The organism is Mucilaginibacter glaciei, from assembly GCF_014773245.1.
Classification (GTDB): Bacteria; Bacteroidota; Bacteroidia; order Sphingobacteriales; family Sphingobacteriaceae; genus Mucilaginibacter; species Mucilaginibacter glaciei.
In genome coordinates this window covers 57,672-115,342 of the sequence record NZ_JACWMX010000010.1, presented here as the reverse complement: position 1 = coordinate 115,342, position 57,671 = coordinate 57,672, and the positions used below count along the sequence as shown (strand labels likewise).

The window sequence follows — 57,671 nt, the reverse complement described above, 5'->3', positions numbered from 1 at the left end:
GGTAATGGTCGTAACCGCATTTAAAGGCGTACGAATTTCATGGCTCATTGTCGAGAGAAATTCCTGCTTCATGCGGGCTGATTGCTCGGCTCGCTCCTGCTTTTTAACAATGGCAGCCTTTTCCATTTGCAGCCGCGCCTCCTGCTCCATCGCTTTTACCTTAGTTATTAATTCATAATTTTCAATAACTTTTAAAGTTTGCGTATTAATCACCGCTTCTTTTTGGTGCAGGTAAAGCTCCAGATATTCTAAAGATCTTTCGGTATCATGCTCCAGCTTGCTTATTTGGTAAAGCAGGTAATTACATTTAAATTTAATAATAGCAATGTTAAACCTGATACTGAAGGCCAGTCCTTTCTTTAGAATTTCTTTGGCATCATCTAACCGGCCCATCTTAATAAATAGCGCGCCCATTTTATGGTAAGCCATACCCAGGCCCAGGCGTTCGCCTGCGTTGACATGGATATCTACAGCGTTTTTAAAATCTGTCTCGGCATCTTCAAATCGGCCTAAGGCCGCGTAAACCTTCGCGCGGCCGTATAAGGCAAAGGCCAGGCCGCGGATATCACCGGTTTTGGCCTTCATCGAAATAGATTGCTCGATAATGCGTAAGGCTTTAGCCACTTTACCCTTTTTCAGATAAATACCCGATAGCGGGTTGTAAACGTTCGAGATCAAATTCAGGTCGTTTAACTTTTGCCCGGCATCAATGGCATTTTCATACGCCCGTGTGGCGCTTTTAGGGTCGCCAAAATATTCGTAGATGGTGCCTAATGATTTGTAGGTACGCGCCTGGTTATGGCAATCATTAAATTGTTTGTAAATGGCCAGGCAGTCAAAAAGATTAATGAGGCCCAGGTGGTAATTATCCGTTTTGTAATAGACACCTGCAATGCTATATTTGGCATCTGCAATTCCCTTTTCGTCACCCAGTTGCTTAAAAACTTCAATAGCTTCCTTCGCCATCGTAACAGAACGCTTGTAAGCCCCGCGAATCATGTAAAATAGGGCGAGCTGGTTTAAACTCCGGCCAATAAATGCCTTGTTATCAATCTGCCGGCTTAATAGCAGGGCATCATTTGCAAGCTTAACGCTATATTTTAAATTATGGATACGGTTAGCATATGCGTCATCCAGCAGAGTGGCGATATTATTGTTTTCCGTAGGGGTTACAGTTTCCATCATTGTAAATAATACATTACTAAATATAGTGTTTGTTAATTGCAAAAAACAATTAATGTTTAAACACCGTAAAGGCACGATATCCTAATCAGCATAAACAGCAATTAGCCGGAATGACCGAATCACCACTTGTTGTTGTTGTATATATTTAGGTGATTGGCGGTTATTTATTATTTTAGCGAAATACCATCAGCGCATGTTAAAAGATCGTAATGTATTGTGTATCAGCGGAACCGAGTGGCACGGCAACTATATTAAGCCCTTAATTGAGCTGATGAAAGTGCTATCAACCGATAATAAGATTTTGTTTGTGGATAATGCTTATACCTATAAAGATGCCCTGTTGGGTGTAAACCACAAATCGGCAGTAGATTTTAAACAGGTTTTTGGGGTTAAGAGCCGCCTTAAAGAGTTGACGCTTGAAAATGGTGGCAAGGTCTATTGGCTTACACCGCCGCTAACCTTCCCGGTGAGCTTTTTATCTGAGGGTAAGGCTTACGATGTAGCTATCCGTTATAATGCATGGCTGCTACGCAGGGTAATAAAAAAGAATTTGCATAAACTGGGTATGAACAGCGACCTGATCAACTTCACGTCGTTTAACCCTGCAATGGGCGTAATGAATGGCCGTAAGTTTGGTGAAAAATCACTGATATACCACTGTTACGACGAGATAAAGGGTGCGAACGAATGGTTGAGAAAACACGGCTCGCGAATGGAAGACGAGTTTTTAAAAATGGCCGATGCCACTATCGTTTCATCAAAAGGATTATACGATAGCAAAGCTCCATTCACCAAACGCTGCTTTGTAGTGAAGAACGCCGCCAAAGCCGATCTTTTTAACAAAGGTTTTGCGCCGGTTATTAACAGCGGCAAAATCAATGTAGGATACATTGGCACCATTGACGACCGGCAGGATTACGACCTGATAACGCACCTGATAAAAAACATGCCCGATGCTGACTTTACATTTGTTGGCCGGGTGTTGAACCAAAAGGGTGCAAATCTTTTAAAGTCGTTCCCGAATGTAACATTGGTAGGCGCCAAACAGCAGGAAGAACTACCCGGTGTTTTGCGAAAATTTTCTGTAGGCATAATTCCGTTCGTTAAAAATAAACTAACCAGCGGTATCTACCCTATGAAAATGAACGAATACCTTGGTGCAGGCTTGCCGGTTGTAAGTACCGACTTTAGCACCGACATGGCTGACTTTGAAGGGACAATTAATATCACCGCTAACAAAGAGCAGTTTTTAGAAGCCGTTAAATTCGAGACAACTCATAACACGCCCGAGAAGCAACAGGCGCGCCTGGCGCTGGCTGGAAAAAACACCTGGGTTGCACGCGCCCAGGAACTATCTGACGCGATTGAGCAGACAGAGCATGAAATTTATGGCAAATAATTATAGGTAGGTTACCCCGTCAAATATCGAGCGGGTGTAGTAAATGGGCTTAAAGGGTTGCTCATCAACAAACTCACAGGCGGCTTTTATATTGGTGCAATATACATCGCCAAATATACTTGCTATGGCGGCATCGGCAGCATCGCGGCCGGTGGCTATTTTTACCAACCCGTTCAGCGGGATCAGCCTGGTGGCATCAAACAAAACCCAGTCGCCACCTAAGTAGGCTTCAAAACAAGCATGAAAATCGGGCGGGTTAAGCTGGTAAGCATAGCCGGTGAAGTAACGTGCAGGGATAGTTAATGCGCGGCACAGTGCTATACCCAGGTGTGCAAAATCGCGGCAAACACCTGCTTGCTGTGTAACGGTATCATAGGCCGATGTTTCTGAATTGGTAAAGCCGCTCAAATACTCCACGTTTTTATGGATCCAATCGGTAACGGCAAAAACCTGCTCAAACGAAGTGCTGATCTTGCCGAACGTATTATTAGCCAAACGGTACAGTTTATCGCTTTGGCAGTAGCGGCTGGGGTTAAGATAGGTTAATACCGATGGGTCGAATTTACTTACCGGGATCTCGGCTAGGTTAGAGTGATCTTTTACTTCGTAATAATTGTCTACCATAGCTTCGTAGCGTATGCTGATAGGGCCGGTGTCGGGGATATCTAAGCGCACAAACCGGTTTTCGCCGTTTGTAGCTGCCAGTTCTTCAATTTTTAAATAAGGCGCTATGCTTAACTTCTCGTCAATTACGGTTTGATGGGCGGTGCGGAGGGCGTGTACGTTTAATATCAGCGTGCTTGGCGCTTTCACTTCATAATCGATCTCGGCCGATACTTTAAATTTCATTCTCTTACTTCGGTAATTTTTTAAAAGCCTTTTCCATCCAGTCACCGTCAATATGGTTCAACGCACTTTTCAATTCATCTGCCCATTGTGCCGATATATCGGCCATATCTTTTTGCGTATAACGCTGCTCCACTATCTCAAATGTGCCTTTTTTGTAAAGTGCCACATCAATCGGGAAATCAACGTTGTTACTGCTCACCCGGGTCGAATCAAACGAAAGGAAACCTGCCTTTAGGGCCAGCTTCATATCCGAATTTTCATCAATTGTACGGTTTAAAATTGCTTTACCATGCCCCGAGTTGCCAATTACCACAAAGGGTGCGCCAAGGCCCAATTCAACCCAGTTACCTTCCGGATAAAGTAAAAATAGTTTATGTTCATCATCATCCTTAAGCTGGCCGCCGATTATGGTATTCAGGTCAAACTTAAAACCGGCTTTTTCTAAGGTCGCCCTGTCCTCGTCAGCTACACGCCGCACCTGTTGGCCAAAAGCGTTTACTGCCTGGTAAAGCTTGCTGAATTCTGATGTTTCCAGCAGCTCATCAAAGTAAACAATGGCCTTGTCACGAACAGAGCGCAGGCCGCTTGTCATGATATACATAGATGAATTCTCCTTTTGCAGGATGCTGATCTTCTTTTTTACTGTAGTATCTGTGCCGGTGGTAATACGGGTATCTGCAATGGCTATTAAGCCCTCTTTAACTTTAATTCCTAAACAGTAAGTCATGTCTTGTAAAAGTATCTAAACCGTTATTGCTGCTGCTGTTGTTGCTGCTGCACAATTTCCATGTACCGGGCGTAACTGTTTCTTGAGGCAGTACTTTCGGCTTTGGGAAATGTTGATTCGGTAAATATATCTTTTTCCTGGGGTAAATGGCTGTCTTCATATCCAACAGAAACCGACACATCCAACCGGTGATTAGCCGACCCTTTATACACACCCTTAACAGGAGAGCAGTCAGAAAAATTGCGGCCTACAGCCAGCCTTACGTGCATTTCATTGGCCACGCAATTGTTAGTAGGGTCTATCCCCAACCAGCCGTACCCCGGTATGTAAGCTTCTGCCCATGCATGGGTGGCGCCTTCGCCTCTCATGCCGTCGCGGTTAGGGCAAATGTATCCGCTTACATACCGGGCAGGAATACCCACCAGGCGCAGCATCACCATTAACAGGTGAGCAAAATCCTGGCAAACACCGGCCTTTATTTTCCATATCTCGTCAAGGGTAGTTTCAACGGTGGTCACGCCCTTTATGTATTCAAAGTTTTTGTACACATATTGGCAAAATTTAAGAGCGGTATGATATGGTGTATCTTCAGTTTTGCGCTCGTTCTCCACAACGGGCTGCAACTCTATTAATCCTTCAAAATATTCCTGCTTTAAAAAGTCAATGTACGGTACGATATACCTTAAATTGAATAGTTCTGTCCACTGTTCTGATGCAAACATGGTATCGACAGGTAAGGGGCGCGCATGCGTGTTAACCATTAACTGCGAGTTGATGATCAGCTGGGTGTGACGCTCCGTGTAGGTAAAGCTACCTACTTCGTTGCCGTAATAATCTACATAAGTATCTACCTGCGGGCTGCCGGTAATCGTGAGATCGTGCTTGATCACGTCCTGGTAAATATCAACAATAGGGAACAGGATGATCTTATTGGCGCTATCGCGTACAAAATTATCGTAAGAGTATTTGGTGATATGCTGTATTTTAAATTCGGGCATGGTAGTAATTAGTTAATTCGACGATTTGATAATTTGAATATGCCTGTTGCATCGAGTAATTTTCAAATTTTCAATCGACACATTTTCAAATTGAGATCATTCTCAGTTTGTATTAGGAATTTGCAAAATAATATTCGTTAAGCTGATTACCTATCTGGTACAGGTCATCTTTCACTCGGATGAGGTACTGATGTAACCCCTCCTGGCCGATGCTTTTTACCGAACTGTATTTAATGCTGCTTTGTAAACGGCCAATATGGAACGAGATCTCCCGGTAATCATTCACGTTGCTGTTATTCTTTAACCTGTCAAAATACCGCTGGATGTTATTAACCGAATAAATTACCGACCGCGGAAAATCATTGTTCAAAATAACCTGTTCCAGTACGTTCTGCGCCTCCAACCCGTCGCGGTAGGTTTTCTGGTACAGTTCATAACCGCCTATCGACATGAGCAGGTGTTTCCAATAAGTTATATCGGTAAGCAGGTTAGGGTTAGCGTTTAGCGGCCCATATTTAACATCTAAAATATCTATCGACTGGATAGCGCGCTCCAGGTATTTACCAATATTCATAAAACTGCGGCCCTGGCCTCGCTCCATGGTTATTTCGGCTGTACCGTAGTAAAGCATCACTTGTTTGATCAGTACATCCAGCACACCAATCGGGTCATCTTTTTTCAGGCCCGATGCAATGCGGGGTTCCTTTACGGTATGGTAATATTCATTCAAACATTGCCAAAGATCTTTAGGGATATGCTCTTGCACACTACGGGCATTTTCGCGCGCAAGCGTAATAATGTTAAGGATAGAATTATGGTTCTCCTTATCAATTACCATGTATTTTAACACCGCCCGGCTATCGTTATTTAACTTAGTCATCAACTCTTCATCGGGCCCGCTAAATATACGGATCACCGGCTCCCAGCTAAACCCATCTACCGAATCTTGCGATGAGGCATAGTTGATCTTCAGCATTCTTAAAATACCGTCGCTCCGTTCAATATACCGGCTTAACCAATAAAAACTTGCTGCTACCCTGCTTAACATATATGCTTTTTATTTCGAATTTCGAAAGTTCGATTTCGAATTTAATTTTTTCGTTTGGTCTTGGTTCCTGACTCGTTTTGCTTTTGGCTAACTACGCCAGCACCCAAGTATCTTTACTACCACCACCCTGCGAACTATTTACCACCAGTGAGCCTTCTGTTAAGGCCACACGGGTTAAACCGCCGGGTACAATCTCAATACCATCCGGGCCGCAAAGGGCGTAAGGCCTTAAATCGATACGCCTTGGCTGTAATACCCCGCCAATGTAACAAGGCGCTGCCGATAAGCTGATAGTGGGCTGCGCGATGAAATTACGTGGGTCTTTCAGTATCTCCAGTTTGTATTTCTCTATTTCTTCTTCTGTTGATGCATGCCCCATGAGCATCCCGTAGCCGCCGCTTTCGTTGGTTTTTTTGACCACCATGGTGTTGATATTCTTGAACACATGGTCGCGCTCATCTTTATTACTTAAACGATGGGTGGGCACATTCTTTAATATCGGCTCTTCGTTCAGATAGTATTTAATCATATCCGGAACGTAGATATAAGTAGCCTTGTCATCCGCTACGCCGTTACCTATGGCATTTACGATAGCCACATTACCTTTACGGTAAGCACCCATTAGCCCGGCTACACCCAATACACTATTAGGGTTAAATACCAGCGGATCTAAAAACTCATCATCAACCCGGCGATAGATCACATCAACTTGTTGCAAGCCGGTGGTGGTTTTCATATATACCTTATGGTTGTTCACCACCAGGTCGCGGCCCTCTACCAACTCAACACCCATTAAACGGGCCAGGGTGGTATGTTCAAAATAGGCCGAATTATAGATACCCGGACTCAGCAAAACGATAGTTGGATTACTGATCTGCCTTGGCGATAGCGACAAGAGGTTCTTATAGAGTATGGACGGGTATTCTGTAACACTGCGTACGCCGCAATTGGGCAGCAGATCGGGAAACAGGCGTTTGGTTATTTCCCTGTTTTCGAGCATGTAACTTACGCCCGATGGAGTGCGCAGGTTATCCTCCAGCACATAAAAAGTACCGTCATGATCGCGGATCAGGTCTATCCCTGCAATATGTACATACACATCGTACGGTACATCCAACTGATACATTTCCCGCAAAAAATGCGGGCAGGAGTATACGATATCTATAGGTACAATTCCGTCTTTTACTATGAATTGATTGTGATAAATGTCTTTTAAAAATAAGTTAAGTGCAGTTAAGCGTTGTTTAATTCCTTTTTCAACAAAAGCCCACTCGGTGGCGGTAATAACCCTCGGGATAATATCAAACGGGAAGATTTTTTCAATCCCCTCGCCGCTATTGTATACAGTGAAGGTAATCCCCTGTGTCATAAACAGTCTTTTGGCCAATTCTTCTTTTTTTGCAAGGTCATCCGGCGACTCTTGTGATAAATATTGAATCACCTTTTGATAATGATCGCGTACGGTGCTGTTTTCGCTGTACATTTCGTCCCAAACGCCGTTAATTAAATTGTATTTGTCGAAATGTTGCGATTGATACATAAAATAGAGTCAGATTAATATTAATAATGCCGGTAATTCTATAAGAGATACCAGTAGCAATATAAACAAAGGCCTAATAACCGATATTTTTTGTAAATTATAAAAAATATCGTTCAATTAATGTAAGATTAACATTAAAATATATTATTAATCTTAATTTTTTGAATAAATCTTATTTGACAATTATGTTCAGAGAGGTTTGTGCGCCGCCGATGAGTTAAACACTGGCTATTATCAGAGTGTTTTAGCTATTTTAAGATAAAAAATAGATTTATAACTTTTTTAATCAGCTTTAAGCTCAGGCAAAATCGGGTTATCCAAACTTTCAGGCGGCAGGTCATCACTAATAAAATCTTTGAACAGCAACCCGTAACTGATAATGAACCACATGATAATGCAGGGCCAAGCTTTTATGGCGTAGTTTTGCATAAAAACCCTCGCCGGGCGCGGGAACGCATCCGACGGGCCAAGCCCGGTTACTACGAGTAACAACACCAGCATTACAATATTGAATCTGGTAAATGGCTTGGGTTGCATCATGATATAGATAACTGCACCTGCCACCGCAATAATAAACGTTGGATGCTCGGACCCCGTGCTGAACAGTACCACCATCAGCAATGCCGAACACATTACCTGGAGCTGGAATTTAAGTGAGGTGTATTGCTTAAACCTGAGAAGTGCACCGCCAAATATAGCCACCCCGCCTAAAAAGAATGGCCAATTAGGCAGCGCAGCATTTTGCGTTAAACGCCGGGCAACACCCATAATACACCAATCCTGCCCGCTGGTGAGCGTTTCGTTCAAATTGCTTTTTGCGGTTAATGCGGTGTACCAATCATGGTAGCTTTGCAATAAAAACTGCGGGCCCGATATGATTGCCGGTAACACCAATAGTACTGCCAGCCAAACTACCGACCAGGCCACAAACTTTAACTTGTTTTTAGAGAATACGAAAAAGGCCAGCCCGGCTATGGGGTATAGCTTTATCAATGTGCCAAATACGGTGAGCAGGGTAGCATATTGTTCTTTTTGCCTTTTAACCATTATAAAGCTTATAATAATAATAGCCGCTATAATGGGGTTAAACTGCATGTAATGCGATGCGTTAGCAAATTCGATAACGCATAGTAACAGGATAGATGTTTTTATATTATTATTAAATGGCAGCAGGTGTATGGCCATCAAAAACGCCGCAGCGTTACCCATTTCCCAAATGAAAAACCCCCAGCCTTCGGGCATTAAGGCTAAAGGTGCTATCAGCAGGGTAAATGCAGGGCCATATATGAAAATATCATAATATTCTTTAGGATACTCCAGGTACAGGTTCAGGTGATCTTTGAAGTGATAATACGACGTGCGAAAGATAAGGTAGTTATTATCTATATGCCTGAAATACTTAAGCTGCCAGCAAAAAAGGGCAACAGCCAGATAAAGGATACAGGTCCATTGGTAACCACTCAGATAAAGGATTTTTTTTGCCATAAAAATGCCTGCAAGATAGCTATTTGCCTGTCGATTAAAAAACCTTAGAATTTCCTTAAAAGTTGTTATTTCTTAAGAAATGATGACAAATATTAAAAAAGATATTTTTAATATTGTAACATTGTTATTACAGAATTTATTCCCCCAAGATAAATTTAAATGAAGAAGATTAGTATTGTTATACCTGCTCATAATGAGCAGAATAACATTCACCCACTTGTAAATGAACTGCAGAAAGTGCTTAACAGCACCGGCTATACATTTGAATATATATTTGTTGACGATGGCAGTAAGGATAATACCCTTAACGAGATCAAGATACAAAGCGAAATACACCCCGAAGTACGTTATTTAGAACTGTCGCGCAACTTTGGCAAGGATCACGCTTTACAGGCCGGGCTTGAAATGGCTACCGGTGATGCCGTGATCACGATGGATTCGGACTTGCAGCACCCGCCCGAAATGATTAAAGAGATGCTGCGCTATTGGGCGCTGGATTATGATGTGGTTTACACCTACCGCGCCGAGGCTAACGCACATGCAAAAAAATATCAGCGCTTTTCGTCAAAGATGTTTTACAAGGGCATCAACATGCTATCAGACATTGAGCTGGAGAACGGCATTGCCGATTTCAGGCTGCTGGACAGGAAAGTGGTAGACCAGTTGAACCTGATGGATGAATATGAAATATTTTTCCGTGGTATGGTTAAATGGGTGGGCTTTAAACAAAAGGCGATCCCTTACACGCCGGCAAACCGGTTTTCGGGCGAGGCCAGCTACTCCTTTTTTAAACTGATTAAATTAGCTTTAAACAGCATGATGTCTTTCAGCGTGCGGCCGTTGTACGCGGTTACCGGCATCGGCCTGTTCTTCTCGCTTTTCTCGGTGTTGTACATCCCTTACGTTTTTATCAGCTATTTCTTTTTCGGGCAAACAACAGCTTCGGGCTGGGCTTCTATTATTGCAACCGTGGCATTTTTTGGCGGTTTGCAATTGTTTGTGCTGGGCGTGATAGGTATGTACCTGGGCAAACTATTTATGCAGGCTAAACAAAGGCCAAACTATATCGTACGCTCATCAAATTTGGTCAAAACGGGCAATGATCTTATTGAGCTTTGATATAGAAGAGTTTGACCTGCCGCTTGAATACGGAAAACAATTACCATTTGCTGAGCAGCTATCTATATCAACAGAAGGTACTTTAGCAGTGCTTGACTTGTTGCAGCGAACAGGTATAAAGGGCACCTTTTTTATAACGGCTAACTATGCCATTAACCAACCCGATGTAATTGCACGGATAGTTAGCGAGGGGCACGAGGTAGCATCGCACGGTTATTACCACTCGGCTTTTGAAAACAAACACCTGCTGCAATCAAAACTTGCGCTGGAGCAACTTACAGGAAAAACGGTTAAAGGCTTCCGGATGGCTCGGATGATGCCGGTTGACAACGCCGCTGTCAAACAGGCAGGCTATCTTTACAACTCATCGATTAACCCTACATTCATTCCCGGCAGGTATAACAATCTGAATATATCGCGCACATTTTACCGGGAGGGCGGGATAATGCAATTGCCGTCGTCAGTATCGCCGCGGTTGCGCTTTCCCTTATTCTGGCTTAGTTTTCATAACCTGCCAATGTGGATCATAAATGCGTTGAGCTATTGCACCCATAAAAAAGATGGCTACATTAACATTTACTTTCACCCCTGGGAGTTTACCGATCTGCACCAGGCAGACCGTTTCGGCATTCCTGGCTATATCGCCAAAAATTCCGGTCGGCCGTTTATTGAGCGGATCGAAGGATTTATCCGTAAGGCCAAAAAGCGTGGTTTAACCTTCGGGACTATCGAGGAATATTTTGCTGAGGAGCTGAAGAAGGGGTAACTCACCCCGAATCGCTACGCTGTCGACCCTCTCTTCGCTAAAGCGAAAAGAGGGTAAATGAAAAGAAAAGGTTCTCACTCTCTTTCCGCCGCAGGCGAAGAGAGGGTCGCGCACGAAGTGCCGCGGGGTGAGTTTTCTGCACTTGTACACATCTCCCTATGAATGATCTGTTCCGTTCTAAACGGAACACTGCGGAACAGGCTGTTAAAAAATGGAACGCTCAGCGGAACACCCCATACGGGCGCGCACTTACCTCATGTGTCCATCAATGTTACTTTTTCCCGAACGCATCTAAAACATTTTTTACCAAGCCATCCATTGCCTTGCTGTCTATCCAGCGGGCAACAATTACCAGGTCGTGCTCCGGGTCGCAATAAATCATATTGGTACCATTGCCTATATGCACCCAGGCTTGCTCTGGTGCCGAGGGCAACAACTTTTTATCGGTATTTAAAAACCAGTTCATGTAACCGTATCCGGTGTTGGCCTTAGTGGGTGTAAGTGCCTGCATTACCCATTGCCTGCTAATCAGCTGTTTGCCATTCCAGTTACCATGATGTAGTGTAAGAAGGCCGAAACGCGCCATATCGTAGGCGTTCATAAACATGCCGCCGCCCCAGTGCCCGCCGCCGCTAACAGATTGTACGGGCTGCCCGTCCATCACTATCCATGAGTTTTGATAACCAAACCAGCGCCAGGTATTTGATGCGCCAATGGGGTGCATAATATTATCCTTAAGCACTTGCGGTAACGGCCTGCGCCATACATTAAGCGCAGCCAATGCCAGTGCATTTACCCTTACGTCGTTATATTTCCATACCGAGCCGGGTTCGTTACGTTTGCGCAACTTGAACTGGGCAATGTCGCCCTCGGGCCGGTCGGCCCAATCGGGTTTATCCCACAGGGTGCCTTCCCAATCGCTGGTTTGGCGCAGCATTACATCCCAGGTAAGCCGGCGGTTATGGGCCGATGCAAAGGGATAAATGATGTTTGATTTGCCCGTTTTACCCGGGTCGTAAATTTCTATGGGAGGCATGTAGTTAGCCACGGTATCATCAACACTGCGGATTAGCCCACGGTCTACAGCCAGGCCCACCACTGTAGACAGGAAGCTTTTAGTAACGCTGTTTACAATCTCGACATAGGCGGGGTTGCCCCATTCGGTTACGATGTACCCCTTGTAAATAATTAAACCTGCCGGGTCGCCCCTGTCGGTAACCGGCCCTGCCAGCCCGCTCATGGGTTCCTTTCCAAAACTCTGGAACTGCGACAACTCTCCATCGCGCGATGCTTTTACCTCGTGCTGTTGGGCAAACGCAACAGCTTGCTGCAAAGCTTCGCCGCTTAAATGCAACGCCTTTGGCAATTGGCGTTGCCAGGTGTTGGCTGGCGGGAAGTAGCCGCCTTGTTTAACCTGCTTTTGCCCGAACAAGAGCGAGCAGTTTAACAGCAGGTATAAAAAGAGCACCGGTTTATTCATAATAGCAAGGTACCATTTTTTGCTGATGAAGAATGGACCGGGTATTTGCAAAATAAAAACGGCCACCTTTTGGGTGGCCGCAACTATTAGAGGGGGTATTAAACTATTTTTTGCGGATCTCGAAACCTTTAGATTCGACCGCTTTAACTATGGTGATCAGCGCCTTTAAATATAAAGCCTGATTGCTGCTGCTGCTGATAACGATAGTGCCATTTGTACGGGTAGCCTTATCCAATTCTGCCGCGGCCACGTTAGATAGTACCAGGTTCATGTGCAGGTTTAGTTTAGCTATCACGCTGGTATTAGCCGTAACCGTTACATTAGTAGCTTCGGCCTTAAAAATGGCATCATCGTTAAAATCAAACTCTACAGGTACGGTTGCGCCGCCTGCAGATGTAAATGTACCCTTTAAGGTGATTGGGATATCTGCAGTGGCCGATTTAGTTAGTATTACGCGTACTTCAATTTCTTTATAGGTACCTGTGTCAATTTTGGTGGCTATTGCAGTAGGGGTTAATGCAAAAAGATCTACATTCGACAGGTTTTTTGAAATGATCTCTACCTGTTTACCATTCTTTTTGGCTTCAAGTTTAAACTGCGTAATGTTTGCTATGCCTGATGTCCACTTGATACTGCCGGCCGCAGCGGTAGTGGCTGTGCTTGCTAAAACTATACCACCGCTATTGGGTGTTGCCGAAATTGGCGATACCGGGTTATCGCCGCTTAAGGCAAATGATACTTCGGATGTTGAACTTACTGTGGTAATGTCTTTTTTACAAGATACCATGACGGTGCTTGCTATTAAAAGGGCGAAGCTGATTTTTAATAAAGATCTTTTCATTTTGCAGGGGCTTAATTAGCTGTGTTTTATTAGTAATACGAATTAAATTACAGGTGGGTTGTCTTTTTGTAACAAATATAATACAATAAATGAAAGTCCAGCACTCGGATAGCCACTTGCAGATTAGATTTTTATTAGAAAATGAGTTTCGGTAAGTAACCGTTATAAAGCCTTATAGAAACCAGTTTGCGGCTTTGCAATAACCATCCGTCACAGCAAAACCCATTTTCCCACAATGCCGCTGCGAATCCATTTAAATGATTTGTTATCATTTGCATTTGGTTTATTATCTGCTACCTTGGTCTGCCTTTAAAATAAGGCAACAATTTATTTTATAAACCCAAGCGTGGCTTACCACCCAAAGCCCTAATATGGAAAGAGAAAATTGCAGAATCTGCGATCATAAGCTAATACCCGGACTTGTTTTCAGGGAAATGATGTTTGGCATGCGTGACGAGTTCGGCTATGGCGAATGCCCGAATTGTGGCAGCATCCAGATCCTGACGGTACCGCATCATATAGACAAATACTACCCCGAATACTACGTATCCTTCACCCAGACTATACCTGAATTAAAACGGCAACCCTTTTTTAAACGGCTTTTTAAAAATGCCCGCGTCAAAAGAAAGTACCAAACGTCAAACAGCGCCACGCTTAGCTTGCTTAAACCAATTATGGCATTGCCCACCCAAAAGATCTTAGATATTGGGTGCGGGCGCGGGGAGTTGATCTGTAAGCTTTTTAATAAAGGGTTTGAGAACGTTACCGGTGTAGATAAGTTTATTAGCCAACCTATAGATTACGGGTACAGAGTTGAGGTTTTAAAAAAGGAGCTTTCGGAGTTACCTGCAAACAGCTATGATATACTGATCATGCATCACGTTTTAGAACATGTAGACGATCAGTTGGACCAGTTAAGGGAGTGCTACCGCTTGCTAAAAAAGGGTGGTAAAATAGTAATAGCCATCCCCCTGCTTGGCGAAGCCTGGGACCTGTATCAACGCAATTGGGTGCAGTTGGATGCCCCCCGCCATTTTGTGCTGCACACTTTAAAGAGTATGGATATCCTAGCTAAAAAAAGCAATTTTACGATTAATGAAGTGGTGTTCGACTCTACCGCCTTTCAATTTCTGGGCAGCGAGTTATACCGCCAGGATATCCCGCTCACCTTGCCGGATACCCACACATGGTACCCGTTTGAGCAAAAGTTTAGTCCCGAACAAATTGCAGACTATGAAACGCGCGCCAAGGCTTTAAATGCCGCCCAACGCGGGGATGCCGCAAGGTTTTATCTTTATAAAGATTAACCTTCATTTAAAACTTTCGTGGGGTTTTTAACATCTTTGAATACTACAGCTATAAAGAAATATGAGAATAGCCACCTATAATGTTAACGGGGTAAACGGCCGCCTGCCTGTATTGCTGCGCTGGTTGGAAGAAACTAAGCCCGATGTAGTTTGCCTGCAGGAATTGAAGGCCCCACAAGATAAATTCCCCGAAGAGGCTATTAAGGCCGCCGGTTATAATGCGATATGGCACGGGCAAAAAAGCTGGAACGGTGTAGCCATACTTGCCCGTGGTATGGAGATAAAGGAACTACGCCGCGGCCTCCCCGGCGACCCTACCGACGAGCATAGCCGCTATATTGAAGCCGTGGTAAATGGCGTTGTCATCGGCGGCTTGTACCTGCCAAACGGCAACCCCGCCCCCGGCCCCAAATTCGATTATAAACTAAACTGGTTTAAACGGTTTACAGAGCATGCTGCCGGTTTATTAAAGCATGATTTACCAGTAGTGCTGGCCGGCGATTATAACGTGATACCAACAGAACTGGATGCCTATAAACCCGAACGATGGGTGGAGGATGCTCTTTTCCGCCCGGAAACCCGGCAGGCTTTTAAAGATCTTATTGGGCAGGGTTGGACGGATGCTATCCGTAAACTATACCCGGACGAGGTGGTGTACACCTTTTTTGATTATTTCCGCAATGCCTACGGCCGTAACGCCGGTTTGCGGATAGACCACTTTTTACTCAGCCCCCAACTGGATAAGCGGCTGCTTGCCGGCGGCGTTGACCGCAACGTACGCGGCTGGGAAAAAACAAGTGATCATTGTCCGGTTTGGATAGAACTGGCCGATGTTTAACATTAGTATTTAAGTTGATACAATGCCCGCGAAAAAGAAATTGTCAACCAAAAACAAAACTGACCTTCAAGATAATTTAAAGGCCGGTATCGAACAACTAAGCGGATTGTCAATGGATGATGTGAAGATACATTTCAATTCCGATAAACCGGCACAGCTGCAGGCCCACGCCTACGCCAAAGGGGCACAAATACATATAGCAAAGGGGCAGGAAAAGCACTTACCACGTGAAGCCTGGCATGTAGTGCAGCAAACGCAGGGGAGGGTTGAGCCAACCCAGCAGTTAAAGGAGTTAGCTGTTAATGAGGATACTGGTTTAGAAAACGAAGCAGATATAATGGGTGCCAAGGCACTTGATACTTTACAATTACAACTTACCTCTTTTGGCGACACGGAATTTACTCAGCCAGTAAGTAAAGAGCCGTATTCGGTTGCTATTACGCCGGGATCTATCTTAAAAGATAAAAATGGGTTAAGTTTTAGGCTAACACTAAATGGTGATGATATAAAAGGGCAGATAGATCGGTTGAAAGAAATTGTGTATAATTATAATGGGGTTATCCACGGCCCTAATTATGTAAAACTTCAAATGGGCAACCGATGAATGCTTTGCTGGAGTATTAACTTCCATGGATGTTGATTATAAGAATTTTACGCCAGATGGTGCGCCGCTTAGTGCTAAAGTTTCGCTGAGTTTTAAAAGTTATAGATCGGACGCAAGTTATGCCATATTCTGAAACAAAAACGCCTTTTATCAGCTTATTTAGATATGAAAAAGAATGAATGGCTGATAGCTGCGGCAGCCGGTGCCGGCATCACGGCAATAGCATACGCTTTACTGTCTAAAGATAACATACCTAAAGGGGCTGAAGCAGTACAGCCATTTAACAAGAACCGTTATATGGGCAAATGGTACGAAGTTGCCCGGATGCCCAGCCTGATCGAAAAAAACCTGCGTGGCGTTACCGAAGATTATTCTTTAAATGACGATGGCACCATAAAGGTTATTACCAAAGGCTATAATGTTGATAAGGGCAAAATTAAAGAGGCTACGGGCAAAATTAAGTTTGCAGGTGCCGAGTATGTAGGAATGCTGAAAGTATCGTACCTGGGGCCATTTTATGCCGCCTATAATATTTTAGACCTTGACGCCGACTATCAATATGCCCTGGTATCATCCAGCGGGGTAGATTATTTGTGGGTGTTGTCACGGCAGACTACAGTGCCTGATCATATCCGCACACAATTCCTGAACAAGGCGGCGGCCATCGGGTTTGATATTGGTAAACTGGAATGGGTTTAAAGCCCGGTATTATTATATTTCACAATAATCAATGTGAGACATCAACCGGACTTCCCTGTCGGGTTTTATTTTAAGTTATCGCTCGGTGATGAAGCGGCGATTTTTCAGGAAGTTTCCGGATTGAGTTTTGATATGCCAGTAACTGATCTTTCAAAGTGTTCAAACTTAATTTTTAAACGGAGTTTTTTTTCTCCCATCTGCTCAACTTGTTGGTTGGATTAGGCAAATTCTGGAAGGTAATCTGGAAAATGCCATTCAAACGCGTGATCTAAAACTGAGTTTGATGAACGCAGATGAGGCCGTTTTAGCGATTTGGACAATCAGCGAAGCTTGGCCTGTTAAATGGGGTTTGTCCGAATTTAAAGATGGTGAGAATAATGAGTTGGCCGTTGAGACATTGGAATTAACTTACACTCACATTAATAAAAATGCTTAGATACCGTTCTAACAAAAAGCCCTGCAAAGTTTTTTTGCAGGGCTTTTTGTTTTGTATTGGTCAGGCTACGGCATGCCCGCACCGCCAGACGATCCATAGACCTGTCCGGTTGCGTAGCTGCCATCACTGGCGGCCAATTGCACATAAATCCCGGCCAACTCAACAGGCTGTCCCGGCCTTCCCATTGGCGTTTGCCCGCCAAATTGCATTAGTTTTTCTTGTGTGGCACCGCCGCTCACTTGCAGCGGGGTCCAGATAGGGCCTGGTGCTACGCCGTTTACACGAATTCCTTTTGGCGCCAATTGCTTAGCTAACGAACGTACATAATTTGTGGTTGCAGCTTTTGTCTGGGCATAATCATAAAGATCGGGTGTTGGGTCGGTTGCCTGCTCTGATGTGGTACCGATAATACAAGATCCAGGCTGCAAGTGCGGCAGAGCAGCTCTAATAATCCAAAACGGTGCATAAATATTGGTCTTCATCGTCCAGTCGAACTGCTCAGTTGTTATATCCAATATCGAAGCATGTGTTTGCTGGCGGCCCGCATTGTTTACTACAATATCTAATCCACCCAGCCCGGCTACTGCTTTTTCAACCAATTGCTTGCAAAAAGTCTCGTCGCGCAAATCGCCGGGAATGGCTACGGCTTTTCGCCCTGCTGCCTTTATCAGTGCAACCACTTCCTGTGCATCCTGTTCTTCGGCGGGTAAATAATTGATGGCTACATCAGCACCCTCACGTGCGTAAGCGATTGCCGCGGCACGGCCCATGCCCGAATCGCCGCCGGTGATTAATGCCTTGCGGCCCAGTAGCCTGCCTGACCCTTTATAACTTTTTTCGCCATGATCCGGCGCAGGGTCCATTTTACCTGCCAACCCCGGCCAAGGCTGCGACTGGCTCTTAAATGGTGGTTGCGGGTACTTTGTTTTAGGGTCTTCCAATTTTAAAGGTGCCATAGTAGATGCTGCATTTGAAGTTAATATTGGTGCGACGGTGGCCGCGGCAATGGTTGCACCAATGCCGCCAATCACTGTGCGCCTGCTAATTTTATTGTGTTCGTTTTCCATTATTGGTATTTAGTTGTAATTACAGAACCGATATATGCTCAATAGGTTTTAATTTATAATTAAATAAATTACCATTTCATACTGCCGCTATGTAGGCTATTTAAAAGCGTATGCGCAGATAACAGTATTGGAGGTTTTTTCGGAACGGGCTGCTGTGAAGACCACAGTAAATTTTACATTTGAAGTATTAAGTATCATCCATGGGAAAACCGACTACCGATATTTTAAAGCCTAAACAACACTTCGAAATATTGGACGGGTTGCGCGGCGTGGCTGCCCTTGCCGTGGTATGCTTTCACTTTATGGAAGTGGCTTATACCGATTATAGCCAGGATTTTATAGGCCATGGATTTTTAGCTGTCGATTTCTTTTTTTGTCTGTCAGGCTTTGTCATTGGTTATGCTTATGACGACCGTATGGGCAAAATGGGGGCTTGGGAGTTCTTTAAATCCCGGCTAATCAGGCTACACCCCCTGGTTGTTTTAGGATCGGTAATGGGGTTGCTGGCTTTTGTGTTTGACCCTTTTACCTCACCCGGTACGGGAAATAGTGCAGGGAATATCGCACTGGTATTCTTAGCCTCGGTATTGATGATACCTGCCTCGGTAATGACAGAGCGGGCCTTTAATCTCTTTAGCTTTAATGCACCCGCTTGGTCGCTTTTTTGGGAATATGTGGCCAATATCATTTACGCTTTTGTTTTGTTTAGAATACGCCGTAAATGGGTACTTTGGCTAACCATACTATCGGGGGTAGGTATCTGCATTGTTGCCTATCAAAGCGGAAACCTGATGGGTGGCTGGGGAGGCTCCAGCTTTTGGGATGGCAGTATCAGGATCAGTTATTCGTTTTTAGCAGGCCTATTGGTTTACCGCAGCAACTGGATCATCAAGAACAACTTAGGCTTTACCGGCTTGGCTATGCTGATAGCCCTGGCCTTTTTAATGCCCTTTACCAAATGGAACTTTATCACCGAGCCATTGGTTGTTTTGTTTTATTTCCCTTTGCTGGTGGCCTTGGGTGCAGGAGCAGCATTGTCCCCCAGCCTGGAGAAATTGTGTAAATTTTCGGGGGATATTTCTTACCCGCTGTATATGACCCACTACGCCGTGATATGGATGTTTGCCGGTTACTATGCTAAATATAAACCTGATGCTACGCATTTAACCTACATCATCATTATCAGTATGATACTATTAGTGGGTATAGCGTGGTTGGTTATGGTGTTTTATGATATGCCTTTGCGCAGGTATTTGAGCAGTAAAAGAAAGCCGACCAAAAAATAATCGGCCTATTATAAACAACATATATGTGTTATTCCTAACTTGCATTCAATGGCAGATTACATCACGCTTATAAAAGACTGGATTATTGAATTAGGAGAGAAACACGATGTTGACCCTTTAACATTGGGCTGTATTTACTTAGTGAGCAAGGTTTGCTTTTTCACTACATTAGGTTTAGCCCTCCGTAATTTAAAGGCCAAAAGGCCGTTTGTTACGCATTTGCTTATTGCCTGCTCATTCTTCAGTTTCCCCTATATGTACATTATTATAGCGGGCCGCAATATATCTGTTTGGGTATATTTGTTTATGGCCGCGTTATTTATTTCGGGCGCTTTTTCTATCTGGAAAAAGGTTACGGCTAAACCTGTAAATGTTGATCCGCTACCCTAACACCGAAGGTTAATTCACAAAAAAAGCCCCTTAAACTGCTTTAAGGGACCTTGATATTTTATAGGATCGCTTACGGTTTTACGCGTACACCGGTGGATTCGAACATCCCCATTAAACTGCCGGTAACGTTATCCTCGTCCTTTTTATTAAGCACTAATGATAGGTCGTACTGTTGGATGGTGAAGTTCAAAGTGAGTTTACCATCTTTCAGTTCGGTTTTGGTAAGGGGCATTTCCTTATTACTTTCCGGGTCGGTGTAGGTGCCTTTAATAGTGCTGGCAGAATCTGCCAGGGCAAACTTTAAATGTACATCGCCTTGCGGCGTACCTTTTACCAATACATCCCATTTACCGGCATAGTAAGCGGAGGTTTGCGCATTTGAACTAATGGAAAACAATAGTGTTGCGACTAATACCGCCGCAAATAGTTTGAATGACTTCATTTGATTAATAGTTAATTTTAGCGTTTATTGGTTAGTATTATGCCTGATAAACAGGCGCTATCAGATGCACTAACATACAGAAAATCTGATGATAAAAAAATTATTGTGTTATCTCTACACATTAAATGTGAGCTGCAAATGCACCTATTAAGATGCTTTAAAATGCGCTGAAAATGATCGAAAACTAATTGAAAATAACGCATTTTAGAGCCTGTGTGTGTACGGTTTGCCCATTGGCCTCTTTGAATTTGGCTTACTTATAATATATATTTGATTCAGGTAACCCTTATTTAAAATAAATTACATGTATAAATAGGGATTTATTACCGCAACATATTAATTATGAGTTTAACATTCAACGACCCCTCACTGCTACAGTGGTTAGATACCCACTCAGAGTCTGACTATGACAAATTGCCTTTTGGTGTAGTAAAAATGGATTACGAAGGGGTAGTTGCTGCTTATAGCCGGGGCCAGTCGAAAATATCTGGCGTTACTAAAGAGAATGCGAAGGGTAAAAACTTTTTCACCCAGATTGCGCCGTGTACCAATAACTTTATGGTTGCCGAAAGGTATAAGGATATTACCCTGGATGAAACGTTACCATATATGTTTACCTACATAACCAAACCCACCCCCGTTACATTGCGCCTGATTAAAGGAGGTAACGGTAGCCAGTATCTGCTGGCTAAAAATGCCTGACAGTGAGTATAGCAACATCAGAAAGCCACGTTCAGAGAATGCTTTCCATCATCTATCAGATCCCGATGGGGTTGATAGAGGCAGATATGGAGGGCAGTATCACATCTATGAATGCTAAAAGTGTTCAGCTGTTGATGCCTTTGTTTTATAGCCATGGGTTTAGGGGCAATAATATCAATGAGTTATTGCAGGTTGTAGCGCCGGATATTTTAGAACAGGTATCAAATTTTACCAGGCCGAATGGCAATATCATTAAACAGCAACGGCAAGAAATAGCCTTGCAAAGCGGCAGGGACGAGGGCAACGAAATTTGTTTGCTTTTTACGGTTGACAAGCTTGACGCTAACTCGCTTACCTATATTTTTGATGATGTTACCGAGCTTTACAATAAAGAGAAGCAGCTTAAACAAATGATGCAGGATAATGCAACCGAGCAACTAAACAAGTTTGAGATCGCATCGGGCCTGCTGCATGACATTGGGAATGCTGTAGTAGGGTTTGGCTCTTACATCACAAAAATAAAGCGCTCGATAGAGCAAAAGAACGATATCTCATCGCTGGATAACCTGAAAGGTTTTATAGAGAAAAACCAGGCGGCAATTGGCGGGGCTATAGGCGAAAAGAAGGCGAATGCCATAACCGATCTGCTAAATGGTGTAATAGCCAATCAGGAAAATAACCTGACCGATGTACGTACGTCTATCACCGATCAGATGAAGATCATATCGCACATCCAGGAGATCCTGAACATACAGCGCCAATACGTTAAGGGCCATTATATCGAACGGGCATCAGTTAACCTGCGCGACCTGGTGAACGACGCTGTATCCATGTTGGCGAATACCTTTGAAAAAAGGGGTATCAGCTTTTCATTAGAACTCCCTGCAGGCATAGTTCATATCAAAGGCGACCGCACTAAATTGATGCAGGTTTTTTTGAACCTGCTCAAAAACTCGGTAGACTCGGTGATGCACATGGCTGATGAAAACACGCTAAAACAAATCCGCTTAATATTAGGCCGCGGCGAGGGGAAAGTTGCCGTACGCATCCAGGATAACGGCAAAGGCTTTGACCAGGCAACTGGCGCAAAATTATTTACCCGTGGTTACACTACCAAAACCGAAGGCACCGGCCTCGGGCTGGTAAATTGCAAAAGCATTATTGAAGGCCATAACGGCACTATAACACTAACCAGCGCGGGCGAGGGCAAGGGAGCTACCTGCACGGTTATTTTTTATTTATAATTATAAACTCTCCCTTGTTACAACATTATGGAAACTATCAATACCAGGGTATTAATTATAGATGATGAAGAGATTGTTAGGGACAATATAGAAGATATATTGATCCCCAAGCGGTCATACACCAATGAATTGATCAGTAGCGCTTCCAGCATTCTTTTTGACGACGAAATACCACAACCCGAACCTATATTAACTCCAGCGAACAACAGCTCTATCCCGGTTTTTACGGTAGATAAGGCAGTTAGCGGAATGGAAGGACTGGAGAAAATAAAGCAAGCTATTGCCGAGGGCAAGCCGTATGCCGTTATATTTTTAGATATGCGCATGCCCGGCTGGGATGGTTTAGAAACCGCGGTTTATATCAAAGAAGCCGATGCCAAGGCCGAGATCATTATTATTACGGCCTTCAGCGATAAGTCTATAGAAGAAATCATGTCTAAGGTTGGGCAAAATGTAGGCTATCACTGTAAACCCTACGCATCAGAAGAAATTATTCAATTGGCTACCAAAGGTGTTAACGATTACCATAAACTCCGCAACCTGGAGCAATTGATCACCGTAATCTCTAACCTGAATGTTTCGCAAACGCAACTGAATTTACTGCTGCAAAATATTTTAGATCAACTGGCGATGTACATTGGCAGCGATATGGCTGTTTTAGGTAAGCTTTTAACGTCTAATAATTATCAGCAGCTTTATTCTATCGGTTCGGTAGGGATTGTGGAGCGTAAAATAAACATCGACCGGCTTACCGGTATTATCGCGAATACTAATTTAAAAGAAAACGAAGAAGTTGTACAGGTAGACGAACTGGTGTTTATTAAGATTGAGGACTACTATATATTCGCGGCCCTTGATAATAACCAGCATCTTAAAACCGAAAAACTTTATCTGCTCAAATTATTTGTGCAAAGTGCAGCTAAGGCGATAAAGAACGCCCAATTGCATGAGGTCATTGCCCGCGAAGAAAAGCTTTCAATTGTAGGTAAAGCGTTAAGCATGTTGATGCACGATTTACGGATCCCTATCAAAAACATCCCGCTGTTAACCGAATCTTTAAGGGAGGAAGGTTTTACCAGCCCGTGGTTGGATATGGTGGATGAATGCGGCGACCAGGCCTCTGAAATATTTGACGACTTTTTAGACTTTTTACGCGATACCCCACTCAACTTTGAAAAGGTTTCGATCAATCAGCTTATAAGCGACGGGATAGCACTGGCTCATCATTTGCCGGAGATGGCTAATATCACGGTTGATGAAAACCTGCAGCCAGATCTGTTTGTGAAAGGTGACGCCAGCAAGCTGAAACGGGTGGTGATGAATTTGGTACACAATGCAGCCGAAGCACTTAACAATCTTAAGGTTGCCAGCCCGGTTATTAAAATAACGGCTGTTAAATCAGATAAAACTGTGGTGATCAAGGTTAAAGATAATGGGCTGGGTATCCCTGAGACTATCCTTAAAAACCTGTTTGATGCATTTGTAACGGTTGGCAAAAGGAACGGAACAGGCCTTGGGCTTGCCATTGTGAAGCAATTTGTTGAGGCGCACAAGGGTACGGTAACGGTAGCCAATGATAACGGTGCCGAGTTTACTATTACCCTTCCAGCGGCATAACGGATGTGGACGCGTGTCAATATTAAACAAATTATAATAGATCTGTCGCTAAAAGTAACGGGCCAGCCCTTTACCGGCGACAGTTCTTTTTACCAGTTAACCGATGCAGACTGGAAAGACACCCTGGGCCTCGACTCGATAGAATTGATGGGACTTGCGGCGGCGGTAAATTCCTTTTTCAATATTTTTGAAATTTACAACCCGCCATACCTGTTATCGTCTACCCGTATTGATGATTGGGTGGATATGATCTATAAAGTACGGCAGGTAAACGATGAGGCCCTTATATTCCATACCTCAGGGACAAGTGGTACGGCAAAAATAACCAGGCACCCGCTCGCTTACCTGGAGCGCGAAATTGCTTTTTTAGGCACGCTGTTCAGCGATGCCACTTGCATTGTTCCCTATGTAGCGTCAAATAGTATCTACGGCTTTTTGTTTACGGTTGGCTTGCCCCGGTTGCTCAATATCCCGGTGGTATACCCATCACAAGTCAACTGGCAGCAAATGCCGCCTCAAGCGCTTATTGTAGCAACGCCGTTTAATTGGCAGTTTTTGCTCAACACTTTGCCGGGGGCACAAATGAATTGCCTGGGTGTATCTGCCGCTGCACCGCTTTATGATATTCTTTACCAGGATATCTTATCAAAGGGGATTAGCCTGACGGAGCTATACGGCTCTACAGAAACATCAGGGATAGGGTTTCGTACACACTGGGAGCAGCCATTCACACTTTTACCGTTTTGGGAGTTTACTGCCGGTAATAATGTTGCAGACCGGGACGGGCGCGCGGAATTTGAATTGATGGACGAGATAGACCAGTTAGGCCCCGGTAAATTTAAAGTTACAGGGCGTAGAGATAAGCAGGTAAAGGTAGCTGGCAAGCTGGTTGATATGGAAGCGGTAACCGCCCAAATCAAAAAGATGCCAAACATAGCCGGCTGCAGGTTAAGTGCCAAAGCATTAGGTAATGATGTTATTATACAAGCCGAACTTGCGTTAGTTGATGACGGTGAGCAGCAGCGCGCCGAGATCAAAAAATTGATACGAACATCTTTACCCGCGCATGAAAAGCCCAGGGACCTCTATTTTTCCTGAACTGGTGCCACCGCTAAGCAATTCAAGTATCGACACTGTTACAGTTTGGTTAACAGGCTATTGCATCCTATTAATTATATTTGATTAAAACCAATACCATGAGCGAGATAAATATAGAAGACATTAAACAGGAGGTGTTTGACCTGTATGACGATTACGCGCACGACCGGCTTGATCGCCGCGGATTTGTGCAAAAGCTATCTCTATATGCAGTTGGCGGGTTAACCGTCCCTGCATTAATGAGTTTTTTAATGCCCGATTACAAAACCAAGATCCAGGTAACGGCTGATGACCCGAGGTTGAAATCTGACTACATCACCTACGACTCGCCTAAAGGCGGCGGTACTATAAAGGGGCTGTTATCAAAACCAAAGGATGCCAAAAAGAAATTAGGCGGCATTATTGTAGTGCACGAAAACCGCGGCTTAAACCCATATATTGAAGATGTAGGCAGGCGTGCTGCATTGGCCGGTTTTATTTCGCTTGCACCGGATGCCTTGACACCGCTTGGCGGCTACCCCGGCAATGACGATGCGGGCCGCGAAATGCAAAGTAAACGCGATAAAGCCGAGATGGAGCAAGATTTTATAGACGCATTCTATTACCTGAAAAATCACAAGGATTGCAATGGCAAAGTTGGTGTAGTAGGTTTTTGCTACGGTGGCGGTATCTGTAATATAATGGCCGTACGCGTACCGGAACTGGCCGCTGCTGTACCTTTTTATGGCGGACAGCCCGCCGCTGCCGATGTGCCTAAAATTAATGCCCCGCTTATGCTGCATTACGCATCATTAGACACCCGTATAACGGGCGGCTGGCCTGCTTACGAAGCCGCGCTGAAAGAGAATGGTAAAAAATACCAGGGCTTTATTTACGAGGGAGCTAACCATGGTTTCCATAACGATACTACCCCACGTTACGATAAAACGGCCGCCGAACTGGCCTGGAGCCGCACGATTGATTTTTTTAAAGAAAACTTAAAGGCCTAAAATATCACAATTCCAATAGAGAAAGCGCTGCAGTTTCATCGATTGCGGCGTTTTTTTTAAGGAGGATAATGCTATATGGTTTTGTTTCGATCTTAAAAACCTATCTGAAAAGAGGGGGTTGGTAAGCGTAAACTACTTGATAAGGTACATGCTTTAATTTGGCGGACAGCTGGCCGATATTCGTGTTTTCGGCCTGTGGCGTGGGTTCACATACTGAATAAGCCTTACCGTTGTACATGATAGGATCGCCAATGGGTTTGCTAAATTCAACCGCCATGGTAATATGAGTGGGATATAACAGGGCAATCATTGGAAGGTTGTAAATTTCTTTTACAAGGTAAAAGAACAAAGCTGCGCGATCATCACAATCGCTATAAGTTGAAGCAAGCGTTTCGCCGGGCGACAAGCGTTTTTCCCGCCCAAAGTTTTCATTATCATTTTCATACAAAAAGGCGTAACGCGTAAACCGCATCAGGTAGTTAACCCCCTTTTTTTCATCCATTCCCTTTAAATTCTTTTTTAAGACGGGAATTAATGACGCATAGGTTTGTTTGCTTAACGGAATGTTAAAATAAGTTTCAAAACTCACCCCCGGATAATTAACAAAAGCCTTTTCCTGTTCAGTATTCAACTTCACTTTAAAATAATATTTTTTGCGCCCGTACTCAAAAGATACATTCTTTTCTATTTCGGTTGATGGAGTAAAATCGGGCATCAGGGTAACCTTATAAGAGAATGGTTTACCCGGACTTTCGGCACCTATATTTACCGGTTGGGGAGGGTCGTCATTTAAATTGGCTTTAGCGTAATCATGAATGTTAAGGCAAACAAACTGTTTACCATTTACCATAAAATACGGGATGTCGCTAATATCCTCGTTGTTATAAACATAAAATATCACCTTTTGATGCGATAGAGCCAGCCGGGCATCATACCCCGATTTGTTGAGCATGAACCATTTGTAAAAGGTGTATCTCCCGTAGTTATCCTCTTTAGGGGCCAGCTGCTGTGCAACATGCCTTATCAGCTGGTAATAAAGCCAATCGTTTAATTGATGGGCAGCCTTGTACGCAGCTAACGAATCTATCAATGGCTGATATTTACCTGTGTTGATAATAGCATAGGCCATTCTTAAAACATGGTCCGTCAGATCAGCTGGGATAGTAACCAATATTGACTGATCTGCCTGTATAATAAAAGGGTCTTTATAAAGATCAACCCGCACCTGTTTACCCTGCCCATTTACCACGGTAAAAGACACTGCAAAACACAGGGAAAGCAAAAAGCAGCAAAGCGGACGCACGGCTTAATAATTGGTTATATTAAATGTACGGATATATTTCGCAAACAAAAAAGCCTTTCAGATTTTCATCTAAAAGGCTTTTGTCTTGAGGCGGAATGGACGGGTCATGAACATCGCTCATAACCAACTCATTTTCAATATGTTAAAAATACAATTTTCAAGTACTTTACGAATCACGCAATGGAAAAATGATTCTAAATCGTTGATGTAAATATATCAAATTATCTGAATAGTAAAGTATTTACAAAAAGGGAGTCAAGAAAATCCACGAGCAAGCAATTTTTGGTGAAAGGGGTTTGTTTATTGATACTGGATACAAAAGTGCTTCGCGTATCGTTATGAAATAACCATTTTGGCAACACATGTTCTTTGGTGATGTCCAATGAGGAATTACAAAATATACAGATTTCTTTTCCAGAAAGGATATTGTCCGCACCAATTGCTCCGTGACGTCTCATATTTACACGTAAAAGCCTGAATCTTAAATCGAGTTCAGTCATTCAAAACATCTCCATTTTGATAAGGAATCTTCAATCGCCGGCAAATGTTCACAGCGGCAAAGTCACACAGATTGAGCAACAGGTCCGGGTTAGCTGCATTTGTGGTTTTTGCCAGCAGTTTGATTTTCTTCAGCGAGGCATGGCAGCCAATATAAGCGAGGCATTCGACAAGGTTCCGGAGCTGTACGCCACGCAGGGCGTTTTTCAAATTCAACCGGTTTAAATGCCCGAGGGCCCAGCTTTCATCCGATGTATCGGCCATTGTGACCATCGCTTTTAAAGCGCGCTCTGATCCATCCCTTGCCTTGTCGTCCGTTGTGCCTTTTTTTATAAAGTAGTCCGCTGCTTGTTTTACATTATCCTTGAGCGTTTGACCTTTTAGCATTTCTGCAACGCCAAAGAAAACATCGAGTCCATAAGTATTACTCTTTTTAGACGAAGGGAAATTCAGTTTAAAGTAAGCGCCGGCTATCCCGGCTGCCAGTTCCGGATCAAGGTATCTCGAATGGTCCATTAACCGGATAGGCAGGTATTCATCATTTACCAAAAAATTTCCACCGGCAAAGAACCAGGAAATTATCGCGGCGCTTTTTTCTTTTTCTCCAATAAAATAATAAGTGCCGGCAAGATCCAAACACAGGTAATAGTCACTTTGATACCTTTTATTCTCCCCGAGCTGCTGGTAAATACGGTCCATCCGGGGGATTGCCTCCACCAGGTGGTACCTGCGTACCCCGGTCAACAGCGTATGAACGGTTGCACGGTACAAGGCCTTCGGAAATGCCTGTTGTCGTACTAAGGGTACAATTTCCGCATTGTCTACCAGCACACCAAGCGCCCAGCTTTGCAACTGGCCGGGTTCTCCGTAGAGCCATTCAAGCACTACATCTTTTACCTCATAGTACGGGTATCTTTTCAGTGCGCCAATTGCCGCAGAACCGATATTACTATCCGGGTGAGTGATCAGCCCGAAAAATATTTCTTTAGGAATTTCACACGGGCAATCAACAATGATTGACATCAGTCTTTCAGCATTGTAATACTCCTTTTCAGCGGGTTCATTTATAAATTGCACGATCCGCTTAACTACTTTTATCGAGCGGGTACTTTTTATTACGTCGTAAACATCATCCATTTTACGAAGGTTTTCCTGCAAAAGCGGAAACTCCAGCACTTGTAAAGCGAAAGCTTCGTCCCCGACAATAGCCAATACGCCTGCCAGCGAGCTGAGCCTTTCGGAGTGATGATCGTTTTTTTCAAACGCATGGAGGAAAAATTCCTCCAGCGCATTTTTTATGGCGGGGGTAATTTTGTTTTGGGAGGCTAGTTCTAAAAAGATATCCTTGCATTCCTGGTCAGCCCAATAATCCCGGAGCTTCTTCCAGTTTTCGATGATCTGCAAGTGTTCCGGCTCATCAAAATAGAAAAGCGCCCGTACAATTTTAGACTGCGCGGTCCATCCGAGGAAGAAGTTCCCGTCGGTGCGGTCCAGGTTTTGATAAATGAGCTGCCGGGCCCGTTCGGTCCTTGTCTTGGCGATGACGGGAAAAGCCATCAGCGTGACCTCGTTATAAACTTCACCGTTTGTGACCGCGTCATAAAGAAACTCCAGCATCAAAGGATGATCGATTGCAACCAGGTAATTAAAGGCTTTTGCCCGTACATCCGGTATCTGGCACCGGACCATACGCTTCAGTTCGTCTATCACGGGCAGGAGTGCTATTTCCTCACAGGCGCTGTTTTCAATCAGGCAGTACGCCGCTAACCAGACTTCAGAACTAACGATCGGTATTAAGCCCGTAACTGATGGCAATATAGCCGCCATACCGGCAATCGCCGGGTGCCATTTCGTTTCTGTTTTTAACTGCGCAATAATAAGCGGGTCCTGCAAGAATTTCTCTTTTAGTGCCTGCGATGCAAAGTGCTCCAGAAAAAGCCGGTGCCAGAAATAAAGGTGGTCGCCATTGACAATAAGTAAGCCGGTTTCCTCCAGCGCTGCCAGGACTTCCCGCGTGGTCATGCCCGCTTTGACTTTCCGGGAACGTTCAAGCCTGTCCAGCACCTCCAACAGCAATGGCTCAGCCTCATCCAGCTTCAGGCCGGTCTCCTGATATTCGTAGACGCTAAATGCGAGTGTAGAAAGGAAGGAAGCGATGCTCTCCCAGGCCAGCTTTTGCGGGTGCGGCGACCGCTGGTCCTGCCAGTTTTTTACGCGTGTAATTATCGCTTTAATAATCCCGGATACCGTTGGCGGCAGAGTACCGGATTCTTTGAAAATTGAAATTAAAAAAAGCAGCAGCAGTGTATTACCGGCTTCCTTCAGCAAGTCGTTGTTCGTTAGCTGCCGGTTAAATTCGTAATAACTGTCCCCAACATAATGGCGGGCGATCTTTTCGACCTGTGAATCCGTTATCGGCTGAATTTGAAAAGCAGCAGAAGCCGGAAAATTTGGAACGGCATTCGGCCTGGAGGTGACAAAGCAGGTATAGCCCGAAGCGAGCCGCTCGATGGCCATAACAGTCTCCGCGCGGAAAGCTTCCGGAATTTCATCAAAGGCATCCAAAAGAAATAAAAAATCATTCTGCTCAGGTAATTCATAGATCGTTTGACAAGGAAAGCCATGACGATTGAGAAAAGAAGCGACTAAAGCCTCCAGGTTATAACCATGTCCAATTTCCCGGAGCGCTATATAAACCGGGATGTGTAACTCCCGCAACTCCAGAGCATGCTGCGCCGACCTGGAGGCTAGGTATTTCAAAAAAGACGTTTTACCCGACCCCGTTTCCCCGATGAAAATTTTTACCCGGGTATTTACCTCCGACTCAATCTGGGGGAACTTCAGCGTTTTTTCCTTGATTGACTTGTCGCCCAGCGCCTGGTAGGGAAGAAACGAAAGGAGGTAATTGGGGTCTATCTTCTTTAAATCCAGGTTATTGATCGCCTGGAATTTTTTTGTCGGCAGGTGCCAGTGTTCAAAATCAGTTCTTAACCGTTTAAGGTATTTATCGAAATCAGCCAGCAAAACTTTCGCTCGCTGTCTCTCTTTATCCATAGCAGATCCCTGGCTGCTAGTGACCGCCTGTTCAATATCAAATTCCCTGATCAGCTCGATATCGCTCTTGACTGCTTGATTGTGCCGTCCCAGTAAGGCGACCAGTTGGCCGATCTTTACCTGTAAATCAGCAATATTTGAAGAATGGAAGAGCAGGTTATTGACGTCAAATACCTTTAACTCGGTCCCGTTCGTTATCATCAGGAAGTTTCTGCCAACGCTGTTGGCATAGGATCGCAGTTGTCCATTGTGATTGTCAATATTTTCCTTAGGCCCTTTACTGTCGATAATAAATTTAGGGTACTCAGTGTCTCCGTTCAGGCAAACGACAAAGTCGGGTTTATGGATCAGCCCTTTTGAACCACGCTCATTGAAGTTAACCCCTGAATATAATCCGCTGGCCGGATATATTTTCTCCGGTAATATTTCCTTTAAACCATACCCAAGGTACCTTTGCAATAACGGCAAAACAAAGTTTTGACTGACCTCATCTTCGTTCCGAAATGCCAGGTCCCCAAAGTCATCGAACAACTTTCCCATTGACCCTAAATATCTAAAAAAATATCATAGCATTAACGCTTTCTACGCCGCCCGGCCTTGCTCCAAACAAAAACCGCAAACAGAGCGATAATTAATACAGTCCAAAGACTACTTTCGTTACCTTTAACATCGACGTCAGCAAAAAACAACCATTCTCACACCTCCGGCTCTTCCAAGACGATATAACTTAAAACATCAAGATCCATTTCCTGATCTAAATTAATAACCAGCACCTTAGCCTACAACCGGTAATAGGATTAATGTTATTTGCATATTCTCGATTCGCGATTTGCAAATTGAGGATAATACAATCATTATAATGCTTCATATATTAAACAACTTGTTTATATTTGTTTATTATCTAAAACATTATGAAACAGCAACTGGTTCTTTTACCTAAAGCCCAAAAGGTGCTTAATGACCTGGGTGAGAACATTAAGCTTGCCCGTTTACGCAGAAAGCTGAGCACTACCCAGATTTCAGAACGAGCTGGTATTAGCAGGGCTACGTTATGGCAAATCGAAAAGGGTACGCCCACCGTGGCCATGGGAGCTTATTTCCAGGTATTATTTGCTATGGGGCTGGAAAAAGATTTCCTGAAACTGGGGTCAGACGATGAATTAGGCAGAAAGCTACAGGATGCTGGTTTACTAACTAAAGAACGAGCCCCTAAAAAATAGTCTAATGGCAAAAAGAATCTTGGTTTATGCGGACTGGCAAGGATTGCCGGAGACTATTCAGGTTGGAACACTAAATGCCGAAACAACTCGCGGAAAGGAAATATTTTCTTTCGAATATATGCCGAAATGGCTTCAGGCCCCGCAAGCACAAATACTTGATCCGGATTTGCAGTTGTATTCAGGGCCTCAGTTCCTAAACGATGAAAAAACGAATTTTGGTATATTTCTGGACTCCTCGCCCGACCGCTGGGGCCGCGTGCTTATGAAAAGACGCGAGGCCATCCTCGCCCGGCAGGAAGATCGCCGTATACAACCTTTAATGGAATCTGATTTTTTACTTGGGATATATGACGGAACCCGAATGGGCGGACTAAGATTTAAATATATAGAAGATAGTGAATTTTTAAGTCATGCTACGGAATTAGCAGCTCCACCGTGGGTAAGTCTCCGTGATTTGGAATACGCCAGCCAGCGCCTAGAAAACGAAGACATGAACGCAACTGAGGAATTACGCTGGTTAAATATGTTACTTGCTCCCGGTTCATCGCTTGGTGGTGCACGCCCTAAAGCAAGCGTAACTGACCCTAATGGAGGGCTGTGGATCGCTAAATTCCCAAGCGTTACCGATGATCATGACATTGGGGGATGGGAAATGGTCGTCCATGAGTTAGCGATAAACTGCGGTATCCGAGTTAGCCAATCACAGCTTGGTAAGTACTCTGGCAGACATCACACCTTTCTGACATACCGCTTCGACCGCAACGGTCGGCAACGCATTCACTTTGCTTCTGCAATGACCTTGCTTGGCCAGCAGGACGGCGCAGATTTTAACAATGGTGTCAGCTATCTGGATATTGCCGGTTTTATTATTCAGAACGGGCAGCAGGTTAACGAAAATTTGCGGGAACTATGGAAGCGAATGCTTTTTAATATCCTAGTCAAAAACACAGATGATCACCTTCGCAATCATGGCTTTCTACTTCGTGAAAATGGATGGGAATTATCACCAGCTTATGACATGAACGCCAATCCATCGGGTCAGGGTCTAACACTTAACATTTCTGATGATGATAATTCGCTAGATCCGGAATTGGCTCTTTCGGTGGCCACATTTTTTCGGCTGGAGTCATCTGATGCAGAAAAAATTCTGGAAAATATGATCGGACAAATTGCCCAATGGCATAACATTGCGGTAAAACTTGGAATGTCACGCAGGGAACGGGAAAACATGTCGGCAGCCTTCTTTGGCAATTGATCATTACAGGACCTTGTTGTCGCTGGCGGATTGAATGGTAAAGATGTGCTGACGGTTGTTTAAATAAATTATTTATTTAAACAACCGTTCATAATTAATGTCGATCTGGCCGGATATAAAAAAATCAAAGCGGTGATATTTGTTAAATTACAATCTTTGAGGATGTGACTATCGGTTTTGATCGTATACCTTAACTTGATACCTTTATCAAGCGGAATAAGTTGAAAATGCTAATTAAATCAGTTTTTATCCAAGACACTATTTATTAGCGGAATTATACAGAGCTTATAATATATATTCATCACAGCATTTGCGATTGCCTCTTCATGAAATAATAGAGGCAGCCAATAAATTAAAACAGCCTAATTAATGAATGACCTCTCCCTTTCACGCGTTACCGCTATCTTTAATAAGCACTATGAATATTACCAGTCTATTGGCATTGAAACGATCAAGCAGCAGGCCGGACAGGTCGAGCAGGTCAGCGCTGACTACCAGGGAAGAGTGATTTTTGAGCTCTTGCAGAACGCTTTTGACAAGGCAGATCATTCGATCAAGGTAATCTGCCGCGACAATTGTCTCTATATCGCAAATGATGGCACCCCATTTACTTACCGTGAAAATTATGATTATTATACCGGTAAGTCCGGCCGTGCGGACTTTCAGTCACTTTGCTCGATATCTACTTCAACCAAGGACGTCAATACCAGCATTGGCAACAAAGGTGTTGGCTTTAAATCGGTATTTGCAATATCAGAGAAGGGATCAGTCATAATCCATACCGTGGGAGCGCTGCTGAGCGAGAGTGAAGCTCCTGTCAGCGAAAGGATCTCATTTCAGATATTTGACCAATTTAAGGACGGCCTTAGCTTGCCGGAAACTCTAACCGATGATCCTAAGGCAGCGCTTCTGCTGCAGATTTCGCAAATGCAAGCCGAGCGAAAAGACCGTGGCGTGCCCGGATATTATTATCCGGTGCTATGGCAAAACAGTGATCAGCAGGTCAGCGAGCTTTTTGACCAGCGCTATGTCACTATTATTCAGATTCCGTTTTCGGCAGCGCTTTCCGGAGAGATCAGCAGTCTGCTGAAAGAGATAGAAAAGATACAGTTTCAGTTCGTCCGGCTTCGCATTCCCAAGAATATTCAGATCGAAATCATGGACGGTGCCCAGCCAGGCCTTGGATTTATAAAACGTATTGCCGCACAGGGAGGCGATATAATTTCATGCAGTCTTAATGAGGAGGCCAGGGCACTTGGCAAAGCGGCGGGCCCGACAATCGAGGATCCAAGGGTCGCGATCTTTTTTCATGATATGGATGGAGGTCTTCCACTTGAAAGCCTGCTATATAATTATTTGCCGACCAAAGTAGAATCACCGTTCTATCATGTGGACTTCCATGCCGATTTTCATACGACGGTAGACCGAAAGGGCATTAATTGGGACGGAAAGATCGGGGCTTACAATAGGGCGCTGATGAGGGGCTGTCTTGAGCTTTATTTTCACAGCCTGAACCTGCTGCTGGATCATGGCGACAGACAGTCTCTCAATATCCAGGTGATTGAACTCGGCTCGATCAGCGAGCCCGCTTTTACCAGCTTTAGCTGGCAGCATTTTAATGTCAGCCATACCCAGGAAGCCTATTGGCCGGTCCGTGACATCCTGAGAATCTCTAACCACCACTATCATGTGGCTTCGGACCTAATTGCCAGCCTGGCAAAAAAATATTTTTCTCAGGACAGGACAAGTGGCGCTCACCAGCTCTTCTTTGAGCATGCTGTGGAGTTTATCAATTCCTATTCTCGAAATTCTGGCGACTCCTGGGACTGGCCCCCTTACTTTAAAAGCCAGCTAGGCAAGGCCCTCGTTCGGCTGGACGCGAAGGTAATACCGGCCGCAGGTGAAGGGCAGCATTCGCTGCAGGAAGAGCTAATCTTCAGAGAGCAGCAGAAGGATGAGATAAAAACGATTATCCCATCTTTTGTTGGCATCAACCTAACGGCGTTCGAAGTGGCTGATAAAGACTTAAGAAAAGCATTGAATATAAAGGACTTTACAGACCGGAATGAAATACTGAAGCATTACCGTCAGGTATCACCCGGGGGAAGCTTTCATGGCCCCTGTGAAAGGTACTCTGAGGAACAGCAAAAAGATCTCCTGACCAGCATTTCGTCAATGATGGGTCGCACGGATAACGAGGTGACCTGCACCCACCGGTATCAGGGGTATCTTGTCAGTAATACGGACAATACTGCCGCAAATTTAGCGGATTTTGGCCTTTCCACCGTCTTTCTTAAAACGACAATAGGGCGCTATAAACCGGCCCAGCTTTGCTGCCGCAAGGAGATCGATGTTTCTTTTATCCCAGCGCTGGCGAATGACACGAGCCTCGAAACCTTCCTTCGCTACCTGGGGGTATCTCCTCACAGCAGCTATCTGTTTGTAGATAAGCCTATGCTGGATCAGCTGAAGGATGGCCTGGACTACATTCCGGCGCTATGGAGGCGTGACCGCTCCGCTCAAGAGGATGCTTTAAGCTATAATAAGGTGCTTGCGGAGTTGCGGGTAGTCCATTCTGGCAATGAAATCCATCCGGCACTCATCAATGATAATCGCATTAGCTTCCTTAAGGATCTTAAAGTGAGTGAATTTAAGCTGGAAAGTGATGATGTGCTAATCAAGCGCTATGATCTTTTTCCCCGGGAGTATATGCGCCAGCTCTTGCTGGCCTGTCAGGATGGCTTGCACCGAAAGGATCAGCTGCTGCGGCTATACCAGCAGCTCTTTGAGCCGCTTCATCATAAATTACGCACTTATCTGGTATCCGAATCAGACCAGCTCTTTTTCACGCAAAGGAGTGATTTTTATATTATCGCCAGCGAAGCTGATTTTCAGGTGGCGCAGCAGGTGAAAATACCTGTGCTGTGCTATTACAAAAGCCGCATAGACCCGGAAAAGTACAAGCTGTCCGGGAAGATGCTAGATATGGAAGCCAGCGATTTTTTAACCACGGGAGAAGTTGATCTGACTGCAAGGTTCAGAGAAGCCCTTTTCCCTCGGCTGTTTTACCTTTTGGTGGAGCTTTCCAGCGCTGAATTTTCTGAAGCAGACTACTTTGAAAACCCATCGAGGATCACTGAGCTGTCAAAAAAGCTGGCCCTGTTTAAGTTTATTGAAGTGGACACACTGCAGCGTGAGATCCAGATCGGAGCGCTGGCTGGCCGTGTTATAGCGGATAAAATATTTGATTACAGCGATCGCTGCCTCTACGTCCGAAAAGATATTTCTACCGGCGAGAGGGCTGAAGCCATCGCCAAAAGTATATTTAACAATGGAAAATTTGCGCGCACCGTTGAACTGATTCTCTTCCATAAAAAAGAGGATGCCCTGCAAAAGGAGTATAGGCAGCAGACAGAGCTTTATTATCAGAAATTTAAAAGTCACTGGATACAGAACTACGATATCCGCTTTAGGCAATTTTCCTCAATAATACTTTCCTTTTTCGATGGTCAGCGCTATGAGGACGATCCCCAGTGGTTTGTCTATAGCCGGGACTACCAAAGCCCCTTTGTCCTGCGCATCTATCAGGCTGGTCTGGTCAATGAATTAAGCCAGGTGATCACCCGGGAGGGTGAGCTGTTTGAGGAAGGTATTTTTTCTGATTTTCAGATAGATATTGATTTTGGCCTTTACCGTAAGGAAATTATCGAGATCGCCCTTGCGCTTGACAGGCTTCCGTCGAAGGAAGGGCTGCTGTTCCGCGCGCGGCTAGACGCGCTTACCGGAAGGCTTGGAGTATCCGAACTGATTAAAATCCTGCGCGAGGATATTGCAGCAGGCTTTCCATTGGCGTTTGCTAAGGATGACTCGGCCAGCAAGCAGGATACTGTCTCACGTCAAGTCGAGTTGGAGACTAAAATAAAGCAGCTTTTTAATAGCTTTAAGGAAGCCAGTCAGCCTGTAATCACATCATTCACTGCCAATGAGCAGAATACCGTAACAGCTATTCCGGTCAAAACCAGAAAAGTAATCTACCAGGGACAATTACCCTCTAATGAAACATGCAAGGTCATTGGAAATACAGGCGAGGAGCAGGTTTTATATTTCCTCATTAATTATTTTATCGGGCTTAGCGGCCGAGCAGAGAAAGAAAGCGCGCTCTATGAAGTTCATTTACTTATACAGCGTAAACTCGGTGCTTCAGCAAGCCGTCTTGCCCATTACCAGGAGCTTTACAGCGCCTGCCTGCGGGCTCTTGATGATACAGCATCATTGACGGTTGCTTTAATACCATTCTTCTACATTACACTTCATTATGAGCTGGCTTTCGTAGACCTGGTGGCTTGGCACGAGGGACGCGCGGTGCTTGTCGAGGTGAAGACGACGACATCCCGCGGTAATAAAAGCTTCAGACTATCAGAAAGTGAGGTCGGCCAGGCAATCGCCCAGGAAAACTATATGATCATCCGGGTAACGCCAGATGAGCTAATCTTACTGGGTAATCCCATGTTTGCTATTCAGGAAAAGCTGACCGAGGTGAGGGGAAGTAATTTCTCTATTCAGCCAGATGGCTATAAATTTTCCTTTTTTTCGCAGCAATAGCCATGCGCCGGTATTTATTTATCCCAGCAATAAGCAACACAATTTGTCAGCTGGCAAATTGTGCTTGCGCTACAGACTTGCATTAAGACGGGTCGAATATATATATTTAAGCTTATCGTCAAGTGATGCTATCGCTTCAAAAACCCTCTTAATCATATAGTTATGGGGGTAATAGTGACAAAGCTCTTCCATCAGGTGGGGAAGCTTCCAACTGCGATCTATTAATTCAATATAGGGGCTCAATGCTGTTTCCGGGTTCTCCCGCCACAGGTCGATCAGGCGCTGCGGCGGGTAATCCCACTCCCGAATATTTATATTTATGATCCTCCTGAAAAGATCATAGAGACGATGCCAATCCCTAGTCTCCTGCATTAGATCAATGATCGCATACTTGCTCGGATTCTGAAAGTCCGGAAAAGCTCCCACCATCAGCTGAACCAAATAAGCTGGCGCAGTTCGGCCCATCAGCTGATCAAAAGGCATTCTGTAAAATTCATCAGGACGATTGTAGCTGCTCAAAGTCCTCAGCGCGTTTTTAACCGTTAAGCTTGTTAGATGGGGTAGGCGCTCCATTAGCTCAGCAGCAGGCCGAGCGATTTCTTCACTGCTTTCTGATAGGAATTTCTGCAGCCATTCCGGATCTAAAGGCAGCGAAGCTAAACTAATCATGAAGCCATCATATGGTCTTCGATCGGCAGCTACCTCGATGAGATATAATAGCTTTTCAAACCCTTCCGGATTTTTCCTTCTGGTATCCATCGCTATGTGCTTGGCTAGCTCGTGAACGCTGTCTCGGAAGCGGCCGCTTGCTATGTTTTTTGCCGCCAGAGAAGCCAGGCAGGCCAGTAACTTTTGAAGCAGCTCCACCCTGGAAGCACTAAAGGAGCTAAAAGTATTGCGGCTCGGATATTCAGCAATTAGCTCCTGCAATCCTGATGTTTCTGTATTCTCTCGATGCAGTATGACTTCCTGGATATAAAGGAGGTCTACGAGATGCTTGATATTACCGGTTCTTCGCATCGGCTCCATGCCGGTATAAAAATAGTTCCAGCGCGCAGTATTTAAAAATACACTTAGCTCCCAGGGCTCGAACCGATAGCTGTCATAATTAAAGCTTATTTGTGAATTATTAAACTCGCGGTCATCAAGCTCCTGATGCAGTTCAAGCACCACCTTTAACGCTGTGCTGTAATTCCCGCGTATCGCAGCTTGCTGGGCAGCCTGACGCAGCGCATAAGAATGATATTTTTCAGGCAGATAGGAAATCTCATCTAATTTAACTACCCGCTGAGCGACGTATTTTAAGGTGATCCTGGACTGTATAGGCAAATCGTCGACGTCGGCCTGAAGTGACGGCCAGGCGAATTTAAGCTCTTTTTCTGAAATCTCAGATAAAAAGCCATCCGTCTCCGCGGTCATCAGCCGATGATAGATTACTTCCTGATGTGAGCTCTCATCATTCCGGCGCTGAAAGTATTCAATCGCAGCCAGATGAAGCCGGTCAGCAGTCTGAGGGTTTTCCAATATCATCAGCCTAATCATGGAGCGCCGCAAATCTTTCCGGTGCCACACCTCGCCGCTTTTACTTTTGTAAGCAAGCCATGCATAGGAGGCCAAGGCATCTAAGATGCGCTGTGCTTCCTTCAGCTCCATATAAGGCATGCCGAGAACAGGACATACAACCTTCTGAATAAGATCTGCCGTCAGAAATCTGAGTATCAAGCCTGGATGGGCCAGCTCTCTGATTTTCGAATCTTTAATTCGCAGAAGCACTCTTCTATAGACAATTCCAGCAAAAAGGTCATGCCCGCCCTCACGCGCCAGTTGCGCCTCAAGATCTCTAAAGCGCAAGCTCGGCTCAGCGATCAGCACCTGTGCCAGTAGCTTAAGTTCCAGAGGCCTTTTGGGCAATAGCCTGGATCCTGCGATCTCAAGCGCTGTTTTTTTATCGATATGATGAATCTCAAGAAAATGAGCGGTCAGGCGCTTATCAAATTCTCCAACCGATACAACTTCGCAGGCTCTTGACAGGCCCAGTTCTTCGTGGGGCTCAGCAGAGAATCTTCCTGAATAAATTACCTTCAGCCCGACTGGCAGCAAATATTCCCTTAGCTCCTCAAGCCAATCCTTTATTTCTTCAATCATTGACAGTTGCATCACTTCCTCAAAGGTATCCAGGATTAGGAGCAGTGGAAAATCGGCCAGTCCTTTAGTGATCAGTTCATCTTTCAGCATGGTAATAATACGCCTCAGTCTCCTGGAGCGATCCCTGCCTTCATAAGATCCGGCTGCCGCCCCGGAATAGTAGCTGTCTTCTGCCTCCTTAATTTCCTTTCTAGCTAAGCTGATCCTCCGGTATATCTGTGGGAACTGACTGGAAACCTGGCGCGTGATTTCCGATTCCAGCCAATAAGTATCACTAGGATCCATTCCGGGCTTGTCAAAATCAAGAATCGCCAGAAGAACATTTTTGCTCTGGTGAATATCCTGACAAAGCCGGGCAACCAGCGTTGACTTGCCAGCACCGCCAATACCGTTGATAATTAATGAGGGCAGGGCTCTTCCGCCAGTATCCCCGCTTATAAATTGCTTCAGCTGCTTTAGTTCCGCCGCCCGTCCAACAAATCCCGATTTTAATAGAATGTCCTGATCCGGGAGCAACTGGATCGACCTCCAGTGCGCACGCAGATCATCGATATCCGGCAGGGGAATTTCAATACCCTGAAGCCACTCCAGCACTTTGATGATTTGCAAAATTCCGCTTCTGTCTGCCTGTATACGAGTCACGTCCAAAACGAATTCCTGCTTTAAAAAGCTTCTTAATACTTTACCGGCGAAGTCTGTCGGCGGCAACGGGCCGTCAAGCTCACGAGAAAGGGTTCCATTGCTTATCAGTCGCCTGATGATTTCCTGTCTATATTTGAGGCTGAGACACCAAGTCGTTTCACTCTGATTCTTTAAAATATCAAAATGCGGGAGGATCTGAGTAAGAACCGCTTCCTCAACGGGCACCGTAGTGCCCTCCGGCAATAGCCCCTGCGGCAGCAAGTCTCCTGACAGCGCTGCCTTCACTAGCGCCTTTTCGATCATTGCTGCCAGATCTTCGTCCGAGATTTCCGACACTATCCTCTCTTCTGCTTTTTGCTCAGGATTTTCTGCATCATTTATATCATCAGCTTCAGGCAGATTATATTGAAGTTGTCTCAGCCGGCTTTCTATAAGTTGGCCTAACTCAAAATCTGATATTTCCTTTTTAGCCATTGCTTGCCTTTTTAAATGAATCTGATAATACTTCTTTAATCATTAGTATGACCTCGTCTGCTAATATAGTCCCGCCCTTTTCAGGGTTATTACTCACCGCCCGTTTATACTGCACATAAACAGATGAAGCAGCCACCGATATAGCGCTGTCATCCAGACCCGATGGCAATGCTCTGTTGTAGCGCAGAAAAAAGTCCTGAATTTCTTCCTTGGTAATTTCAGACACCCTGCATGGTAGGATCGTATCTCTTAAGCTTTGAGGCAGATTGATCTGCATATCGTCCAGAACGAACCGCAGCCAGTCTTCTGATAGGGCCCGCTCATATAGGCCAAATAAAAGCTCTGATGCTGAGCCGTCTTCGATGCTGTAAGAGTTCAGGTCTGCAATACCAATCCAGACCAACCGCTCACCGCGCGATGCTTCAAGAGAGGCTATAATGTCCGGAATAAGCACTGTTTTAATCCAGATCGAGGATGTGGAGCTGACGCCTTCTTCGGTTACATTAGGGCTGAATACGCCGCCAGCGGCTTCACAGATGTGCTGAGCCAGCTCGCTCGCCGACATTTTTGAAATGATAGCAGCCGACAAGTTAAGAATAAGATGAGATGATTGCGGCAGTATTGCGGCCAGAACGGCCAACCGGAATGTTTTACCGCTGCCCTGGACACCGCTCACGAGAATAATCTTTTTAGGCTCGTTCTGCACACATGCCCATACAGCGCTCTTGAAATCGTCACACCCCACGACGGGCGTAAATTCAGAAGCTCCGGAAATGCGCCAGACAGGCCGGCCTCCTGCGTCCACTTCCGGCAGATAAATTTGATTTTCCGCCATGTGCTCTGTTATACGCAGGAGCGGCACACCCCGGTTCAGGATATTCCCGTTTCGATTAGACCAGCATCCCTGATGTATTCCAAAAAGTTTAAAATCCTTATTAAAGCATGGACCACCGGACGATCCGGATACCGTGTTGGCTGAATGTACAAAACGAAAAGATGGAACTATATTTGGATAGTCAGGATCAGGCGTCGTAATAAGCCGCTGATCCATTTTTAAGCTTTGGCCTGCCGGATGCTGGAACAGAATAATTTTCCCATCTGGAGCAGGCACCGGATTCGGGTATTCTATCGTTTCCCAGTCTCTTTCGAAGCCCGGAGCCTTCGATAACCGAATCAGCGCGTAATCCCAATGGCCATTCAACTGGCTGAGATCCTGTGGCAGCTTTTGAAGCAACTCTTCCTGATGACACACACTGAAGCCGATGCACCATTGCTCGTGAGCGTCTATCGCAATTTTGCTTTTTGCATATTTAGATTTAAGATTGATAAGATTAAGGAAGTTGTCAAACTCTACCGAGAGCCGCTCAGCTGTGTTTGCCGCTGGCTGATAAAGCTGTCCGTCTGATTCGAAAAGCGGTTCTACCACGTGCCATGATGTTAGGATCGCGTCGGGACTTACCAGTATTCCGGTGCCGGCAGCATCGCCATCAATAAGTATCTTCGCTGTAATCCTCATTCCTTTGACCATGCCTCTCGTGAATTCGAGCGGTGCATCAAGCCCGGCAGCTATTCTGCTCATTGCCTGCAGCCCTGTGTCTTCAGGCTCATTCGCTGTTGCAATTTGTATCAGCGCATTTGCCAGGCTACCGTCTTCAAGCTGGTTGCTGACGATCAGCTCCGTCAGTTGAGCTAAGAATCCTCTTTCTTTACTATAGCTTAGTCCCTCGTGGATCGCAGCACCGTCATAGGCTGATGGAGCGATTGCCTCGAAAGCGATAATCTCCTTTCTTTCAGCCATTGCCTGAGCATCGGCAAACAATTTGGCGAATTCAGCTCTCGTGCACCTGATTCCTTTAATAATGTCGATAATGTTCAGCATGCGCTAGCGGGATAAGCCATATTGTTCTAAAATTTCGGTTAATGGCTGCCCTGTAATGCCGTCTGCTCCTTCGGCCTTACCAAGCGCATGGGCATAGTTCTCAGACGGAGGAAAAATATAGCCGCCATAATGCAGGCCGGTAGCTAAATCTTCCTGACCTATAGTCAGGATAACTGAACCTGAGCTCCCTCCTAAAGATGTGGCGTCGTGAGCAAAACTCCAATGCGGAAGCAAATCAAATGCGTCTGTAATTATGCCGGGAGCGAGGCGTTTGCAGCCATATTCATTTTGGAATAATGACCGCAGCAAGGCATTGTCATATTCGCCTTGCGGTGGTGGGCCCGGATAGCCCACAGTATATATTTTCGTGCCGGTCGCTGGATAGCTGTTAGACAATTCAAATGTTTCAAAGACTAGTCCGGACGGCTCCAGTTCCAATATTGCCATATCCAGCGTATTATGATATCGAATTGGAAAATTATTGCCTCCGGCAAAAACAACTTTTGTTATCCGCCTGACTGGGTGCGTAATCGTACCTCCTAATTCATATCCGAAGTCAATATGCGTATTCTGATCTATAATCCAAACTTTTGACTGGTTATCAAATTTTGCTATACATTGTAACACATGATGATTTGTGATCATCATATTCTGCTGCACGAGAAAGCCGGTGCCGCAGTATCTGCTCTGATCATGATAATGCTTGCCGATTCGTCCGACACTGCCCAGAAATCGATTTAACAGGCCGTTACTAACATCTATGGAATCACTCCAGGCACCCGCTGCACAGCTTGATTTATCAATCTGGCTATCTCGGATCAAAAAGGATGGACGCGTTCCGTCAAGCTGGACAATTACCTCCAGCGCCTCTGTTAAACTTCGGTCCTGGAAGGCAGTAACGTCTCCAGCTCTTATTGCCTTCAGCGCCTTCTTGCCGCTAAATTTTATTGCCTGGATAATTTCCGCTTCAGTCTGCTTTGTCAAATGCCTTTTATTGCCCTGAATTGATTCGGTTGATATGAGGATCCTATCTGTTATGGCCTCGTCAGAGAGGTCGGTTTGAGTCTCGATCGATCGCTCAAGCGCTGAAGGACTTGTTCCTGATCCTAGTAGTCGAGCATATCGCAGTAAAATATTTTCGGTCATATGGCTAGGTTTTTCCGACAGCGGCAGCAGATGAGCACCGCTGCCAGGAGATCTCTAAATATCGAAAAAAAATCAATACGGTTAATATTAAATAAGTCACATGTAAATATACAATCGTTATATTTTATTTGGACCGAGCAATTTTAGGGGATTCGGCACTTTCGCGATGACCACGTATAAAATTAGCAACGAATTATTTTTTAATCTACAGTGTAGACGTAAGAATTGATTAATCTTGACCCGAATACGTCGGTGTTTTAGTCAAATACTTGTTTATACAAATCTATTGAGCTATTTCAATAATACTGTTATGCCCGTAATCCAATTAAACCTATTCATATTGGATAATTATTAGTTTATCCTTTTGATTGCTAATGTACTAAATGCTTTAAATAAACGACGACAAGGATTAATACTTAAAGAAAATGTTCAGTTATCCTTTATTGGTCACATCTGATTTTTAAGCTTAAGACACTATAAATCTTTTATCAAAATACAACAACTCACACAGACAATACAGTTATCTATCGGAGCAATTATATATTAATCATACTACTGTTGGCCGATTCCAATGAACACACATAGAGTTATCCGTAACTACTTGAAAATATTATTGTTGAAAGTGAAATATAGTTATATTTAACTTTTTCACACATTCCATATATATAACCTTTTTCACATGTCTTCAACCTCGCTTACGCATCAGCAATTATTCGAACAGCTATTCGCACTTCACACGGAAAGGCAAATAGATGATTTTATTGCTGGTCATCCTGACATTTTCAAAAAAGAAAATTGGTATCCGTTAGGCGGGCATGAGAATAATTATGGGGTAATCGAAAACCAGCAGGCATCCCCGATCGCGGCGTTGATCGAGAAGATCACGAACTCGATTGATGCGACGTTGATGAAGAAGTGTTATGAGGCGGGTATCGATCCAAGATCTGCTGCTGCGCCGAAGACAATGGATGAAGCACGGGAAAAATTCTTTCCGGATTATAAGAACTGGGATTTAAATAACCCGCGAAAGAACCAGGCGAAAAACCTACAAATTCTGGCGGATGGACCTAGATTCGACTCCTCACTTACGATCTATGATAATGGCGAGGGACAGCATCCTGATGATTTCGAGCAGACCTTTTTATCCTTGCTGCGCGGTAATAAGAACGAGATTCACTTTGTACAGGGTAAATACAATATGGGTGGCAGTGGGGCGATTATATTTTGCGGCAAAAAGGGTTACCAATTGATCAGCTCGCGCCGCTTCGATAAGAAAGGCGATTTCGGTTTTACTTTTGTGCGTGAGCACCCCTTGACCAAAGAAGAAGAAGGCCGGAAGAAAAATACCTGGTATGAGTTCCTTAAGATCGATGGCTTAATACCAGCTTTTAAGATTTCAAAACTTGACCTTGGATTACATGAAACTTGGTTTGAAACCGGCACGGTCATTAAGTTGTACTCTTACGATCTGCCGGCCGGCAGCCGTTCGGTGATCTCGCGTGACCTGAACCAAAGCATTAATGAATATCTTTTTGAGCCTGCGCTACCCATACTTACCGTTGACCGCAAATACCGCTATCCAGACGACCGGAATTTGGAACGCGATCTATATGGATTAAAGCGCCGCTTAGAAATAGAAGATAATAAATATATTGAGGACTATTTTTCTGAAAATTACGCTGAAGAACCTTTTGGTAAATTCAAAGTGACCTGCTACGTGTTTAAAACGCGGGTAGATGACAAAAACATTAAGGAAACTAAGGATTCTATCCAACGTGAATTCTTTAAAAATAACATGTCGGTCATGTTCTCGGTTAATGGGCAGGTGCATGGCAATTTCACTTCGGAGTTTATTACCCGCTCGCTAAAGTTCAATTTGCTGAAATATCACCTGCTCATCCACGTAGACTGTACCCACATGAACTATAATTTCCGAAAGGAACTCTTTATGGCTTCCCGGGACCGGTTAAAAGAGGGCGATGAAACTACACAGCTGCGCAAGTTTATCGCTTCCAAACTGGGCAGTAGCAAAGGACGTTTGGCAGAGATAGAGAAGCGCCGGAAAGACTCCATATCTGTCGACTCCAAAGACACGGCGGAAATGCTCAAAGCATTTTCCAAGAATCTCCCTATGGATAGTGCACTGATGAAATTATTGAACCAGACCTTTAAGCTAGAGCAGAAAGACGATAAACCCAAACCAAAAGAACAACCCAAAAAGGAAGTGCACCATAAAGAAGAAAAGGAACCCTTCAAACCACAAAGATTTCCTACTTTTCTAAAAATAAAATCCACCACTGACAAAGGTATCTCTGCGATTAATCTACCGCGTGGACAGGATAAAACGATACATTTCAAAACGGATGTAGAAAATCATTATTTCGACCGTATCGAAGAGCCTGGAGAATTTAAGATCGGAATTCTAAACTACAAATCGAAAAATGAAACCGAGGGAGGCAACGCACCCGGCAAAAAAGAAAGCATCGATGAGGTTTTTAATGTAACGACGTCCAGCCCGCATGAAGGGACCATCCGGATGAATTTGACCACTAAAAACGAGGTTCGCGTAGGTGACGAGATCGAGATGAAAGTAACCTTAACCGGCGCTGGCGAAGATTTTGAGGAATTGTTCTGGGTGAAGATCGGCGACCCGGAACAGAAAAAAGAAGAGGTAAAGAAAGTCGAAAAGGAAGATGACCGACAAATAGGCCTTCCACCATTCGTACTGGTATATAAAGAAGCAAAAGAAGGGTTTCAGACCTGGGAAGCAGTTTCCGAAGGTATCGATGCCGAGTTTGATTATGAGACCGTTATGGTCCCGCAGGTCAGCGGCGGCAATTTGGAAAAGATCATTATCAACATGGATAGTCATGTGCTTAAAAACTTCAAAGCTAAACACAAAGACAGTACTTCGTTGGAAATCGCCGACAAGAAATACATCTCCTCTGTTTATTTTCATACGCTATTCTTATATACCATTACCAAAAATCGAAAGTATGGTATTACCAAAGAAGGTGACGACAATAAAGAAGTAGACTTGGAAACTTACCTACGTGACTTGTTTTCCAGTTTCTATTCGGAATTTATTCTGAACTTCGGTACAAATGATTTATTGCAAATGATCAGCGAGTAACATGTTAAATTCTGCATTTGATTTAGGCGAGGAATTAAGGCTTAGGGAAATATCCTATAAGCTGCACCAGACTTTGTGGGACCCGGGTGAATTTTCCAAAATTGACCTGGACCTAAAGAATTGGACCACCTTTAAATACCTAAATGACGATGGCAGCGACTTTAATGCGGATATCAAACTCCTTCCGCAAAATTCTGGTGGCATCTATATGTTTTCTATCAAGTGTCCGGTCATTCCTGGCATGACCGATTTTCCAGTATACATCGGTCGGGCTCTCTACACTAAAGGGCAGAATTTGGAAAAACGATGTAAAGAATATTTTCAAAAATATGCGAGATCCGGCGAGCGTCCAAAAATCACGCGCATGTTTCATTACTGGGCGCATGACCTGCATCTCAATTTTATGCCACTTGAAGACAATCAAGAGATCGCCAATCATGAGAAATTTTTAATTAATGCCTTGTTACTTCCATTCAATGACCAAATTCCGGATATGGAAACTCGACAAGCCGTAAAAGCATTCAACCTATGAAAGTACCAGCATTAAGAGCAGAACTTGGCGGCCGTGTTTACTATGTGGCGACCTTGACATTCGGACAAGTCAGCCAGTACGTTTCACCTATTAACGATCAACTACATAAATCAGAAACACTGAACGATTTGATTCAGCGTAGTATTTCTAAGAATTACCTAAACATCAAGGATTATATTTTAAATCAACCGGAACTGTTTTTCAACTCACTAGTCCTCGCGGTTTATAACAATTATCCGGACTGGACAGAAATTGAGGTGCAGTTTGACGGTCATACATCCAGTTATCAGCTCGGGTTATTGGATTTTCCCGGAAATCACAAAATATTTCCAATAGACGGACAGCACCGGGTTGAAGGCATCAAAGCGGCGCTAAAAGAGCGGCCCGACCTGCACAGTCAGCAAATTGCCGCTATTTTTATCGGACATAAAAATGACGAGGCCGGCATGTTGAAAACAAGAAGGCTATTCACCACCCTGAACCGTTATGCAAAACCTGTTTCCTTAGACGATATCATTGCCTTAGACGAGGATGACATTGTTGCGATTACCACCCGGTATTTGTTGGAGGAATATGGCTTATTTAGTGGAAAAAGGATTGTTCTGGCCAAACAAAAAGGCATTCCCAATAACAACAAAGATGCCATGACCTCGGTTATTACACTATACCAGGCCAACGTCGAACTATTCAAAAGTTTTTACACTAAAACACACAACAGCAAGCCTACCGAAGATTACCTGGTGGATTATTTAAAATTCAGGCCTTCGGAGGACGAAATTGATACATTTCAAACGTTCATCCTGTCGTTTTGGGACGCCTTCCGCACGGAACTTTCGTTTGTAGGCGACTATTTAAATAAAAACAAAGATTTCGCCAAAGACTTCAGGAATAACAAAACCGGCGGTAACCTCGTGTTCAGGCCGATCGGATTTTTACCATTGGTTAAAGCAGCATTAAAGATCTATTCAAGGGAAGGCCTGACCTTTAAAGAAGTATTCAAAAAATTCAATACACTCAACTTTAACCTGAATCAGAAACCTTGGTTATATGTATTGTGGAACCCCATTGAAAAAACTATGCTGACCAATTCTGACGTACTCACCCAATTGTTGCTGCTGTATCTAGCCTACCCTCAAATTCTTAATGAGCAGGAGATTAAGAAACTGAAAAACGCTTATGGTGCAAAAACTTCTTTCACCGGCAACTTAGATGATATTTTGGATACTTTATAAAAAGCATAATTCTAGAACTTGATATTATGACAAGGCGCAGCCTCGGAAAGCCCTTTTAAAAACTCAGTGATTTTTCCGTGCTTTCCATCAGCATTTTCGTAGGTGATGGTTTCGATATTAAAATCATCGTAAAAACGTCTTGACATAGTTGGCACACATTTCCCCGACTCGATCAACAAATAATGCCTCGGACCGCCGCCATGATAGGAATCATTCAAATAATCGAGTAGTTGATTGAATTCTGGATCGGTCATCGAAACACCAACAAACAAAATTGATTTGGTTGTAAATATCGCCTGAAGAAGACTTCTATATCCCGGTTCCCGATATAAAGTCCTCCTGTAATCCTTTTGAGATAAAACAATTGATTCAATATCCTTTTTCGCATCGCCATGCGCCTTTAATACAAAAAACCGGGACTTCCAAAACAAATTAGCTGCCGCACGGCTGTCAGAATATAAATAAGGTTCAGGATAATCCCCATATATTTTATTATAAGCACGTTCGATCAAACGATCATAATTGATCGTGATAATTAAACTTGACTGCGTCTTTGCAATATATTCATGATTGATGGTCGGCTCGTAGACTGTGGCAACAAATCGTTTTTCCATGTAATCTGAGTACATGCCTCCTAAATCATTTTTTATCTCTTCTGCGAGAAAAAGAAATTTACCTTCTTTTCTCAATACGGCGTAATCATCCTTTTTATTGGGAGAGAACCAGGGCTGTTTAGCCGCTTCTGCTATCAGTTCATCTAACAGCTGGTCCCATGTAGGCAATCCTGCCGGAATGGACAAACCAGCACCAACAAAGAAAACGCCCAAGTTATCTTTGAAATTCTGGTATAATTCGTCTGGAATTTTATCCACCATCCTATATGAATTTTTTATATAATTTCTTGAAAATTAACTGTCGGGTTTGGATACTTGCCGGCGATGAACCATCATGACGGAAAGCCATATAATAGTCATACAAGTCTCGATCATCTTGCGTGGCTTTTGGATTTTCGATTAAATCTTTCGGATCATCAACGTCTAACCTCAACCATTCAAATTTATCGAAAGCGGCAGCAAAACCCTTGTAATCGATACTCCCTAACTTGTCAAATTGTTGAAAAATCATCCAAAATAGGTCGATAAAATGAAACTTTTTTGTGATCCGGGTTACTAGAAATTTGTCCAGTTCATACATGTGATCAAGGACTGTCGCTACTTTTGACAATAACTTTTGGTCAAGAACGAACATTTTGTCAAGGTAAAGCCGTTCAAGTAAGACGCTCTTAAGATCACTTTTATTTTTATAAGCAACCAACGCGATAACGTGGGCCAAATAATCTTGACGCTTAAATCGTGAACGAGATATCCTCGAATGTTCAAAAAAAGTATGATTGAAAACAAAGTTATCAATATGTCGCCCGGTGCTGCTTAAAATAGCATTTCTTTTTTCGGCGGGATTCAGATTAACTCCTTCCTGAAGCCGCCCGAATAAGGTCCGTATTTGGTCACCTGAAGCGCCTGTGACTACAGCGATGGTCAGTTTATAATCATCGAGATCAGTCTTGAATTTCTTCGGAATATCTTTATAATATTTTTCACGCAGATCCATCCCATCGTATATTCCCAACGGTAATCCCTTATCTTCACCCGCAGGGATAGCGATTTGGTTATTAATAAACTTTAGAATGGTGGTCAGACGCTGTTGACCGTCAGCTACTTCGTAGGTATTTCCAGCGGTAACTCGTAAATAGATTTTAGGAACATCGATCCCACGCAGCATTGAATCTATTAACAATTGTTTTTTATCATCGCTCCATACCTCTCCACGCTGATATTCCGGTTGATTTTCTACTTTATCTACCTTTGATAAATATTCCTTTAAGGTCCAGGTTTCGACTTTTATTTGCATTTTAAATGAAGCAAGCTGCGCAACCCTCTTCTTCCGCGTCGAGAATATCAATTAATTTTCCGGACTGCTGGCGTTGTTTGGCTAAGGTTTGTTTGGTTAAGAATTCTGCTTTGATCTGTATGATGCGGGCGGGGTTGATCAATTCTTCCAGCCGTTCGTTTTGGTTCCAGGTATACCCGTCTTTTTCATATTCCATGGCCAGGAAAAACTTGGCGGGGTTTTGTTCATACAGCCATACCCATTCGATCTTTTGCTGGAAGAAGCAAAAGAAACAACCGGAGCGGCTGCGGTTATAGATGCCTTTCTTTCCGTGAACGTCATAGGGTATCTCCTCATAATATTGGGGCACACCGACACCGCTTTCGCGTAATATCCTAAAGATATCTTCGCGTACCAGTATCTCCTCGTTATCCAGTAACGGAAATCCGTGCAGTTGCGCTATGGGCAGTCTTGTACTTTTCATGAGTTCAAACACAACGTGGTTGAACTCTTTGATACCCAGGTCCAATAGGTTTTTTACTTTTAGCTGTTGATCGTAGCGCATAGACAAAGGAGTAGCAATGATATCAACCGCGCGCTCATAAAGGTTATGTGGCAGAAACTCTTTATAAAGTTTATTTAGGTTAAAGATGTTATCGTTCGCAAGGGCCTTACTTACAACTTCTTCGCTCCAGATGTTTTTCCGGAAAGGAAAAATAGACTGGACATTAGGTTTGGTAGAAATATAACCCTCACGGTCCTCATCGCCCCGTATGCCTACATAAGAGATGACTGGCGTTGAACCGATGTATTGTTCAAAAGGCTCGATCTTTAATTTTTGGGTACACCAACGCGCATTCGAGGAAGGGAGGAACCCGCCGTATAAGCGATGGTAATAATCAAAAGGATTGTCTTTATCAGCGGTCGGCGCATATAATTTGTGTACAGTTACGCCAATCCGCGATTCCAGGTTACGAATAAGCTGATAGGTTTCATCAAGTTCCTTTCCTGTATCGCAGGTATAATACTCAATAGCCATGCCCGGGTAAAGCGATTGCATATAGATCGCCAGCGCAGCGCTGTCTTTGCCGCCGGATATACCCAATACGTGCCTAACCTGTTTATTTTCCATCCCGATCTATTTCTTTTTTGAGCATTTCAGCTAAGATAGCAATTTTGGTAAACCGATTTTCGCCGGCTAACGCCGTTTCGATGTCATTTTGTGCCTGCTTGAATTTTGTTGATTTCTCCTTAGGCACCGTAATGACTTGGTTACGGACATCTTCTCCAGGCCGTGTGATCTCCAGTTTAAAGGTTTCGTCGGTATCTGCCAGTTTGGGTTGTTTGCCGATCTCGTTCAAATTGTCCAATTCATGGATCAATTCCAAAAAGCGGTCAAATAGCCGCAGTTCGTCGTCATCATTGCTTTGCTCCAGCGGTTTGGCGATCAGCGATTGCGCAACAGAAGAGAGCCAAGCTTTACGATCCTCTAGTGGAGAGAAAACACGATCATAAAATGTCCGCTGGTATGGCAGTAGCAGATATGATTTTAATCCGACCTGATATCGAGCGCGTAATTTTGCTTTGTAATCGGCAAATTCAAGGTCCGTATTCCAAAGTGAATTGATCACTTTTTCAAAGCGTACCAATAACTGTTCGTAAGCAGATCTCAACTCACGTATAGCATTTTGTAGAGCAGTGGTAAATTCGCCTAATAAAAGTGGGTCTTTATTTAATTGTATCAGGTCGAAACCTAAAGCCGCCGGAAAATCTTCAAAAAACAACCGTTCCGGGTCATCCGCATCGATCAGTGCTTTTCGGATCTTTTGGCTGGGCTTGCTAATACGACGCGTGTTTTTTGCATAGGCATGCAGTTCTTTATAAAATTTAATAAAAGGCACGATGGTTTGCACAAAGGCCTCATTATCCGTACGCTCTTTTTGCGGAAGCTGGAGCATTTCCCGGTAACGATTAAACATGTTAATCCGTACACCAGCAACATCGAATGCCTTGAGCGCATAATTATCCGGCTTTTTGACCAATAGTTCCAATATTTCCGCATTCAAGTCGGCTATATAACCAAATTCACCATAGAGCGCATAATCCGATTTTTTGAGGATCATAAATATTGGTATCCAAAAATCAAGAAAGCCCTTTTTCAACTTAAAAGGCGCCTTACCGAGCTTCTCATATAATTCCCCAACATTTCGCCTGACCCCACGTGAGGAATCCAAAAAAGCGTTGCTGGCTTCAAACAAAGGACCAAAACGAAAAGGGTCGGCTTCAAGTTCTGGTTCCTGTAAAAACCAGCCGCCGTTACCGTACTCATGAATATGGGTTTGCCGCAGTAGCGAATAGTAGATACTTTTTTGCGGCGGAAAACCTTTAATTCCCAGGTTTTCTTTTTCCGCATTTAAAAATAAAGCCTGGAACAATTCTTTTCGTGCCAAGGAAGCAGCCGTTGACAATTTCGTTTTATTGGCGATCTCGCTACGGAATACTGGCGCGTGGTGATAAACCTCCGTGCAGATCTCAGAAAGTATCTCATTGAAACGGCGGTTATTGGTTATCGTAAACACTTCGGCACCATGATAGAACCAGCGAACGATCTCACGGTTAAAGAAGCTTTCCATCACATAGTGGTTCAACAAATTGCGTTGCAGGTCAATGATGCTATCCAATTCTCTTCTGGCGATCCTGTCTTCTTTATGTTTTTCACGCGCGATCTCGGCTTTTTCGATCTCTTCGATCAAGTTCCTGATCTCGTCAGGATTTTGATATAGACCGTAAAGTACCGCATGATCATTCTGGCCCGACACCTTTTCGAGGTCATTGACTGATAAAAATGTGCTAAAAATCAAATTAACGAAGCCGTCCACTTCGCCTTGCGGTAAAGTTGCATTGTAGGGATTGTCTGATATCTTAAATTGAAATACTCTGGGAGTTCCGCGGTCAAAATATGCGCGTTTGGCCGACATAGTCGGAAAATCGAAATAGGTACCCAGATAATGAACCACGTCGTTCGCCCGGCTGACCTCGGCTGCGGCGTCCGAAATCGCCACATCGATATCAACGTCGCTGGCTTCATACAAAGTGTAACGATGTTTGCGCTGATAGTACCTGATGATGAAACGTTGTTCCAGTTCTGCAATCGCTTGTGCACTACCAGTAATGTTCAGCACATGATCCAAGTAGGCAGCTAAAAAGGTGCGATCTATTACTGCATTAGCAGGCAGGAATAGTTGAAAAATACCGATCGTCTTAACAATACCGTGATATAAAGTTTGTTGTTTAAAATCGAACTCACCGTCCACTCGTTCCAAAGCATTCCTGATTTCCGCCCACTGCGAATAATGCGGATTGACCTTGGAATGTAAAAAAGAGTGCAGGTTATAATTTAAATAATCGTGTACGGCACTGACGCCGTAAAAATTAGCGTTGCCTTGATCAAAATCTTTCAGATCAAAATAATTATCCCCGCTCAAAAAACTAAACAGGGAACGTTCATTCTGTCCATATTGCTGTAAAGCCTGCGCCAGCACGGCAGTAGCTAAAATATCCAGCGGATAAAGTTTAGCCGCGACCTCCGGATTGAAGAAATCACGCAGCGGAAATACATTTGCGTCGACTATTGCCTGAAACAATTTTTCAAAGGCTGGTTGCACAAAAGTCGGCACAGCATTGTTCAATCGCTGACTAGCAAGAAAAAGCAGTTGTTCAACTGGTTCATTAAAAGTGATTTCCTTGAAGCGCCCTTTGACCTTAACCCATTCGTTACGCTGTAAGCGAGACAATTGATGTGCATAACCCGAAAAGTCCTGATGCAAAGTCGAAATCCATACCACCTCATAGTCACCGCTGTTGACCAACTCAGCTAATTGCTGAATAAAATACAACTCTTTTTCAGGTTCATATTTGGCGGCATATTCCAGCATCTTTCCGAACTCATCTACGACAACTACCACGCAATTGCCCTGTTGGTTTTGTAAAGTCAAAAACTGCACAAAATTCTTTAACAACTGCTGAGGCTTATCACTGTTCGACCCGATAAGATCCGCGAACTGCCGGATAAAGGAGTCATAATCACTAACTGCTTTAAGTATCGTAAATTGCTTTAAAGTACACCACTTATGATCGTCCAAAAATACTTGCTCATCGATCAGGTGCTGCATGAGCGCTGACAAAAAAGAGGACTTTCCTGTACCATAAGCACCGATCAAATTTAGGGAACGTATGCCGGAATTGTAATTATTAGTTATCAGGTCAAATACTGCCTGTACGTTTGAGGTCAGGAAATACTGGCTTAAGTCAACATCTTGCGTCAGTATGTTAACCGATGGGGAAAAACGCTTAGCCATAATACTCCTCCAATACCGTCCACTTATCAAGCGGATTTTTGATCTGTAATACCTGGTTACCGGCGGTTTCACTAAAGGTGATATCGCCATGGTAAAAAACAGCCAATTCCCTTAACTGTGACTCTAACCCCTTTTCACTTAAACTGAAGATCAGGCCCGGGCTGTCCGGCGCTTCCAGTAATTCATTAAACGTAATTGTTTGACTTTCTCCTCCAAAGCGATCCAGTATCGCATACAATAATACAGCTTTGGGTAGGTCAAAACGATCTTGGCGCAGCAATCTAAACCATTGTACAGCCTTGCCTTCCGTATTCTCCTTAAAATACGCCGTCAGGAGATTCAGCTCGATAAGTAAATTAGCTGTTTCGTCTTCCAGATCAGCTTTACCATCATGGGAGCGCAGATAAGTTCTTAAAAAGACTGTAGCGTCCGACTCATATGTCTTTTCGCTAAATAGGCGCAGGCCCCCACTTTCGGTCTTCCTTTTTAGAAAACCGATCAGATGCTCCTTAGTAAATTCGCTCCGTTGCTTAGTAAACTCATTAAAGAAGCTATTGAATATGAATACCTTTTGGTTTTTAACTACCGAATAATGTAATAACCAAAGTGACGCGATATCTTCGAGAAACGGGTCTCGTCCGCCAAATAGGTACTGGCCTAAATCGGTTATATTGTTTTGGTCTCGGTCCATAATATGAAACCCCCGCATCCAAAAATTGATCGAAGTGACCATGTTCTTACCCACACCTAGCGCAACCACCGCATCTTCGTCCGCAAAAGCCCGGCCATCCATCACAAAGTCATACCCCTTTTTTAACCAAAAGGTGCGGCAGACAAAGGTTTCGTGGCCTGAAAAGCCTATTCTCATAGTAATCCCTCTAAACAGTATAAAAGCTATGTACCTAGCCAAGAACAAAACTATCCAATCTTCACGAAAGCAAGAGCATAGACTTATCAACACCAACCGCTAAAGCCCTGTCAACCAAAGCAATGAACTGATAATCAAAAGATTATTAAGTTGAAAAACGAAGAGGAATTTGCGCTTTGAAAAGCGTGCGTATGATCTCGTTTAGGTAACATGATGAAGATAAGTAATATTATTCTAAATAAACTCATGTGATCCGTTAATAAGAATACTACATATCGCTAAATAAAAGATAGCAATGTAAATCCCCATATTTAAACAGCAGTAATTACGTTCTGAATCTTAATGATACTCACGTGGTAAAAGTTAACAATAGATAACTATTTATTATTAAAGAATTCATAATGTAAGTTGCGACACCTTGAATATTATGATTTAAGCAGATCGCTGCGTCCATGCAGCGATCTGCTTAAATTAAGACGTTTTCATAGAACGCCTATAGATTATGTTTAAGTCAAATTAGGCTAATTGCAGCTTTTCTTTAAGTAAATTCATATCCTCACTTATCTTCAAATCAACGATTTTCGCATAGTGCTGCGTTTGCTTAAGCGATTTATGTCCTAACATTTTTGACACTGTTTCAATAGGCACGCCATTAGTAAGTGTTACTGTAGTAGCAAACGTATGCCTCGCAATGTGAAAGGTTAGTTTTTTTCTAATACCGCATAGATCAGCGATCTCCTTCAGGTACGAATTCGTTTTTTGATTCGTCAATACCGGCAGCACAGTACCTTTGATTACACATTTTGGATGGTCCTGATATTTAGCAAGAATTGCTATTGCATTTGGAAGTAATGGGAGCCTTGTACTTGAATTTATTTTTTGCCTGGTCGTAGTAATCCACATGCCACCGTCAATACCGATCACTATGTCTGTATTACGTAGCTTGTACGCGTCAATATAAGCTAAGCCTGTATAGCAACTGAACAAAAATATATCGCGGACATGATCAAGCCTTTCGATATCAAATTTCTTTTTGGTGATTCTGATCAACTCCTCTTTGGTTAAAGCAACAGGGATTACTTCATTTCGCTTACTTTTAAACCCCAGGAATGGGTCTGTGGATAGCAAACCTCTTTTCATGCATTCCAATACAATTTTCTTGAAATTGCCTAAATACTTTATAGCTGCGTTATGACCGCACTTTCTTTCACTTTTAAGCCAAAATACAAATTGTGAGATAAACTCATAATTTAAATCCTTAATCTCATAATCGACCTTCTGATACTT

At 43.9% G+C, this 57,671-nt stretch carries 43 protein-coding genes and 1 pseudogene (2 of these 44 cut by a window edge); 22 read left to right on the top strand and 22 right to left on the bottom strand.

Translation table 11 applies throughout. From position 1 onward, the window contains the following. Positions 1 to 1,185: the 5' portion of an ATP-binding protein gene (locus tag IDJ76_RS19405; RefSeq protein ID WP_191165743.1), read on the bottom strand. The gene continues 1,029 nt to the left of window position 1, outside the view; the window shows 1,185 of its 2,214 coding nt (coding positions 1-1,185); its start codon is at positions 1,183 to 1,185; its stop codon lies beyond the left edge, outside the window. Positions 1,186 to 1,378: 193 nt separating this feature from the next. Between IDJ76_RS19405 and IDJ76_RS19400 the strand changes: the two genes are divergently transcribed. After that, positions 1,379 to 2,584, top strand: coding sequence for a glycosyltransferase (locus tag IDJ76_RS19400; protein ID WP_191165741.1), 1,206 nt, complete (start codon positions 1,379 to 1,381; stop codon positions 2,582 to 2,584). Here the strand turns inward: IDJ76_RS19400 and IDJ76_RS19395 are convergent, their stop codons facing one another. The 6 genes from IDJ76_RS19395 to IDJ76_RS19370 all read right to left on the bottom strand — a co-directional run bounded on the left by IDJ76_RS19395 (position 2,585) and on the right by IDJ76_RS19370 (position 9,231). Continuing rightward, positions 2,585 to 3,433 carry a transglutaminase-like domain-containing protein gene (locus tag IDJ76_RS19395; protein ID WP_191165740.1) on the bottom strand — a complete coding sequence of 283 codons (849 nt, stop codon included), beginning with the start codon at positions 3,431 to 3,433 and terminating at the stop codon, positions 2,585 to 2,587. Between the two features lie 4 nt (positions 3,434 to 3,437). Further along, complete coding sequence (locus tag IDJ76_RS19390; RefSeq protein ID WP_191165738.1) at positions 3,438 to 4,160, bottom strand: peptidase; 723 nt, start codon at positions 4,158 to 4,160, stop codon at positions 3,438 to 3,440. A 23-nt stretch (positions 4,161 to 4,183) separates the two neighbouring features. After that, entirely contained in the window at positions 4,184 to 5,158 is a 975-nt protein-coding gene (locus IDJ76_RS19385) for a transglutaminase family protein (RefSeq protein ID WP_191165736.1), read from the bottom strand. Between the two features lie 112 nt (positions 5,159 to 5,270). Beyond that, positions 5,271 to 6,206 (bottom strand): alpha-E domain-containing protein, encoded by a 936-nt coding sequence (locus IDJ76_RS19380; protein ID WP_191165734.1) that lies wholly within the window; start codon positions 6,204 to 6,206, stop codon positions 5,271 to 5,273. A 91-nt stretch (positions 6,207 to 6,297) separates the two neighbouring features. Beyond that, a complete protein-coding gene (locus tag IDJ76_RS19375; protein WP_191165732.1) occupies positions 6,298 to 7,746 on the bottom strand; it encodes a circularly permuted type 2 ATP-grasp protein in 1,449 nt (482 codons plus the stop codon). Between the two features lie 282 nt (positions 7,747 to 8,028). Continuing rightward, positions 8,029 to 9,231: a glycosyltransferase family 87 protein gene (locus tag IDJ76_RS19370; RefSeq protein ID WP_191165730.1), complete on the bottom strand. Its 1,203-nt coding sequence runs from the start codon at positions 9,229 to 9,231 to the stop codon at positions 8,029 to 8,031. A gap of 159 nt (positions 9,232 to 9,390) precedes the next feature. Here IDJ76_RS19370 and IDJ76_RS19365 point away from each other — a divergent pair, with 159 nt between their 5' ends. Further along, on the top strand, positions 9,391 to 10,350 hold the full coding sequence (locus IDJ76_RS19365) for a glycosyltransferase family 2 protein (RefSeq protein ID WP_191165728.1): 960 nt from the start codon (positions 9,391 to 9,393) through the stop codon (positions 10,348 to 10,350). Then, on the top strand, positions 10,331 to 11,116 hold the full coding sequence (locus IDJ76_RS19360; protein ID WP_191165726.1) for a polysaccharide deacetylase family protein: 786 nt from the start codon (positions 10,331 to 10,333) through the stop codon (positions 11,114 to 11,116). Before IDJ76_RS19365 ends, IDJ76_RS19360 begins: the two co-directional genes overlap by 20 nt. Before the next feature lie 271 nt (positions 11,117 to 11,387). Here IDJ76_RS19360 and IDJ76_RS19355 read toward each other — a convergent pair whose 3' ends face one another. Together IDJ76_RS19355 and IDJ76_RS19350 are read right to left on the bottom strand one after the other, a co-directional pair. Further along, entirely contained in the window at positions 11,388 to 12,596 is a 1,209-nt protein-coding gene (locus IDJ76_RS19355; RefSeq protein WP_191165724.1) for a serine hydrolase domain-containing protein, read from the bottom strand. A gap of 103 nt (positions 12,597 to 12,699) precedes the next feature. Then, positions 12,700 to 13,437, bottom strand: a complete 738-nt coding sequence (locus tag IDJ76_RS19350; RefSeq protein WP_191165722.1) for a hypothetical protein — start codon at positions 13,435 to 13,437, stop codon at positions 12,700 to 12,702. A 371-nt stretch (positions 13,438 to 13,808) separates the two neighbouring features. On the opposite strand from IDJ76_RS19350, the gene IDJ76_RS19345 reads away from it, so the two are divergent. The 6 genes and pseudogenes from IDJ76_RS19345 to IDJ76_RS19325 form a co-directional block, all read left to right on the top strand. Beyond that, complete coding sequence (locus tag IDJ76_RS19345; protein ID WP_191165720.1) at positions 13,809 to 14,744, top strand: class I SAM-dependent methyltransferase; 936 nt, start codon at positions 13,809 to 13,811, stop codon at positions 14,742 to 14,744. A gap of 61 nt (positions 14,745 to 14,805) precedes the next feature. Further along, on the top strand, positions 14,806 to 15,582 hold the full coding sequence (xth, locus tag IDJ76_RS19340; RefSeq protein ID WP_191165718.1) for an exodeoxyribonuclease III: 777 nt from the start codon (positions 14,806 to 14,808) through the stop codon (positions 15,580 to 15,582). A 22-nt stretch (positions 15,583 to 15,604) separates the two neighbouring features. Then, complete coding sequence (locus IDJ76_RS19335) at positions 15,605 to 16,186, top strand: eCIS core domain-containing protein (protein ID WP_191165716.1); 582 nt, start codon at positions 15,605 to 15,607, stop codon at positions 16,184 to 16,186. A 25-nt stretch (positions 16,187 to 16,211) separates the two neighbouring features. Next, complete coding sequence (locus tag IDJ76_RS21270; protein WP_224746417.1) at positions 16,212 to 16,319, top strand: CIS tube protein; 108 nt, start codon at positions 16,212 to 16,214, stop codon at positions 16,317 to 16,319. A gap of 32 nt (positions 16,320 to 16,351) precedes the next feature. Beyond that, the gene (locus tag IDJ76_RS19330; RefSeq protein WP_191165714.1) at positions 16,352 to 16,885 is read left to right on the top strand and encodes a lipocalin family protein; all 534 of its coding nucleotides are present in this window, start codon (positions 16,352 to 16,354) and stop codon (positions 16,883 to 16,885) included. A gap of 205 nt (positions 16,886 to 17,090) precedes the next feature. Then, positions 17,091 to 17,321: pseudogene (locus IDJ76_RS19325) on the top strand (phage tail protein); the annotation flags it as partial. Positions 17,322 to 17,386: 65 nt separating this feature from the next. Here IDJ76_RS19325 and IDJ76_RS19320 read toward each other — a convergent pair. Continuing rightward, positions 17,387 to 18,388: an SDR family oxidoreductase gene (locus IDJ76_RS19320; RefSeq protein ID WP_317173985.1), complete on the bottom strand. Its 1,002-nt coding sequence runs from the start codon at positions 18,386 to 18,388 to the stop codon at positions 17,387 to 17,389. 200 nt (positions 18,389 to 18,588) lie between these two features. Between IDJ76_RS19320 and IDJ76_RS19315 the strand changes: the two genes are divergently transcribed. Continuing rightward, entirely contained in the window at positions 18,589 to 19,674 is a 1,086-nt protein-coding gene (locus IDJ76_RS19315; RefSeq protein WP_191165712.1) for an acyltransferase family protein, read from the top strand. 48 nt (positions 19,675 to 19,722) lie between these two features. Continuing rightward, a complete protein-coding gene (locus IDJ76_RS19310) occupies positions 19,723 to 20,064 on the top strand; it encodes a hypothetical protein (protein ID WP_191165710.1) in 342 nt (113 codons plus the stop codon). A 70-nt stretch (positions 20,065 to 20,134) separates the two neighbouring features. Here IDJ76_RS19310 and IDJ76_RS19305 read toward each other — a convergent pair whose 3' ends face one another. Continuing rightward, positions 20,135 to 20,506, bottom strand: coding sequence for a hypothetical protein (locus tag IDJ76_RS19305; RefSeq protein ID WP_191165708.1), 372 nt, complete (start codon positions 20,504 to 20,506; stop codon positions 20,135 to 20,137). A 342-nt stretch (positions 20,507 to 20,848) separates the two neighbouring features. Here IDJ76_RS19305 and IDJ76_RS19300 point away from each other — a divergent pair, with 342 nt between their 5' ends. The 5 genes from IDJ76_RS19300 (at position 20,849) to IDJ76_RS19280 (ending at position 26,156) form a co-directional block, all read left to right on the top strand. After that, positions 20,849 to 21,208: a PAS domain-containing protein gene (locus tag IDJ76_RS19300; protein ID WP_224746416.1), complete on the top strand. Its 360-nt coding sequence runs from the start codon at positions 20,849 to 20,851 to the stop codon at positions 21,206 to 21,208. A 2-nt stretch (positions 21,209 to 21,210) separates the two neighbouring features. Next, the gene (locus tag IDJ76_RS21175; protein WP_191165706.1) at positions 21,211 to 22,452 is read left to right on the top strand and encodes a sensor histidine kinase; all 1,242 of its coding nucleotides are present in this window, start codon (positions 21,211 to 21,213) and stop codon (positions 22,450 to 22,452) included. Between the two features lie 27 nt (positions 22,453 to 22,479). Next, entirely contained in the window at positions 22,480 to 24,069 is a 1,590-nt protein-coding gene (locus IDJ76_RS19290) for a hybrid sensor histidine kinase/response regulator (protein ID WP_191165704.1), read from the top strand. 3 nt (positions 24,070 to 24,072) lie between these two features. Beyond that, positions 24,073 to 25,167 (top strand): hypothetical protein, encoded by a 1,095-nt coding sequence (locus IDJ76_RS19285; RefSeq protein WP_191165702.1) that lies wholly within the window; start codon positions 24,073 to 24,075, stop codon positions 25,165 to 25,167. A gap of 98 nt (positions 25,168 to 25,265) precedes the next feature. Next, positions 25,266 to 26,156 carry a dienelactone hydrolase family protein gene (locus IDJ76_RS19280; RefSeq protein WP_191165700.1) on the top strand — a complete coding sequence of 297 codons (891 nt, stop codon included), beginning with the start codon at positions 25,266 to 25,268 and terminating at the stop codon, positions 26,154 to 26,156. A gap of 100 nt (positions 26,157 to 26,256) precedes the next feature. Here the strand turns inward: IDJ76_RS19280 and IDJ76_RS19275 are convergent, their stop codons facing one another. Both IDJ76_RS19275 and IDJ76_RS19270 read right to left on the bottom strand, forming a co-directional pair. Continuing rightward, positions 26,257 to 27,417: a hypothetical protein gene (locus IDJ76_RS19275; protein WP_317173984.1), complete on the bottom strand. Its 1,161-nt coding sequence runs from the start codon at positions 27,415 to 27,417 to the stop codon at positions 26,257 to 26,259. 534 nt (positions 27,418 to 27,951) lie between these two features. Beyond that, complete coding sequence (locus tag IDJ76_RS19270; RefSeq protein ID WP_191165698.1) at positions 27,952 to 31,551, bottom strand: NACHT domain-containing protein; 3,600 nt, start codon at positions 31,549 to 31,551, stop codon at positions 27,952 to 27,954. 371 nt (positions 31,552 to 31,922) lie between these two features. Here IDJ76_RS19270 and IDJ76_RS19265 point away from each other — a divergent pair, with 371 nt between their 5' ends. From IDJ76_RS19265 to IDJ76_RS19255, 3 genes are all read left to right on the top strand, one after another. Continuing rightward, positions 31,923 to 32,231 (top strand): helix-turn-helix domain-containing protein, encoded by a 309-nt coding sequence (locus tag IDJ76_RS19265; RefSeq protein WP_191165696.1) that lies wholly within the window; start codon positions 31,923 to 31,925, stop codon positions 32,229 to 32,231. A gap of 4 nt (positions 32,232 to 32,235) precedes the next feature. Continuing rightward, a complete protein-coding gene (locus IDJ76_RS19260) occupies positions 32,236 to 33,486 on the top strand; it encodes a type II toxin-antitoxin system HipA family toxin (RefSeq protein ID WP_191165694.1) in 1,251 nt (416 codons plus the stop codon). A gap of 369 nt (positions 33,487 to 33,855) precedes the next feature. Further along, entirely contained in the window at positions 33,856 to 38,088 is a 4,233-nt protein-coding gene (locus IDJ76_RS19255) for a sacsin N-terminal ATP-binding-like domain-containing protein (RefSeq protein WP_191165692.1), read from the top strand. 69 nt (positions 38,089 to 38,157) lie between these two features. On the opposite strand, the gene IDJ76_RS19250 is transcribed toward IDJ76_RS19255, so the two are convergent. From IDJ76_RS19250 to IDJ76_RS19240, 3 genes are read right to left on the bottom strand one after another with little or no spacing between them, the layout of a single operon-like run. Further along, entirely contained in the window at positions 38,158 to 41,349 is a 3,192-nt protein-coding gene (locus IDJ76_RS19250) for an ATP-binding protein (protein WP_191165690.1), read from the bottom strand. After that, positions 41,342 to 43,228 carry a trypsin-like serine peptidase gene (locus IDJ76_RS19245; protein ID WP_191165687.1) on the bottom strand — a complete coding sequence of 629 codons (1,887 nt, stop codon included), beginning with the start codon at positions 43,226 to 43,228 and terminating at the stop codon, positions 41,342 to 41,344. Before IDJ76_RS19245 ends, IDJ76_RS19250 begins: the two co-directional genes overlap by 8 nt. Positions 43,229 to 43,231: 3 nt before the next feature. Further along, a complete protein-coding gene (locus IDJ76_RS19240; protein WP_191165686.1) occupies positions 43,232 to 44,374 on the bottom strand; it encodes a trypsin-like serine peptidase in 1,143 nt (380 codons plus the stop codon). A 679-nt stretch (positions 44,375 to 45,053) separates the two neighbouring features. On the opposite strand from IDJ76_RS19240, the gene IDJ76_RS19235 reads away from it, so the two are divergent. From IDJ76_RS19235 to IDJ76_RS19225, 3 genes are read left to right on the top strand one after another with little or no spacing between them, the layout of a single operon-like run. Then, positions 45,054 to 47,507: a hypothetical protein gene (locus tag IDJ76_RS19235; RefSeq protein WP_224746415.1), complete on the top strand. Its 2,454-nt coding sequence runs from the start codon at positions 45,054 to 45,056 to the stop codon at positions 47,505 to 47,507. Position 47,508: 1 nt separating this feature from the next. Continuing rightward, positions 47,509 to 48,039, top strand: coding sequence for a hypothetical protein (locus IDJ76_RS19230; protein WP_191165684.1), 531 nt, complete (start codon positions 47,509 to 47,511; stop codon positions 48,037 to 48,039). Further along, positions 48,036 to 49,271, top strand: a complete 1,236-nt coding sequence (locus tag IDJ76_RS19225) for a DNA sulfur modification protein DndB (RefSeq protein WP_191165682.1) — start codon at positions 48,036 to 48,038, stop codon at positions 49,269 to 49,271. Before IDJ76_RS19230 ends, IDJ76_RS19225 begins: the two co-directional genes overlap by 4 nt. 11 nt (positions 49,272 to 49,282) lie before the next feature. On the opposite strand, the gene IDJ76_RS19220 is transcribed toward IDJ76_RS19225, so the two are convergent. The 6 genes from IDJ76_RS19220 to IDJ76_RS19195 form a co-directional block, all read right to left on the bottom strand. Then, complete coding sequence (locus tag IDJ76_RS19220) at positions 49,283 to 50,146, bottom strand: SIR2 family protein (RefSeq protein WP_191165681.1); 864 nt, start codon at positions 50,144 to 50,146, stop codon at positions 49,283 to 49,285. A 1-nt stretch (position 50,147) separates the two neighbouring features. Continuing rightward, complete coding sequence (locus IDJ76_RS19215; protein WP_191165679.1) at positions 50,148 to 51,179, bottom strand: DUF262 domain-containing protein; 1,032 nt, start codon at positions 51,177 to 51,179, stop codon at positions 50,148 to 50,150. Between the two features lies 1 nt (position 51,180). Continuing rightward, positions 51,181 to 52,290, bottom strand: a complete 1,110-nt coding sequence (locus tag IDJ76_RS19210) for a phosphoadenosine phosphosulfate reductase family protein (RefSeq protein WP_191165677.1) — start codon at positions 52,288 to 52,290, stop codon at positions 51,181 to 51,183. After that, entirely contained in the window at positions 52,280 to 55,516 is a 3,237-nt protein-coding gene (locus tag IDJ76_RS19205) for an nSTAND1 domain-containing NTPase (RefSeq protein WP_191165675.1), read from the bottom strand. The genes IDJ76_RS19210 and IDJ76_RS19205 overlap by 11 nt, the downstream gene beginning before the upstream one ends. Next, positions 55,509 to 56,384: a DUF4007 family protein gene (locus IDJ76_RS19200; RefSeq protein WP_191165673.1), complete on the bottom strand. Its 876-nt coding sequence runs from the start codon at positions 56,382 to 56,384 to the stop codon at positions 55,509 to 55,511. Before IDJ76_RS19200 ends, IDJ76_RS19205 begins: the two co-directional genes overlap by 8 nt. A gap of 516 nt (positions 56,385 to 56,900) precedes the next feature. Then, positions 56,901 to 57,671: the 3' portion of a site-specific integrase gene (locus IDJ76_RS19195; protein ID WP_191165671.1), read on the bottom strand. Its footprint extends 450 nt past the window's final position; only the last 771 of its 1,221 coding nucleotides appear in the window; its start codon lies off the right edge, out of view; its stop codon occupies positions 56,901 to 56,903.

What these genes read in the sequence shown, in the direction of transcription:
- IDJ76_RS19400 (WP_191165741.1), top strand. Translation starts at nt 1,379, where the DNA reads ATGTTAAAAGATCGTAATGTATTGTGTATCAGCGGAACCGAGTGGCAC.
- IDJ76_RS19395 (WP_191165740.1), bottom strand. Translation starts at nt 3,433, where the DNA reads ATGAAATTTAAAGTATCGGCCGAGATCGATTATGAAGTGAAAGCGCCA.
- IDJ76_RS19390 (WP_191165738.1), bottom strand. Translation starts at nt 4,160, where the DNA reads ATGACTTACTGTTTAGGAATTAAAGTTAAAGAGGGCTTAATAGCCATT.
- IDJ76_RS19385 (WP_191165736.1), bottom strand. Translation starts at nt 5,158, where the DNA reads ATGCCCGAATTTAAAATACAGCATATCACCAAATACTCTTACGATAAT.
- IDJ76_RS19380 (WP_191165734.1), bottom strand. Translation starts at nt 6,206, where the DNA reads ATGTTAAGCAGGGTAGCAGCAAGTTTTTATTGGTTAAGCCGGTATATT.
- IDJ76_RS19375 (WP_191165732.1), bottom strand. Translation starts at nt 7,746, where the DNA reads ATGTATCAATCGCAACATTTCGACAAATACAATTTAATTAACGGCGTT.
- IDJ76_RS19370 (WP_191165730.1), bottom strand. Translation starts at nt 9,231, where the DNA reads ATGGCAAAAAAAATCCTTTATCTGAGTGGTTACCAATGGACCTGTATC.
- IDJ76_RS19365 (WP_191165728.1), top strand. Translation starts at nt 9,391, where the DNA reads ATGAAGAAGATTAGTATTGTTATACCTGCTCATAATGAGCAGAATAAC.
- IDJ76_RS19360 (WP_191165726.1), top strand. Translation starts at nt 10,331, where the DNA reads ATGATCTTATTGAGCTTTGATATAGAAGAGTTTGACCTGCCGCTTGAA.
- IDJ76_RS19355 (WP_191165724.1), bottom strand. Translation starts at nt 12,596, where the DNA reads ATGAATAAACCGGTGCTCTTTTTATACCTGCTGTTAAACTGCTCGCTC.
- IDJ76_RS19350 (WP_191165722.1), bottom strand. Translation starts at nt 13,437, where the DNA reads ATGAAAAGATCTTTATTAAAAATCAGCTTCGCCCTTTTAATAGCAAGC.
- IDJ76_RS19345 (WP_191165720.1), top strand. Translation starts at nt 13,809, where the DNA reads ATGGAAAGAGAAAATTGCAGAATCTGCGATCATAAGCTAATACCCGGA.
- xth (WP_191165718.1), top strand. Translation starts at nt 14,806, where the DNA reads ATGAGAATAGCCACCTATAATGTTAACGGGGTAAACGGCCGCCTGCCT.
- IDJ76_RS19335 (WP_191165716.1), top strand. Translation starts at nt 15,605, where the DNA reads ATGCCCGCGAAAAAGAAATTGTCAACCAAAAACAAAACTGACCTTCAA.
- IDJ76_RS21270 (WP_224746417.1), top strand. Translation starts at nt 16,212, where the DNA reads ATGGATGTTGATTATAAGAATTTTACGCCAGATGGTGCGCCGCTTAGT.
- IDJ76_RS19330 (WP_191165714.1), top strand. Translation starts at nt 16,352, where the DNA reads ATGAAAAAGAATGAATGGCTGATAGCTGCGGCAGCCGGTGCCGGCATC.
- IDJ76_RS19320 (WP_317173985.1), bottom strand. Translation starts at nt 18,388, where the DNA reads ATGGAAAACGAACACAATAAAATTAGCAGGCGCACAGTGATTGGCGGC.
- IDJ76_RS19315 (WP_191165712.1), top strand. Translation starts at nt 18,589, where the DNA reads ATGGGAAAACCGACTACCGATATTTTAAAGCCTAAACAACACTTCGAA.
- IDJ76_RS19310 (WP_191165710.1), top strand. Translation starts at nt 19,723, where the DNA reads ATGGCAGATTACATCACGCTTATAAAAGACTGGATTATTGAATTAGGA.
- IDJ76_RS19305 (WP_191165708.1), bottom strand. Translation starts at nt 20,506, where the DNA reads ATGAAGTCATTCAAACTATTTGCGGCGGTATTAGTCGCAACACTATTG.
- IDJ76_RS19300 (WP_224746416.1), top strand. Translation starts at nt 20,849, where the DNA reads ATGAGTTTAACATTCAACGACCCCTCACTGCTACAGTGGTTAGATACC.
- IDJ76_RS19290 (WP_191165704.1), top strand. Translation starts at nt 22,480, where the DNA reads ATGGAAACTATCAATACCAGGGTATTAATTATAGATGATGAAGAGATT.
- IDJ76_RS19285 (WP_191165702.1), top strand. Translation starts at nt 24,073, where the DNA reads ATGTGGACGCGTGTCAATATTAAACAAATTATAATAGATCTGTCGCTA.
- IDJ76_RS19280 (WP_191165700.1), top strand. Translation starts at nt 25,266, where the DNA reads ATGAGCGAGATAAATATAGAAGACATTAAACAGGAGGTGTTTGACCTG.
- IDJ76_RS19270 (WP_191165698.1), bottom strand. Translation starts at nt 31,551, where the DNA reads ATGGGAAAGTTGTTCGATGACTTTGGGGACCTGGCATTTCGGAACGAA.
- IDJ76_RS19265 (WP_191165696.1), top strand. Translation starts at nt 31,923, where the DNA reads ATGAAACAGCAACTGGTTCTTTTACCTAAAGCCCAAAAGGTGCTTAAT.
- IDJ76_RS19260 (WP_191165694.1), top strand. Translation starts at nt 32,236, where the DNA reads ATGGCAAAAAGAATCTTGGTTTATGCGGACTGGCAAGGATTGCCGGAG.
- IDJ76_RS19255 (WP_191165692.1), top strand. Translation starts at nt 33,856, where the DNA reads ATGAATGACCTCTCCCTTTCACGCGTTACCGCTATCTTTAATAAGCAC.
- IDJ76_RS19250 (WP_191165690.1), bottom strand. Translation starts at nt 41,349, where the DNA reads ATGGCTAAAAAGGAAATATCAGATTTTGAGTTAGGCCAACTTATAGAA.
- IDJ76_RS19245 (WP_191165687.1), bottom strand. Translation starts at nt 43,228, where the DNA reads ATGCTGAACATTATCGACATTATTAAAGGAATCAGGTGCACGAGAGCT.
- IDJ76_RS19240 (WP_191165686.1), bottom strand. Translation starts at nt 44,374, where the DNA reads ATGACCGAAAATATTTTACTGCGATATGCTCGACTACTAGGATCAGGA.
- IDJ76_RS19235 (WP_224746415.1), top strand. Translation starts at nt 45,054, where the DNA reads ATGTCTTCAACCTCGCTTACGCATCAGCAATTATTCGAACAGCTATTC.
- IDJ76_RS19230 (WP_191165684.1), top strand. Translation starts at nt 47,509, where the DNA reads ATGTTAAATTCTGCATTTGATTTAGGCGAGGAATTAAGGCTTAGGGAA.
- IDJ76_RS19225 (WP_191165682.1), top strand. Translation starts at nt 48,036, where the DNA reads ATGAAAGTACCAGCATTAAGAGCAGAACTTGGCGGCCGTGTTTACTAT.
- IDJ76_RS19220 (WP_191165681.1), bottom strand. Translation starts at nt 50,146, where the DNA reads ATGGTGGATAAAATTCCAGACGAATTATACCAGAATTTCAAAGATAAC.
- IDJ76_RS19215 (WP_191165679.1), bottom strand. Translation starts at nt 51,179, where the DNA reads ATGCAAATAAAAGTCGAAACCTGGACCTTAAAGGAATATTTATCAAAG.
- IDJ76_RS19210 (WP_191165677.1), bottom strand. Translation starts at nt 52,290, where the DNA reads ATGGAAAATAAACAGGTTAGGCACGTATTGGGTATATCCGGCGGCAAA.
- IDJ76_RS19205 (WP_191165675.1), bottom strand. Translation starts at nt 55,516, where the DNA reads ATGGCTAAGCGTTTTTCCCCATCGGTTAACATACTGACGCAAGATGTT.
- IDJ76_RS19200 (WP_191165673.1), bottom strand. Translation starts at nt 56,384, where the DNA reads ATGAGAATAGGCTTTTCAGGCCACGAAACCTTTGTCTGCCGCACCTTT.